We start from the raw sequence: 57,671 nt of genomic DNA, 5'->3' as shown, positions 1-57,671 counted from the left end.
TCACCCCGCTGTGAACCCGGCCGCCACCGGCGCACAGTCCACTCAGGACAGTCAATTTCAGGACGTACGAAGGGCTTCGGAGTGACCGAACGCATTCTGATCACCGGCGCGGCCGGTGGCGTTGGCACGCTGATGCGGCCACGCCTGGCCCGCGAAGGCCGCATCCTGCGCTTGCTGGACATCGCCGAGCAGCCACCAGCGGGCGATGGCGAGGCGGTCGAGCTGGTGACGGCCTCGGTGACCGACCTGGCGGCGATGGAGGCGGCCTGCGCCGGGGTGTCCGCGGTGATCCACCTCGGCGGGCACAGCCTGGAGCGGCCGTGGGCGGACATCCTGGACGTCAACATCAACGGCACCTACACCGTGTTCGAGGCGGCCAGGCGGCAGGGCGTGCCGAGGGTGGTCTTCGCCAGCTCCAACCACGCGGTCGGCTACGTGCCGAGGGCCGACGGCGAGGTGGCCGGGGACGCGTTCCCGCGCCCGGACACCAACTACGGCGTGAGCAAGGTGGCCGGTGAGGCGATCGCCAGCCACTACGCCGACCGCTACGGAATCGACGTGCTGTGCGTGCGCATCGGCTCCTGCTTCGAGCGGCCGAAGGACCTGCGCATGCTCTCCACCTGGCTCTCCCCCGCCGACGGGGCAAGGCTTTTCGAGGCGTGTCTGTCCACTCCGGACCCCGGCTTCCGGGTGCTGTGGGGCGTCTCGGACAACACCCGCCGCTGGTTCTCCCTGGAGGAGGCCAAGGCGATCGGCTACGTCTCCCAGGACGACTCGGAGACCTACGCGGCGGAGCTGATCGCCGAGCACGGCGAGCCGGATGTGACCGCGCCGCCGCACAACCTGGTCGGCGGCATCTGGTGCTCCGCCGACTACGACACCGCGAAGAAGGAGGCCGGACGGTGACCGTCCAGGGCGTGCAGGGCTACAACCCGAGGACCGGGGCCACCTACGGCGAGCCGGTCCCGGCCACCCCGGAGGCCGAGGTCGACCGGCTGGCCAAGGCCGCGGCCGAGGCGTTCCCGGTCTTCGCCGGACTTTCCGGTCAGCGCCGCGCCGAGGTGCTGGAGCAGATCGCGGACGCGCTGGACGCGCGCAGTGAGCGGCTGATCGAGATCGCGGACACCGAGACCGCGCTCGGTGTGCCCCGGCTGACCGTGGAGCTCAAGCGCACCACCAACCAGCTCCGCCTCTTCGGCGAGGTGCTGCGCGAGGGCAGCTACACCGAGGCCACCATCGACTCGCCCAACCCGGACATCATCCCGCCGCGGCCCAACCTGCGCCGGATGCTGCAGCCGCTGGGCCCGGTCGCGGTGTTCTCCGCCAGCAACTTCCCGTTCGCCTTCTCGGTGGCCGGTGGCGACACCGCCTCCGCGCTGGCCGCGGGCTGCCCGGTGCTGGTGAAGGCGCACTCCGCGCACCCCAACACCTCGGTGGCCACCGCCGAGGTGCTGATCGAGACGATCGCCGCGGCCGGGTTGCCCGCCGGGGTGTTCAACATCGTCTACAGCACGCCTGCCGGTTCGCTGCTGGTCAAGCACCCGGAGATCAAGGCGGTCGGCTTCACCGGGTCCACCGGTGGCGGGCGGGCGCTGTTCGACCTCGCGGTCGGCAGGCCGGACCCGATCCCGTTCTACGGCGAGCTGGGCAGCGTCAACCCGACGGTGATCCTGCCCGGCGCGGCCGCCGAGCAGGCCGAGGAGCTGGCCACCGGCTTCGCCGCCTCGCTCACCATGGGCGTCGGCCAGTTCTGCACCAACCCGGGCCTGGTGTTCGCGCCGGAGTCCATTGTGGACGCTCTCGGCAAGGCGGTCGGCGGGACCGGCGGCGGCGCGATGCTGACCGCCCGCATGCGCGACTCGTATGAGTCCATTGTGGACGGACTGTCCTCGGCGGAGGAGGTCGAGCTGGTCGCGGTCGGCGAGGCGCCCGAGGGCGGCTGGACGGTCGCGCCGCGGCTGTACCGCACCACGGTGGCTAACTTCGCCGCCAACCAGGAGAAGCTGGCCGAGGAGTGCTTCGGCCCGGCCGGCATCGTGGTCACCTACACCGACCCGGCCGAGCTGGCACCGGTGCTGGCCAAGCTGGCGGGCACGCTGACCGCGACCGTGCACGCGGCGGAAAGCGACCACGACGCGGCAGGCGCGCTGTCTGCCGTGCTGCGCCGCATCGCGGGCCGGCTGGTGTTCAACGCCTGGCCGACCGGCGTCGCGGTGAGCTGGGCCCAGCACCACGGCGGCCCGTGGCCCGCCACCACCTCCGCGCTGCACACCTCGGTGGGCGCCACCGCGATCCGCCGCTGGATCGCACCGGTGACCTTCCAGTCCTGGCCGGACGCGCTGCTGCCGCAGGAGCTCCAGGACGCCAACCCGCTGGGCATCCCGCGCCGCAGGGACGGCGTGCTCGGCACCGGCTGAGACACTGAGCCAGGCCCGGTTCGCGCGGTGACCCCGACCCCGCGCGATCCGGGCCTTTCACTTATTCACGAGCGGATTCCCGCGACCGCCCCTAGCCTCTAACGCATGGCACAGAAGTCGTTCCAGGGAGACGTGATCCCTGGCAGGCACGTCGACATCCGGCTGTGGACCAAGGCCGCCGAGGTCGAGGACCAGGCCATGCGTCAGTTGCAGAACATCGCCGCGCTGCCCTGGGTGTACAAGCACGTCGCCGTGATGCCCGACGTCCACTACGGCAAGGGCGCCACGGTCGGCTCGGTGATCGCGATGCAGGGCGCGGTGTCCCCGGCCGCGGTCGGCGTGGACATCGGCTGCGGCATGACCGCGGTCCGCACCTCCTTGCGCGCCAACGACTTGCCGGATGACCTGCGCCGCCTGCGGTCCGGGATCGAGAAGGCGGTGCCGGTCGGTTTCGGCATGCACAAGGATGTCGCCTTCGGGGACAAGGACGCCAAGGACTGGGACCGGTTCTGGGCGAGCTTCGACGACCTCAGCACGGCGGTGAAGGCCGAGACCCGGCGCGCCCTGCTGCAGATGGGCACCCTGGGCGGCGGCAACCACTTCCTGGAGGTCTGCCTCGATGAGGACGACCAGGTCTGGCTGATGCTGCACTCGGGCTCCCGGGGCATCGGGAACCTGTTGGCGCAGTACCACATCGAGGTCGCCCGCGGCTTGGCGCACAACGCCGCGCTGCCCGACCCCGACCTGGCCGTGTTCATCGCGCAGACCCCGCAGATGGCTGCCTACCGGCACGACCTGTACTGGGCGCAGGACTACGCGCGCCGCAACCGGTCGGTGATGATGCGGCTGGCCTGCGAGGTGCTGCGCAAGCAGTTCCCCCAGGCGCGGTTCGAGGAGCCGATCTCCTGCCACCACAACTACGTCGCCGAGGAGACCCACTTCGGCGAGGAACTGTTGGTCACCCGCAAGGGCGCGATCCGCGCGGGCCAGGGCGACCTGGGCATCATCCCCGGCTCGATGGGCACCGGCTCCTACATCGTCCGCGGCCTGGGCAACCCGGACTCCTTCTGCTCGGCCAGCCACGGCGCGGGCAGGCGGATGTCCAGGAACCAGGCGCGCAAGCGGTTCACCGCGGAGGACCTGGCGGCGCAGACCGCGGGCGTGGAGTGCCGCAAGGACACCGGGGTGGTGGACGAGATCCCGGCCGCGTACAAGGACATCGACCAGGTCATCGCCAACCAGGCCGACCTGGTCGAGGTGGTGGCCAAGCTCCGCCAGGTCGTCTGCGTCAAGGGCTGACCCACCACCGCTGGCACCAGGTCCGGTGCCAGCGGTGGGCTGAGTCAGCTGGTCGCGGGCAGGGCGCGGTAGGCCGGGAGCTTCGCCACCCGGCCGTCGCCGCTGCTCTGCCCGCGCAACCGGCGCACCAGCCACGGCCACAGGAACGTGCGCAGCCAGCGCAGGTGGTCGGCGTCCACCGGCTCGGCCACGTTGACCTCCAGCGCGGGCGCCACCCCGTCCAGCACCGCCAGCCCCGCCGCGGCCATCGCCTGGTGCGCGTCCGGCCCCGGGTGCAGCCGGTCCTCCGCCCAGGCCGCCATGCCGGCCGGGGTCAGCGAGGCCAGGTCCATGCACAACAGCCCGTGCCTGCGGGCGGCGGCGGTGATCACCGCGTTCATCCGGGTGATCCGGCGGTCCATCCGGCTGCGCAGGGCGGGCGGCAGCGGGGCGAACAGGCCGGGCGCGGGGATGGTCGCGGTGAGCACGGTGGCGCCGGTGGCGCGCAGGCCGCCGAAGAGGGCATCCAGGTCCGCGGCCAGCTCCAGCGGGTTGAGGCTGGGCCGGATCACGTCGTTCATGCCGACCACCGCGGTCACCAGGTCCGGTGCCAGTTCCTGGGCCGGGGCCAGCTGGGTTTCCAGCACGCGCCGGGTGGTCAGCCCGCGCACCGCGAGGTTCGCGTACTGCACCCCGCCCTGCCGCGCCGCGATCGCCTCGGCCAGCCGGTCCGCCCAGCCCCGGAAACCGCCGTCGGCGTCCGGATCCCCGAGCCCCTCGGTCACGCTGTCGCCCACGGCGACGAACCTGTGCCACACCACGTCCTCCACGTTATCGCGGGGTGATGAAGCCGGACTCATAGGCCGCGATGACCGCCTGCGTGCGGTCCCTGGCCTGCAGTTTCGCCAGCACGTTGCCCACGTGCGTCTTCACCGTCTGCAAGCCCACGAACAGCTTCTCCGCGATCTCGGCGTTGGACAGCCCGGTGGCCATCAGCCGCAGCACCGCCTCCTCGCGCTCGGTGAGCTGCGCCCTGGCCAGGGTGTCCTCGGCCCGTTTGCTGTGGTGCTCGGCGGCCAGCGACCGGATCGCCGAGGGGAACAGCAGCGTGTCGCCACCGGCCACGATGCGGATCGCGTGCACGATCTCCTCCGGCCGGGCCCGCTTGAGCAGGAAGCCGCTGGCGCCTGCCCGCAGCGCGTCGTAGACGTACTCGTCGTTCTCGAAGGTGGTCACCACCAGGATCTTCGGCGGTTCGGCCACCGTGTCCAGCAGGTGCCGGGTGGCCTGGATGCCGTCCACCGCGGGCATCCGCACGTCCATCAGCACCACGTCCGGCCGCAGCCGGTGCACCAGGCCGGGCACCTCGGCCCCGTCGGCGGCCTCGCCGACCACGGTGAGGTCGGGTTCGGCGTTGATGATCGCGCGCAGTCCGGCCCTGATCAGGTCCTCGTCGTCGACGAGCAGCACGCTGGTCATGAGGTGGCCGCCCGCATCGGCAGGGTGGCCGCGACCCGCCAGCTGCCCTCGCACTCGCCCGCGGTGAGCTGACCGCGCAGCACGGTCACCCGCTCCCCGATACCGCGCAGGCCGCGCCCGCCGCCATGTCCGCGACCGGCAGGCCGCTCCCCCAACGGGTTGGTCATCTCCAGCTCCAGGTGGTCCGCGCGCACGGCCAGCCGCAGGGTCACCGGGACCTTGCCGGCGTGCCGCATCGCGTTGGTTAGTCCTTCTTGGACGATCCGGTACGCCTCCCTGGACACGGCCTTGGGCACGCGGTCCAGGTCGGCGCCGAGTTCGGCGGTGATCTCCACCCCGGCCAGCCTGGTGGTGCGCAGCAGGCCGTCCAGGTCGGCGAGGGTGGGTTGCGGGGCGGTGCCTCGGGACTCCTCGCGCAGGATGCCGAGCACGTGGTCCAGGTCGGCCAGCGCACTGCGGGCGGCCTCCTCGATCGCGCCGAGGGCGGCCCGTGCGAAGTCCCGGTCGGTGTCCAGCACCCGCCCGGCGGCCGCGGCCTGGATGGTGACCACGCTGAGCGCGTGCCCCACCGAGTCGTGCAGCTCGCGGGCCAGCCGGTTGCGCTGGGCCAGCTGCTCGGCCTTGCGCTCCAGCTCGGCCAGCCGCTCGGCCGGGGTGGGGCCGAGGAAGAACCCGGCCAGCCGGGCCAGCAGCCAGCCGATCGCGGCCACCAGGTACACCGCGACCAGGGTCACGCCGAGCGCGGCCAGCGGCGCCCACCACTTGTCGGGGCCGCCGGTGATCGGGAACGCCTGCGCGATGAACAGCGTGGTGTACCGGCTGAACGGCAGGGTGAACGCGCCGACCACGAACACCGGGATGATCAGCGTGAGCAGGCTGACCAGGAACCCGGTGATCAGATGGATGATCAGCCAGGCCGCCACCCGCCAGCGGATGCCCTGCCGGTGACCGCCGGCGAGGTCGGTGACCTGGACGCCGAGCAGGGTGCGCACCGCGGTGGTCTCCAGCACGCCCAGCGCCGGGATGAACGTGGTGAGCACCAGCGTGCCCAGTGCGAAGAAGGTGGCCAGCGCGCCGAGGGTCCAGCCCTCGGGCAGCGGCAGCGGCGGGATCTCGCCGCGCAGCAGCTCGGCCACCGCGGTGCCCGCGATGAAGTAGGGGGTCAGCAGCGCCCCGCCCAGCACGAGGTAGATCCACCGCAACAGGGTGGACCTGCTCGTCACTGGCGTGAGCAGCTTGCCGAGGAGACCGGGCACGCGGACGATCCTGACACGTCCGGCGGCCGCCGGGGCTCACTCCGGGGAAGCGCGGCGTTCCCCCGTGCGGGGGAGTTCGCTCGGCCGCCGGCGGGATGCCCCGGGATGGGGGCTGGGGCACCCTGGAGGCACACTGTGAACCGGAGGTCACGCCATCATGCCCACGTCCCAGCGCTCGGCCCGCGGCACCCGCTGGCTCGGTTACGCGGCCTGCGTGTGGGCGCTTGGCTTCGCGGTGGTGGTGTTCCTGACCGGCTCGCCCGAGCACGGCTGGGGCCTGACCCTGCTGCCCGCCGGTGACTCGCCGACGCTGTGGCTGCTCCAGCTGGCGGCCAGCCTGCTGATCCCGGCCGGCGGGGTGATCGCGCTGGCGCTGACCCAGCCGTGGGGCGCGAGCTTCCCCCGGCCGCTGCTGCTGACCGTGGTGTGGACCGGGGCGGCGCTGGCCTTCGCGCAGGCGGGTTACGACGCGTTCGGCCCGATCGGCGCTGACCCGCTGCAGACCGCCTGGTTCGTGGTGCTGGGGCTGCTGCTGGCCGCCACCGGGCTGCTGCACCGCAAGCCGCGGTGAGACGTTTCACAGCCGCCGACTAAAGCAATTCTGGCTCCTTACGCGATCTTCACAGCTTTTCGCCGTTTACGGTGTCCGATTCGCGCTGTTGCGATCCATTTCGCCCGGATCACCGTGGCATGTCGGGTGGATTTCTTATACCAGTTCTTTACCTTCCCGGTTTCCTGACCAGCAACCGGCGGCTTACCCCGTTAGTGGGACGCCATGGACAGCGCGCGGAAAAGCTGCGTAGATTTTGACACATCCCATCACCCCATCGCGTAATTTCCGGGGAGCAGGTCCGATGCCGCCACGAGACTGGTGTGTCGCCGAGTCAGCCAAAGTCAGCGCGTTGCTGGACAAACGCGGGGAAACCACCGGAGAGGTGCTTTTCGGCGCCGGGTTCGGCCCGTCCGGGTTACCTCACATCGGCACGTTGTGCGAGGTCATGCGCACCGGATTCGTCCGGACCGCGTTCGCCGAGACTACCGGCCGCCCGACCAGGCTGGTGCTGGTTTCCGACGATATGGACGCCCTGCGAAAAGTCCCGGACGGTTTTCCGAACCGTGCGATGCTGGCACAACACCTGGGTATGCCACTGCATCGGGTGCCCGACCCTTTTGAGCAGCATGAAAGCCTTTCCACGGGGATCAACGCCCGCTTGCGGCGGGTGCTGGACGCCTTCGAGCTGGACTACGAACTGGTGTGCAGCTCGGCCGCGTACGCATCTGGTAAGTACGATGACACGATCCGTTCGTTGCTGGCCGACCTGGCCGGGTTCAACGAGCTGGTTGGCGCCTCGGTGGGCCCGGTGCGCCGTGGCTCGTACAGCATCCTGATGCCGGTGTCCGCGAGCACCGGCCGGGTCATCGAACACACCAGGGTGCTGGACGTGGACCCGGTGGCGGGCACCCTCACCTACGAGATCCCCGCCGATGTGATCATCCAGCGGCCGGGCCTGGACTACGGGATCGAGCCGCACGAGTACTACGCGGGCGAGCCGATCGGCGAACCGGTCACGGTGTCCGCGCTGGGCGGGGCCTGCAAGCTCCAGTGGAAGGCCGACTGGGCGATGCGGCTGCTGGCCGGCGGCGTGGCCTACGAGATGCACGGCGAGGACCTGGCCGCCTCCGCGCAGGTGGTACGGCGGATCTTCCACCGGCTGCGCCGGGAACCGCCGGTGCTCTTCGGCTACGGCCTGTTCACCGACGAGCGCGGGCACAAGATCTCCAAGTCGCGCGGCAACGGCTTCTCCCTGACCGAGGCCCAGGACTACCTCAGCAAGGAGGCCTTGCGCCTGCTGCTCTACCGGAAACCGCGCCGCCCCAAGCGGTTCGGCCCCGCGCTGACGTCCCGGCTCAACGACGCGGTCCGGCAGGAGGCCCGTCGTGCGGCCGATCCCGAGCGGGGCGCGGGCGCCAGGGTCCGGCTGCACCGGATCGGTGCGACGGCCCGGATCTGCGGGCCGGGCTTCGGCAAGCTGTGCCGGGTGCTGGACGCCTGCGCACCGGTGGACTTCGCGGCGGCGGTGGAGTTCGCGCGGCGGTACTCCGGCGACGGGATCGAGCACGAGACGCTGGTGCGGGCCTGGAACTTCCACGAGGCCCGCAGGCCCGTCGCGGAGCCGAGGGCTTTCACACCGGTGGAGGCCGCGCTGCTCGAACGCGCCGCCGAGATCATCGAACTCTCCCCGCCCGCCGAGCTCGCCGTCCGGCTGCACCTCCTGCTCACCGTCTCCGCGCTCGGCAGGCCCGCCGCCTGCCGGGTCCTCTACCTGGCCCTGCTCGGTCGCCCGCACGGCCCGCGCCTGGCCACCTGGATCCGGATCACCGGACCCAAACGCACTCTCCGCCTGCTCCGCGAGACCCTCGCCCGTTGACCCAAGGTGGTTCGCCGTGACCGTCACCTCCCTCCCCGTGTCCACTGTGGACTTCACCGAGATCCGGCAGCGCGCCGCCGCCTTCGCCGCGCACCTGCGGGCCCGCGCCGAGGACGTCGTGCACAGCCTCTCCGGCTACCAGTGCGCCAACGTGGCCCTGGACGAGATCGACCGCTCGGTGGAGTTCCTGGCCAACCTGCACCGCAACCGGGAGTACTTCCAGGGCCGCGTGCAGGGCGTCACCAGCTTCCTGCCGCTCAACCAGCCGCTGTACGCCACGGTGTGCTTCGGCGTGATCCCCTCGCTCATGGCCGAGGAGGCCGCGCTCCGGCCGCCGACGGTGATGCACCCGCACTACCGCAAGCTCGCCGAAGTCCTCGACCTGCCGGAGTACTTCCCGAACCTGCGAGTGTCCTATCAGGACCGTGAGGTGTTCGTGGCGCAGCGCGCCCGGCGCACCGACGCGGTGGTGTTCACCGGCTCGCCGGACAACGCGGCCAAGGTCCGGCGGCTGTTCCTCAAGCGGACCCTGTTCATCCTCAACGGTTCCGGCCACAACCCCCTGGTGGTCACCGAGTCCGCGGACCTGGCGCTGGCGGTGGACAGCGCGCTGCGGGTGGTGCTCTACAACCAGGGCCAGGACTGCGCCGGACCGAACGCGATCCTGGTGCACCGGGATCGGCTGGCCGAGTTCCGGGAGGCGCTGGTGCTCCGGTTGCGCGGCCTGGCACACCGGGTCGGGCCCTACGCCGACCCGGACAACCTGGTCGGCCCGAACAGCGACCCCGACCACCCGGTGAAGATCATCCGGATGTTCAAGGAGGACCGCGAGTTCTGCGTCTACGGCGGCGACATCAACCCGGTCACCGGGATGATCCGGCCCACCGTGTTCCAGAAGGACCTCACGCTGGGCGGCAACTACCAGGAGTTCTTCGCTCCCGTCTTCTACCTCCAGCCCTACGACACCGACGCCGAGCTGGCCACCTACTTCACCGACCACCGCTACCGCAACAACGCCATGTACGTCTCGCTGTTCGGCGAGAGCCCGTACGTGGACTCGCTGCTGGACACCCCGCTGCACGAACCGGACTCGATCCTGCGCGACACCGACCTGCACCTGACCGAGAAGGGCTACCTGCCCTACGGCGGCCAGGGCCCGGCCGCCTCCTGCCGGTACGTGGACGGGGAACGGGTGCCGGGCGCGACCTCGCCGCAGCGGGACATCTTCCAGCACCTCGTGGCGCCGCGGCTGGCATGCTGAGCCGCCGCTGGGAACCGGTCGCCGCGGTCAGCACGGTCGCGGTGGTCGGCCTGGCCACCGGACTGGCGATCCCGTTGGTGTCGCTGCGGTTGGCCGCCGCCGGGGCGGGCAGCGCGGTGGTCGGCGCGGCCGCCGCGCTGCCCGCGCTGGGCATCCTGTGCGCGGCCCCGCTGACCGGGCCGCTCACCCGGCGGTGGCCGGTGCGCACCGTGCTGCTGGGCGCGTTGCTGGCCTCGGCGTTGAGCCTGCTGCTGCTCACCACCACCGCGGACCTGTTCGCCTGGCTGGTGCTGCGGTTCACCGTGGGAGCGGCCGCGGGTGTGCTGCTGGCGCTGGGCGAGACCTGGATCAACGTGGTGGCCGCCGACGGGGTGCGCGGGCGCTGGGTCGCGGTGTACACCTCGGTGTTCACCCTCTGCCAGGTGTCCGGGCCGGGGCTGCTGGCCTGGCTGGGTTCCGGCGGGTCCGCGCCGATCCTGGTCACGGTGGCCGCGCACCTGCCCGGCCTGCTGCTGCTCGCGTTCACCCGCTGCGAGATCGGTGGCGGGCACGGGCCGCGGTCGTTCGGGCTGCTGGGTTTCGCCCGTGCCGCACCGGTGATCGTGCTGGCGGTGCTGCTGTTCTCCTTCTTCGACAGCGTGGTGCTCGCGCTGTTCCCGTTGTACGGCATGGCCTACGGGCAGCCGGAGCGGATCGCGGTGCTGCTGGTCGGCGCGGTCTTCGCCGGGGACGCGCTGCTCCAGGTGCCGCTCGGCTGGCTGGCCGACCGGGTGGACCGGGGTCGGCTGCACCTGGCCTGCGGAGCCGTGGTCCTGGTGCTGGCACTGGGTTTGCCACTGCTGATGCCGCACCCGGTGCTGCTGTGGCCCGCGCTGGTGCTGCTCGGCGGCGCGGCCGGTGGCGTCTACACCCTCGGCCTGGTGCGCATCGGCGAACAGTTCCGGGGCGCGGACCTGGTCACCGCGAACGCCTGCGCGACCACGCTGTGGGGCGTGGGCAGCCTGGCCGGGCCGCCGCTGGGCGGGCTGGCGGTGGAGCTGCTGCGGCCGGACGGGCTGATGCTGGCGCTGGCCGCGGTGACCGTGCTGTTCCTGCTCTCCGGCCGGTTCAGCGTTGCACGCCACGGGGTTTTACCGCGCTGAGCCCGAACAGCCCGGCCACGGTGAGCGCCAGCAACAGGATGGTGCCGGCCGCGGCCAGGAACACCGCACCGCGGTCGGTGTGCGCGAAGATGCTCACCGGCAGCGTGCGCCAGTCCGGCGGGTACAGCATGATCGTCGCGCCGACCTCGCCCATGGACAGGGCCAGTCCCAGCCCGGCCGCGCCGGACATCGCGGGCAGCAGCAGTGGCAGCCGCACCCGCCACAGCACCCGGCCCGGCCGCGCGCCCAGACTGGCCGCGACCTGGTTCAGCGCGGGGTCGGCGCGGTCCAGGGCGGCGGCGACCATGCTGTAGGCGAACGGCAGCACGATCACCAGGTGCGCCAGCAGCACGATCCACCGGGTTCCGTTGAGCAGCAACGGCGGCCGGCTGAACGCCACCAGCAGCGCCAGGCCCAGCACCACCGAGGGCACCGCGATCGGCAGGTGCAGCACCAGGTCCACGATCCGGCGCGGCAGCTTGGGCAGGCCGCGCACCACGATCGCGCCCCAGGAACCCAGCAGCACCGCGGCCAGCGAGGCCAGCGTCGCGGTCTGCAGGCTGACCAGCGCGCTGGCCAGGCCGTCGCCGGAGACCGCGGCAGCCAGGTGGTCGCCGGTGAGCTCCCCTGGCAGCACGCCGTTCCAGCTGCCCGCCACCGCGGCCAGCGCGATCATCGCCAGCGGGGCCAGCACGATCACGCCGAACAGCAGCGCGAACACCAGCCACAGGATGATCCGGCTACGCCTTGTCCAGACCAACACGGTCGGCTCCCGTCCTGCTGAAGACCCAGCGGTACAGCCCGTACAGGGCGAGGGAAAGCGCCACGTTGACCACCGCGACCACACTGGCCTGCGGGAAGTCGAAGGTGATGATGCCCTTGGTGTAGACCAGCATCGGCAGCGTGACCACGTCCTTGGCGCCGATGAACAGCACGATGCCGAACTCGTTCATGGTGAGCAGCAGGGTCAGGCAGGCCCCGGCGGCCAGCGCGGGCCTGGCCTCGGGCAGCACCACCCGCCACAGCACCCGCCACGGCCGCGCGCCCAGGCTGGCGGCCACGTCCAGCTGCGCGCCGGGCAGCTGGCGGAACGCGGCCAGCGCGGGCCGCAGCACGAACGGCGTGTAGAAGGTGACCTCCGCGAGCAGCACACCCCAGGGCGTGTACAGGAAGTCCAGGGTGCCTTGGCCGAGCACCGCGTTGAGCACCCCGGCGCTGCCGTAGAGGAAGGTGAAGGACAGCGCGATCAGGAAGGACGGAAACGCCAGCACCGCGTCCACCAGCCGCACCGCCAGCCCGGCCCCGGGGAACGGCGCGAAGGCCAGCACCAGCGCCAGGAACGTGCCCAGCACCAGGCAGCCCGCGGTGGCCGCCACGGCCAGCAGCACGGTCCGCCACACCGCCTGGCCGAACTCCGCGGAGGAGAGCACCTGCGCCCAGGCGTCCCCGGTGAAGGACTGCTGGGCCACCAGTACCAGCGGATAGCAGAAGAAGCCGAGCACCACGAGCAGCGGCGGCAACAGCCACAGCAGGCGTCTCACCAGGTGCCCCCGGCCGGTACCAGCGGGCAGCCGTCGGCCACGGTCACCCCGACCCGCTCACCCAGCGCGGGCAGTCCGTCCATTGTGGACACCTCGGCGCGGGCGGGACCGAGGTCGTCCAGCTCCAGGTCGAGCCGGAACCCGGTGCCGCGCCACTGCACCCCGACCAGCCTGCCGGGCAGGCCACCGGCCGGATCGGCGTGCACGCTGAGCCGGTGCGGCCGGACGCCGAGCGTGGCCTCCTGCCCCGCCTGGACCGCGCCGTTGGCCGCCGCGCGCACGACCAGCTGCCCGAGCCGCACCGCGGCGTCGTCCGCGCCGATGTCCAGCACCCGCACCGGCAGCAGGTTGGCCGAGCCGAGGAAGGAGGCGGTGAACGCCGAGGGCGGCCGCTGGTACAGCTCGCGGGCCGGGCCGATGTCGACCAGTTTCGCCTCCCGCATCACCGCGATCCGGTCGGCCAGCGCGAGCGCCTCGCCCTGGTCGTGGGTGACGTGGATGATCGCGGTGTCCGGCAGTTCGGCGCGCAGCCGCAGCAGTTCGGCGATCATGTCCTCGCGCAGCGCCGCGTCCAGCGCGGAGAGCGGTTCGTCCAGCAGCAGCACCGGTGGCCGGATGGCCAGCGCGCGGGCGATCGCGATCCGCTGCTGCTGCCCGCCGGAGAGCTCCCGCGGATACCGGTCCCGGAACCCGGCCATGCCCACGAGTTCCAGCACCTCGCTCACCCGGCGCTCGACCTCCCGGCGACCGGCGCGGCGGGCGCGCAGGCCGAAGGCCACGTTGTCGAAGACCCGCATGTGCGGGAACAGCGCGTAGCTCTGCACCACCACGCCGAGCCCGCGCCGGTGCGGCGGCAGGTCGGTGACGTCCTCGCCACCCAGGAACACCCGGCCGCTACTGGGCCGCAGGAACCCGGCGATGGCCTTGAGCGCGGTGGACTTGCCGGAGCCGGAGGGACCGAGCAGGGCCAGGGTCTCACCGACCGCGACCTCCAGGTCCAGCCCGGCCAGCGCCACCGTCCGTCCGAAGTGGACGCTGACCTGTTCGAGGCGGACCGCGCTCACCGGCCGACCGCCTTGCCGTAGGCGGCCAGGTCGGCGTCCAGCCGGGCCAGCACCGCGTCCCAGTCCGGCTGCCAGACCTCCACCCCGGCCAGCTGCGCGCTGACCTGCTCGGCCAGCGGCCCCTCGGCCTTGACGTCCGCGCGGCCGGGTGCGCCGAAGCTCTCCGGCGCGGTGCGCTGCACCTCGGTGGAGAACAGGAACTCCAGCAGCTTCTTCCCGGCCTCGCTGTGCGGGGCGTTCGCGGCCAGCCCGGCGTGGTACGGGATGGCGAAGGTGGAGCGCTTGCCGTCCGGACCGGCGGGCAGGAACAGCCGCATGTTCGCCTTGTCGTTGTTGACCAGGGCGAGGTTCATCTGCAGGTCGCCGTTGGCCACGTGCAGCTCGCCCTTGGCCAGCTTGGGCTGGAGCTTGCCGGTGGAGGCGGACGGGCCGACGTTGTTGACCTCCAGGCGCTTGAGGTAGTCCAGCGCGCCCTGCTCGCCGTAGACGTGCTGGAGCTGCAACAGCATCGCGGTGCCGTCCCCGGCCTGGCCGGGCGTGGAGTACTGGATCTTGCCCTTGAACCGCGGGTCCAGCAGGTCGTCCCAGGTGACCGGGGCGGGCTTGGCGAAGTCCGGGTTGTAGGCCATCACCAGGTAGTTGTTCAGCATCGCCGCGTACCGGTTGCCGGGGTCGCGGGCCAGCACCTGGTCGCTGCCCGGGATCACATGCTGGGCCAACAGGTTCTGCTGGGCGGCACGCTGCACGAACGGCGGCAGCGTGACCACCACGTCGGCCTGCGGGTTGGTCCGCTCCCGCTCCATCCGGGACACGATCCCGCCGGAGCCCTCCTCCACCAGGTTGACCCCGATGCCGGTCTTCTTGGTGAACTCGGCGAACCGCTTGCCGTACCAGTCCTTCAGGCCGTCCGCGCTGTAGACGACCACGGTGCCCTCGGTTCCCCCGCCCGCCGCGGTGCCGCCACAGGCACCGGTGGCGGCGAGCAGGAGCAGTGTGGCGGCGGCGGCCAGCACACGACGCATGATGTTCTCCCTCAACGGTTCTGGCCGATCAACAGCTCGGGTAGGTCACGAACGGAGTCCAGCACGTGGGTGGCCCCGGCGACGCTGAACGCCTCCCGGTCGTGCGCCCCGGTGAGCACCCCGGCCACCACCGAGGCCCCGGCGCGTAGTCCACTGTGGACATCGGAGGCGGTGTCCCCGACCACGGCGACCTGGCGCACGTCCTCGATCCCCAATCGCAGCACCGCGGTGAGCACCAGATCGGGGTAGGGCCGCCCCCGCCCGGCCTCCCCCGGGGTGAGGCTCAGGTCGACCAGGTCCCGCCACCCCAGCGCGTCCAGCAGACGATCACGGGTCGGCGCGGCGAACCCGGTACCTAGGGCGACCCGGATCCCGTTGTCCCGCAACCGGGTGATCGCCTCGGCCGCACCGGGCACCGGCGCGCAGTGCCCGGCGTCCACCAGGCCCGCGTAGGCCAACTCGAAGGCCTGGTTCGCGGCCTGCGCGCGGTCCTCGTCGTTGTCCAGCAAGGCCCGGAACACGGTGATCTTGGATTCGCCCATGGTGGCGCGCACGTAGTCGAGCATGCCGGGATAGGCGGGATCCTCCGGCCGCACGCCCACCGCGCCGACCGCGGCGGTGAAGGCCTGCTCGACCAGCCCGCCGTCGAGCACGGTGGTGCCCGCCATGTCCAGCACTGCCAAGGTGATCGTCACAGTCCAGCCTCCAGCGCGGTGGTTTCGGCGATCGCGGGCGAACAGGTCATGCCCCGCCCGCCGGGCCCGGCGATGACCCACGCCCGCTCGGTGAGCCGCGCCCGGTGCACGATCTCCCCGGTCAGGCTCTGCGCGTACACCCCGGCCCAGCGCCGCCGGATCAGCGGAAGCCGTTGTCCCAGCAGGGACTCGGTGACCTCGCGCAGGTACTGGTAGGGCTGCTCGTCGGTGTCGAACGGGAACGGCTCCGCATAGCCGTGGGTGTCCCCGATGGTCAGCCCACCGTCCCGCCGCTGCACCACCAGCAACTGCATGGCGTGCTCCTCGGCCACGGCCGGCTGCGGCTGCCTGACCCGCAGCTCATCCAGCGCGGGACCCGCGTAGGCCGGGTAGTAGCGCAGGCTGTCCGCATCGGCCAGCGCGGTCGGGAACTCCTCCCCCAGCGGCTCGGTCTGCATCATCTGCAACCGCACCCGCCGCAACGGCAGCTCCCCCGCCACCTCCCGAGCCAGCCCACCCAGCTGCGCACCAACGCACAACAGCACCAGATCAGCCTCGTGCACCTGCCCGTGATCATCCCGCACCCCATTGGCGGTCAACTCCCGCGCCTCCCGACCGGGCAACCAGGCATACCGCCCGGTGCCGAGCAGGTGCTCCCGCAACACGGGCTGCGCGGTCCGCGGCTCCACCACGGCATCCCGCGCACACCACAACGCGGCCAGGAACTCCCCGCGCAGCGCCGGATTCCGCTCCCGGGCCTCGGCCGGATCGAGCAACGTGGTGCCCCGCCGCGCCGCCGCACCCGAGGCGACGAACGCCTCAGCCACCGCCAGCTCGGCATCGGTCCGCAACGCGGTCAGCGACCCCGCCGCCCGAAACCCCAGCCCCGGCACCGCCGCACCCAGCTCCGCCCACAGCTCCCGGGCCCGGGACGCGGTCGCCAGCTCAGCGCCGTCGGCCCGCCCACTCACCCAGACCAGCCCGAAGTTGCGCACCGAGGCGCCCCGCGCCTCCGGCTCACGCTCCAACTGGATGACGTCATGGCCCCGGCTGAGGGCCTGCCAGGCGTGCATGGTGCCCAGCACGCCACCGCCCACGATCAGTACTCGCACGGGCCACACGCTTGTCGGCGCAACCGAACAGACCGGGACGGTCAGCCCAACTGCGGGTGAACTCCCAGCCAAAGGAGAACTAGACCAGTTATCCGTTCGTGACTATTGGACTTGACCCTCACAGCGGTGTCAGCGTTTACCGTCGCGACCATGACCCGCCCCACCGTCCTGCTGACCCACGGCGTCGGCAGGACCATCGAGGACAGCTTCGGCCCTCTCCTCACCCCGCTCTCCCGCGACCACAACGTCGTCGCCCACGACTACCCCGGCTCCGGCGCCACCCCCGCCGAGCCACTCACCCTGGACCGCCTCGCCGACCGCCTGGTCGCCGAGGTCACCGGCCCCTTCGCCGTGCTCGGCTTCTCCACCGGCTCCGCCGTCGCGGTCCGCATCGCCACCCGTTACCCGGACCGCGTCACCGGCCTGGTCCTCACCGCCGGTTTCGCCTACCCCGAGCCGCATCTTCGCCTGGCCCTCACCCTCTGGCGACGACTGGTCGAATCAGGCGACCGTGACGCGCTGGCCGAGTACCTGACCCTGATGTGCCACAGCGGGTCCCACCTCGCCACCAACGATGTGCCCGCCATGGTCTCTGGGCTGGCCAAGTGGCTGGCCGAGGACCCCACGCCGGGCGTGCTGCACCAGCTGGAGATGGCCCTCGACGTGGACGTCCGGGCCGAGCTGGCCGGCATCCGGGTGCCTGCGCTGGTGATCCCCGCCCGCGCCGATGCCCTTGCCACGCCTGGACATTCGCGGGTGCTCGCCGAGGGCATCCCCGGCGCGCGGCTGGCCGAGCTGGACTGTGGGCACACGGTGGCGGTGGAGCGCGGCCCGGAATGGGCGGGGCTGGTGCTGGGGTTCCTCAGTTCGGTCGCAGGCGGGTGACGAAGGAAAACCGGTCGCCGCGGAACAGGGAGCGGACCCGTTCGATCGGGCTGCCGTCCGGATCGACCGAGATGCGGTGCAGCAGCAGCATGGGCAGGGCCGGGTTGGTGCCGATCAGCAGCGCCTCGCGCGGGGTGGCCAGCACCGTCTCCACCCGCTCCTCGGCCTCGGCGAAGACCACGCCCAGCTGCTGTTGCAAACAAGCGTAGAGCGACTCGGCCGGGTCGAAGACCTCCAGCAGATCGGGGTAGCGCTGCTCGGCCAGGTAGGTCGACTCCAGGCCGACCCGCTCGTCGTCGGCCAGCAGCACCCGCTCGATGTGCACCACCGGCGCGCCCAGCTCGATCCGCAGATCATCAGCGAGGCCGGAGTCGGCGGTGAGGCGTTCCAAGGTGATCAGGTTGCGGCCGGGGCGGACGCCCTGGGCGCGCATGCCCTCGGTGTAGCTGGACAGCGACAGCGGCTGGCTCAGCTTGGGCGGTGCGATGCTGGTGCCGCTGCCGTGCCTGCGCTGGAGCTTGCCCTCCAGCACCAGCTCGCCGACGGCCTGCCGCAGGGTGACCCTGGACACGCCGAACCGCTCGGCCAGCTCCCGCTCGCTGGGCAGCATCGCGCCCGGACCCAGCTCCTCGATCACCGCGCGCAGTTGCACCTTGACCGCGTAGTAACGGGGAATCCGCCCGTGCTCGGGGATTCCGTCGCGGACCGGTTCCCCGGCACGGTGCGCTGGCTGGGCAGGTGGCATGTGATCAACCATATGTCCAGTCAGCGAAGTCGGCGCGGCCCACTGTCCGGTCGGGACGGTGGCGGCCCGAGACAGGCCCGCGCACTGGTCACGAACGCACCGGCCGCGGAGGCCAGCACCGGTTCCAGGGCAAGGGATCGGACCTCCGGCAGGTCCTCGGCCAGCGCGGCCACCCGGAGCGCGAGCTGGGCCAGCGCGTCCAGGTCCGCCGGCTCCGCGCCGCGGTAGCCGGTGAGCAGCGGGGCGGCCTTGGGCGCGCGGACCAGGCGGTCGGCGTCCACGTCGGTGAGCGGCACGGCCCGGTAGGCGCGGTCGCCGAGCAGGTCACTGACCACACCGGACAGTCCGAAGGAGACCAGCGTGCCGAAGGACGGGTCGTCCTGCAGGCCGATCACACAGGACGCGCCCTTGGCCGCCATCCGCTGCACATACACCTCGGCCATTCCGGAGACCGCGCGCAGGTCCTCATACGCCGAGCGCACCGCGTACTTCCCCGGCAGGTCAAGGCGCACGCCGACCAGGTCCGTGCGGTGCCGCAGGCGTTCGCTGACCGACTTCAGGGCCACCGGGTAGCCGAGCTCGGCCGCCGCGGCCACCGCTTCGTCCACATCGGACACCACCCGATAGGGCACGATCGAGATCCCGTAGCAGGCCAGCAGATCGCGCACCTGGTCGTCGGTGAGCTCCACCTCCTCGGCGCTGACCCACTGCTCCACCAGGCCACGTGCTCTGCCGGGGTCGAGGTCCGATGGGCGGTGGAAATGGCCCTGTGGCGCGGATCGCCACTGCGCGTACCGGACCGCCCTGGACAGCGCCAGCACCGCGCGCTCCGGGCTCGGATAGGACGGCAGCGAGCCAGGTCCCGGCGAGCCGTCCGGTCCGGGCACCGCCAGCTCGGCAGGCACACCCTCCACCGCCAGGAACGTGGACACCACCGGCTTGCGCGCGCCGCAGCCCTGCGAGACGGCCTCCCGCAGCGCCCGCGCGTAGGCGGTGCCCGGCACCGCGACCGGTGGCGCGAACACCGCCACCAGCGCGTCCACGTCCTCCCGGCAGACCGCCGCGCGCACCGCCTCGGCGAAGACCTCCGGCGTGGCCGAGGGCCCGACGTCGATCGGCTCCGCCGCCAGCTCCAGGCCCTGGGCCAGTGCCGAGTCGGCGGCGAGCATGCCCAGCGCCGAGGAGTTGCCCACGATCGCCACTCTCGGTCCAGCGGGCAGCGGCTGGTGAGCGAACAGCAGCGCGGTGTCGAACAGCTGGGCCAGTGACTCGACCTGGACCACCCCGGCCTGCTCGAACAGCGCCTGCACGCTGGCCTCGTCCACCGCCACCGAGGTGGCCGCCAGGCCGGGCCGCACCGCGTGCCGCCCCGACTTGACCGCGATGATCGGTTTGGACCGCCCGAGCCGCCGGGCCAGCCGCCCGAACTTGCGCGGGTTGCCGAAGGATTCCAGGTACAGCAGCACCACGTCGGTGGCCGGATCGGTCTCCCAGTACTGCAACAGGTCGTTGCCGGAGACGTCCGCGCGGTTGCCCGCGGAGACGAAGGTGGACAGGCCCAGACCGCGTTCGGCCGCGGTGGCCAGGATCGCGCTGCCCAGCGCGCCGGACTGGCAGAAGAAGCCGGTGCGGCCGCGGCCGGGCAGGGTCGGCGCGAGACTGGCGTTGAGCCGCACCGCGCCGTCGGTGTTGACCACGCCGAGCGCGTTCGGCCCGACCACCCGCATGCCGTGCGCCCGCGCCTCGGTGACCAGCTCACGCTGCCGGGTGGCGCCCTCGGTGCCGGTCTCGGCGAACCCGGAGCTGACCACGACCAGGGCTTTCACCCCCTTGGCCAGACAGGCGTCCATCACCTCGCCGACCCTGGCGGCAGGCACCGCGACCACCGCGAGGTCCACGTCGTCGGGGATGTCCAGCACCGTCGGGTAGGCGCGCACCCCGCGCACCGAGCGGTGCTCGGCGTTGACCGGGTAGACCGGTCCGGCGAAGTCGGCGACCAGCAGGTTGCTCAGCACGGCGTGGCCGACCTTGGCGTGGTCGGTGGAGGCGCCGATGACCGCCACCGAGCGCGGGTGCAGCAGGTTGTGCACGCTGCGCGCCTCGGCGGCCTGCTCCCGGGAGTGCGCGACCGCCAGTGACTCCTCGGTGGGGTCGATGGCGAACTCCAGGTGCAGCACACCCTCGTCGAAGGCCCGGCTGACCTCGTAGCCCGCCTCCCGGAACACCCGCACCATCTGGCGGTTCTCCGCGAGCACCTCGGCCACGAACCGCCGCACCCCGACCTCGCGCCCGGCCGCGGTGAGGTGTTCCAGCAGGATCGAGCCCAGGCCCCGGCCCTGGTGCGGGTCCTCCACCACGAAGGCGACCTCGGCGATCTCACCGTCCGGCGCCTGCGCGCTGACCGGTGACTTGATCAGCGCGGCCTTGCCGGTGCCGCTGAGCCGGTCGAACCGCCCCACCGCCACGATCTCGTCGCCGAGCAGCGCGATCAGCGCCACCCGGTGCTGGTGGTCCACCGTGGTGAACCGTTTCAGATCGCGGTCCGGGATGCGCGGGTACGGCCCGAAGTAGCGCAGGTAGCGGGTGCGCTCGGAGAGCCTGCCGTGGAAGGCGCGCAGGCGTTCGGCGTCGTCGGGGGTGATCGGCCGCAGGTGCACCGTGCCGCCGTCGGACAGCACGACGTCGGCCTCCCACTGCCGCGGGTAGTCGAACGGGTCCGGCTCGGTCTCGCTCATCGGTCCCTCAGTCGCGTGGATCATCGGGGTCGAGGCCGTGCAAGGGGAAGACCGCCCGCCGGGTGTCCCTGATGGCGGAGTCCACGGCGTCACCGGCGGTGTCATCCCACGGCACGAACACAGGGTCGCACTCGTCGGTCATCGAGGTCGGCAGCGGCACGTGTGGCGCGAGTCGCGCCGTGTGCGCGATCCACTCGGCCGGCAGCGCGGTGTCCGGGTCCAGGTCGCGGTCCAGCACGGTGGCCAGCAGATGGGTCCAGGACCTCGGCACCACCCGCATCAGCGCGTAGCCACCGCCGCCGAGCACCAGCCACTTGCCGCCCGCGTAGGTCTCGGCCAGCTCGCGCAGCGCCTGGTAGGTGGCCCGGTGCCCGTCCACCGACAGCGACAGGTCGGCCAGCGGGTCCTCCCGGTGGGTGTCCGCGCCGCACTGGGTGACCAGCACCTGGGGGCGGAACGCCTGGAGCAGCGAGGGCACGGTGGCGTGGAAGGCGCGTAGCCAGCCCGCGTCGGTGGTGCGCGGCGGTAGCGCGATGTTGACCGAGGTGCCCTCGGCCGCGCCGATGCCCAGCTCACGGGGGTAGCCGGTGCCCGGCCACAGGGTCAACGGGTGCTGGTGCAGCGAGATGGTGAGCACCCGCGGGTCGTCGTAGAAGGCCGCCTGCACGCCGTCGCCGTGGTGCACGTCCACGTCCAGGTAGGCCACCCGCTCGACGCCGTTGGCCAGCAGGTCGGCGATGGCCACCGAGCAGTCGTTGTAGACGCAGAACCCGGCCGCGTGCCCGGCCATCGCGTGGTGCAGGCCGCCTGCCAGGTTGACCGCGCGGTCCGCCCTGCCCTCCGCGATCGCGCGGGCCGCGACCAGCGAACCGCCCGCCACCAGCGCGGATGCCTCGTGCATGTGCTCGAAGACCGGGTTGTCCGGGGTGCCTAGGCCGTGCCCGACCTCCCAGGCAGAGGTGGGCGCGGCCTGCACCGCGGCCAGGTAGCTGGGTTCGTGCACCCGTTCCAGCTCGGCCTCGGTGGCCGGCACCGGCAGGTGGAATGACACCCCGTCCAGCACGCCCAGCGCGCGGGCCAGCCGCACGGTCAGGTCGAGCCGGACCGGGTTGAGCGGATGGTCCCCGCCGAGGTCGTAGCTCAGAAAGGACTCGTCCCACACGACCGCGACCCGCTCTCCCATGGCCCGAACTTACCCCGACAAGCCCTGGATGGGGACGAGGCCGAGCTGCACCAGGATGCTGAGCATGTCCGTGTAGACCCGTTCGCAGACCAGGTCCGCGCCCTCGAAGACGAAGAACGCGGTGGCCGGCACGGTGAACGACTTGCCGGTGGCCGGGATGCCGCGCAGCGGGCCCTGGTGGGTGCCCTTGAGCAGGAACTCCGCGACCACCGCGTCATCGGCGTGGTGCAGCGCGACCAGCTCGTTGCGCTGGTCGGGGAAGGCGGTGCGGCTCTCCTCGAAGTACCGGCTGACCGCCTCGGCCCCGTCGTAGACGTCCCCGGTGGCCATGATCTCGTAGCGCGGGTGCTCAAAAGTGCCCAGGGTCACGTCGAACTCGTGCCGGTTCTCCGACTCCATGTGCTCCCGCACGATCGCCTCGCGGGCCGCCCGCAGCTCCGAGTTCACTGACACCTTGGCGCTCCTTGCTCAATACGGGTGTTGTCCGGCCCATGGTGCCCCGGCACGATCGAACCTCGTGGCTATTCCTCGGATTTCCGCCCCGGATCGAGAGCTTGCCGACTCCCATCGCGCTTCGGGTGTGTGGCGGGAAGTGACCGTGTTGTCCGATCTGCGCCGGGCCACGGCGACCTTCCCGGACCGCGGGGCGATCGTGGCCCAGGTCGCCGGACGTGCTGAAACCGTTTGCCTAACCTATCGGGAGCTGCACCGGCAGGTGTTCCGGTTCGCCGCGGCGCTGCGCGCGCAAGGGGTGCGGCCGGGCGAGGTGGTCTCCTTCCAGCTGCCGAACCGCTGGGAGAACGCCGCGCTGACCCTGGCCTGCGCCGCCGTCGGCGCGGTCGCGGCGCCGGTCATGGCCAGCATGGGACCGCGTGAGCGGGCCAAGTTCCAGGAGTGGACCGGCGCGCGGATCAGCGTGCTGCCCGAGGATCTGCCCTACTACACCGAGGGTGCCTGGGCCGCCGAGGACAACGGGTCAGAGGATGATCCCGACCGAGTGTTCTTGGTGCTGTTCACCTCCGGCACCACCGGCGAGCCGAAGGCCGTGCTGCACAGCCACAACACGCTGCACGCCGCGCTGGCGCACTTCACCGCGGTGGAGGACCTGGGCGATCCGGTGGTCACGGTGACCCCGCACTCGCTGTCCCGGATCGCCGGGCTGGCCTTCGGCGTGCTGCTGCCGCTGCTGACCGGTGGCACCGCGCTGTACCAGGACGAGTGGAACCCCGCGGCGCTGCACCGGCTGATCTCCGCCGAGGGCGCGACCGTGCTGGCCGCCGCGCCGCCGTTCCTCTCCGCGATCCTGGCCGCACAGCGGGAAAACCCGCTGCCGCTGGCCTTCCGGTGCGTGATGGCGGGCGGGATGCCGGTGCCACGTCAGCTCGCCGGCGAGGTGGCCGAGCACTTCGGGCGGCCGCTGCGCGCGCTGTGGGCGATGACCGAGGGCGGGTTCAGCTGGACCAGGACCACCGACCCAGCGGACTTCGCCACCCGCAGCGACGGCCGGTTCGGGCCGCACCTGGAGTTCGACCTGGCCCCTGACGGTGAGTCGCCGCTGCACATCAGGGGCGCGGCCGCGGCACTGGCCACAATGGACACCGGCAGCGGCGCGGTGCGGGTGCTGGCCGAGGAAGGCTGGTACGACACCGGGGATCTGGCCCAGCCGGACGGGCACGGCGGGATCAGGGTGACCAGGCGCGCGGTGGACCGGATCGGCGGGATCTCGATGATCCTGGTCAAGGAGGTCGAGGACGAGCTGGCCGGGCACCCGTCGGTGGGCCAGGTCGCGCTGGTCGGCTACCCGCACCGGGCGCACGGCGAGCTGGCCTGCGCGGTGGTGGTGCCCGAGGGCGCGCCGCCGACCCTGACCCAGCTGCGCGCCTACCTCACCGAGCGCGGGATGACCGAGTGGTACCAGCCGCACCGGCTGGAGCTGGTGCCCGAGCTGCCGCGCAACGAGATGGGCAAGGTGCGCAAGAACCTGCTACGCAAGCAGCTCATCGCCACGGACCAGGGCTTCCACCCTGGCATGTAGCGCGTCCACAGTGGACTCGTGCTCGGGCTTCATCAGGACGCTGCGCAGGATCCGGCCCTGTGCGGCGTCCTCGGTGAGCCGGTGCCCCCGGGCGCGCAGTGCCTCGGCGGTGACGGTGTAGGTGGCCAGGAACACCGGGTCCGCCGGATCGGTCATGCCCCGGTCCATCACCCCCGCGCTCACTCTGTCCACTTCGGACAGTGTGGCTAGCTTCGGCAGGTAGCTCACGATGTCGAGTTCGGGCTTCTGGTACAGGGACAGGGTTTCCGAGGATTCGATCAGCTCGGCCCAGCGCACCGCAGCCCGGCGACCGGCCGCCACTACGGCACCCAGTCCGTCCCTGGTCAGCGGCAGCACCTTCAGCGTCAGCCACAGCGCGGCCGCGGCGGCCCCGGCCCGGCTGCACTCCAGGGAGATCTCGCCCAGGTGCAGCTCGTCGGAGGTGAAGTAGGTGTAGGGCGAGTCGTGCCGGTAGAAGCGGCCCACGGCGGGATCGGCGAACAGGACCGCGCCGCAGCCGTAGGGTTGCAGGCCGTGCTTGTGCGGGTCGACCACCACCGAGTCGCAGCCCGCGATCGCGGCGAACGGCCCGGCCGGGACGCCGAACTCCCCGGCCACCAACGAGAAGAAGCCGCCGTAGGCCGCGTCCACGTGGATGCGCACGCCGTACTTCTCCTTCAGCGCAAGGGCTTCGTGGATCGGGTCCACCGCGCCGAGGCCGGTCGTGCCCGGCGTGAGCACCACCGTGCCGACATCCCCGCGCCGCAGCCGCTCCGCCAGCGCGTCCAGGTCCATCCGCCCGCCCGCGTCCACCGGCACCGGCTCACCGGCCACGCCGAGCACCTGGCACATCCGGCTGTGCGTGTAGTGCGCGTCCGCGCTGTAGAGCACCACCTTGCCGGGGTGGGTCTCCCGCGCCACGAACAGCGCCTCCAGGTTGGCGATGGTGCCGCTGCTGGTGAGGTGGCCGAGGTGGGTGCCGTAGCCGAACATGCCGGCCAGCTGCGCCACCACCTCCTTCTCCAGCTCCGCGGTGGCCCGCCCGCCGTCCAGGGCGTGGTTGTTCGGGTTGATCTGCATCGCGGCCAGGTAGCCCACGACCGCGGCCGGGTGCGGCGGTTTGAGCATCTGCCCGGCATAACGCGGATGGAAGAACGGGTAGTTGTCCCTGAGCCGCTCGCCCAGCTCGCCCAGCGCCTCGCCGAACCGGGTCTCGTCCACGTGCAGCGCGGGGTGCGGGCTGAAGTCGCCGAAGCCCTTCGCCCAGGACTCGTGCGCGTCGACGGCGGCGCTGAGCCAGTGCCGGAGGTTCACCTTCGTCTCCTCACAGGTGGTAGGCGTACTCGCGGAACTCCCAGTCGGTGACGTACCTGGCGAACTCGGCCACCTCGAACCGCTTGACCGCGGTGAAGGCCTCGACCAGCCCGGCGCCGAGCGCCTCGGTGAGCGCGGTGTCGGCGGCCAGCGCGTCCAGCGCCGAACCCAGATCGCCGGGCAGCGCACCCGATCGCGCCGGGTCGTACCCGTAGCCGGACAACGGTTCTCCCGGCTGCAGCTCGCCTTCGATGCCCAGGTAGGCGGCGGCCAGCACGGCGGCCGCGCCCAGGTACGGGTTGGCCGCGGCGTCACCCAGCCGCACCTCCAGCCGGGCCCCGTCGCCGCGTTCCGGCGGCACCCGCACCAGCGCGCACCGGTTGTCCAGGCCCCAGTCGATGAGGAACGGGGCCAGCGTGTCGGGCTGAAGCCTGCGGTAGGCGTTGACGGTGGGCGCGAGCAGCGCGGTCAGCGCGGGGGCGTGCGCCAGGATCCCGGCCACCGCGTGCCGGGCCAGCGCGGAGAGCCCGTGCTCGCCGCCGGGGTCGTCGAAGAGGTTGCGGCCCGCACCGTCGGCGATGGACAGGTGCAGGTGGAACCCGGAACCGCCGTCGTCGTTGAACGGCTTGCCCATGAAGGTGGCGTGCAGCCCGTGCGCGGCGGCCAGTTCGCGCACGCCGAACTTGAAGCCGAAGCAGGCGTCGGCGGCGGCCAGCGCGGGCGCGTGCCCCAGGTTGATCTCGAACTGCCCTGACCCGAACTCGTGGTTGCCGCCAAGGATGTCCAGGCCCATCCCGGTCAGCCCGCGCAGGAAGTGCGGCAGCAGGCCACGCGGATCGCCCTTGCGGCCGGTGGTGTAGATGTTGCCCAGCCCCTGCCCGTACCGGCGGAACCCGCCGTCCGCCGGCTCCAGCAGGAAGAACTCCAGCTCCGGGCCGAGCACCGGGCTGAGCCCCTCGGCGGCGAACCTGGTCAGCACCCGGCGCAGGGCCGCCCGCGGGTCCTCCACCGCGGGCGGCCCGCCCGGCTCGGTCACCTCCGCCAGGCACCAGGCGGTTCCCGACGCCCAGGGCAGCGGGGTGACCGTGTCCAACAGCGGCCGGGCCACCACATCGGGCAGCCCGGCCCCCAGCGCGGCGGGCGCCGGGATGTTCTCCCCGCGCGCGCTGGTGTAGTAGACCCCGCGGCAGAAGGAGAGCCCGCGCTCGGCGAGCTCCGGCAGCAGCCGGGCCGGCACCTCCTTGCCGCGTGGGATGCCCAGCAGGTCGGGGAAGAGCACTCGGACCAGGTCGATCCCGTCGTCCAGCACCATCCCCGCGCCTCCGAAAACTTGTTTGGATGCGAACAATACGAGCCGCCAACAGCCCGCACAAGGGTCGATCGTTTGGCACCAAATGAACTTTGGTGCCCATTTGCATGCGCATACACCCGTGGTGACGCAGGCTGTTCCACTATCAGGGAAGCAAACGATTTGGGCACGCCTGACACGTTCACTCGGTCGGCACGGCCGACAACCCGCACAATGATCGCGTGACCACACAGCGCACCGTCCAGGAGACCGAGCACGCGGTCCGGGAGCGGCTCGGCGACCTGCCGCTGGACTTCGAGGCGATGGCCGCGGTCGCCAACATCCACCGAGCCGCGGTCGCGGTGCGCAACCACATGGAAAGCGTCATCCTCCGCCCGGCCGGGCTGACCTGGACCGGGTTCGTGGTGCTGTGGGTGGTCTGGATCTGGGGCGACATGGAGACCAGGCACGTGGCCGCCGAGGCCGGGATCACCAAGGGCACGCTCACCGGCGTGGTCAAGACGCTGGAGCAGAACGGCCTGATCGAGCGGCGCGAGCACGCCGCGGACGGCCGGTTGGTGGTGCTGCACCTGACCGCCAAGGGCAAACGGTTGATGCGCAAGCTGTTCCCGGCCTTCAACGCCGAGGAGTCCTTCGTGGTGGACGAGCTGTCCAGCTCCCGCCGCCAGCAACTGGCCACCACCCTGCGCGGGCTGATCGGGCACCTGGAACGCGAGGGCGAGCCGCGCCGGGCCGCCCTGCGCGAACAGAGCTGATCGGCGGTTGACCCGCTTCTGAGCCCGACCTAACTTGTTTGGAGCCGTACAAGTTAGGTGGCGGAGATGGTCGCGACCGTCGCCGGGGTGCGCATCCCCGAGGATCACTGGATCGGTGGCGACTGGGTCGCCTCGGCGCGGCGGTTCACCGACCTGTCCCCGCTGGACGAGCAACCGGTCGCCGAGCTGGCCGCGGGCGGAGCGGCTGAGGTGGACGCCGCGGTCACCGCCGCCCGCAGGGCCTTCCGCGACTTCTCCCGCACCACCAGGGAGGAACGCGCCGAGCTGCTGCACGCCATCGCCGATGAGATCCTGGTCCGGCTGGACCACCTGGCCGCGGTGGAGACGGTGGACAGCGGCGGCCTGCTGCGCACCCACCTGCGCGTCACCCTGCCCAGGGTGGCCCACCACTTCCGGTTCTTCGCCGACCGGCTGCTGGAGCTGCACCACCCCGACTTCCACCTGCGCGCGCACCGCAACCACGTCAGCTGGGAGCCCGCCGGGGTGTGCGGGCTGATCACCCCGTGGCACTCGCCGCTGCCGCAGGCCACCTGGCGGATCGCCCCCGCGCTGGCCGCCGGCAACACGGTGGTGCTGAAACCGGCCGAGTGGGCGCCGCTGACCGCCGCGCTGCTGTGCCGGATCACCACGGAGGCCGGCTTGCCCGACGGTGTGCTGAACCTGGTGCACGGCACCGGTGAACAGGCAGGCGCCGCGCTGGCCACGCACCCCGGACTGGCCAGGCTGGCCTTCACCGGATCGGCCGCGGCCGGTCGTCGGGTGGCCGCGGCGGCCGGGGCCACGCTGACCCCGGTTTCGCTGGAGCTGGGCGGGAAGTCGCCGATCCTGGTCTTCGCCGACAGCGACCTGGACCAGGCGACCGCGATCGCGGTCGAGCAGTTCGACCACGCCGGGCAACTGGGCCGCACCGGCGCCCGGCTGCTGGTGCAGCGCCAGGTCGCCGAGGAGTTCACCACCCGGTTCCTGGTGCGCGCCAACGCCATCCGGCAAGGCGACCCGAGAGATGTGCGCACCGACGTCGGCCCGCAGATCCACCGCGAGCACCTGCGCCGCATCGACGGCTGCGTCAGCCGCGCGCTGGCCGCCGGGGCCCGGCCGCTGCTCGGCGGCTCCCGCAACGCACGGCTCGGCGGCCTGTACTTCCAGCCCACCCTGCTCGCCGATCCGCCGCCGGGCGGGGAGATCCTCACCGAACAGGCCCTCGGCCCGGTGCTCACCCTGCAGACCTTCGAGACCGAGGCGCAGGCGCTGTCGCTGGCCAACAACAGCAGACACGGGCTGACCGCGACGGTGTTCACCGGCAGCACCGAACGCGCCCGCCGGGTGAGCGCGAACCTGGTGGCCGGCACGGTGTGGGTGAACTGCCACGCGGTCCGCGACCTGCGCGCGCCCTACGGCGGGGCCAGGCAGTCCGGCATCGGGCGCGGCGGCGGGCAGTGGAGCTTCGACTTCTACTGCGAGGTGAAGAACACCGTGTTCGCCCCGGACGGACTGCTGGACTGACCCCCACGGCTGCGCGGGGCCAGTCCAGTGCTTCAGTCGAGCAGCTCGCTGATGGTGCCCGCGCCCACGGTCCGGCCACCCTCACGGATGGCGAACCCCAGGCCCGCGTCCATCGCGACCGGCTTGCCAAGGCGCACGGTCAGTTCCACCGAGTCGCCCGGCCGCACCACGCCGCCCTCGGGCAGCTCGACCTCGCCCACCACGTCCGCGGTGCGGAAGTGGAACTGCGGCCGGTAGTTGGCGTGAAACGGCGTCCGGCGGCCGCCCTCCTGCGCGGAGAGCACGTACACCTGCGCGCGGAAGGCGGTGTGCGGACGCACGCTGCCGGGCAGCGCCAGCACCTGCCCGCGCTGCACCTGCTCCCGCTTGACCCCGCGCAGCAGGATCGCCGCGTTGTCCCCGGCCTGCGCCCGGTCCAGCGACTTGCCGAAGGTCTCCAGTCCGGTGCACACGCTGCCGAAGGTCGGCTCCAGCCCGACCACCTCCACCGCGTCGCCCAGCGCGATCGAACCCTGCTCCACCGCGCCGGTCACCACGGTGCCGCGGCCGGTGATGGTGAGCACGTTCTCGATCGGCATCAGGAACGGCAGGTCGAGGCGCCGCACCGGCTCCGGCACGTGCTCGTCCACCGCGCGCAGCAGGTCAAGCACGCTGTTCACCCAGCGCGGGTCGCCCTCCAGCGCGCGCAGCCCGGACACCGGCACCACCGGCACCCGGTCGCCGTCGAAGCCGTACCGGGACAACAGGTCCCGGATCTCCAGCTCCACCAGCTCCAGCAGCTCCTCGTCGGCCACCACGTCCGCCTTGTTCAGCGCGACCACCAGGTGCTCGACGCCGATCCGCCTGGCCAGCACGATGTGCTCCCTGGTCTGCGGCTTCGCGCCGTCCTCCGCGGAGACCACCAGGATCGCCCCGTCCAGCTGCGCCGCACCGGTGATCATGTTCTTCACGTAGTCGGCGTGGCCGGGCATGTCGACGTGCGCGTAGTGCCGGGTCGGCGTCTCGTACTCCACGTGCGCGATGTTGATGGTGATCCCGCGCTCGATCTCCTCCGGCGCCTTGTCGATCCGGTCGAAGGCGACGTAGTCGGTGGTGGAGCCGGCCTGCTCGGCGAGGACCTTGGTGATCGCGGTGGTCAGCGTGGTCTTGCCGTGGTCGACGTGGCCCATGGTGCCGATGTTGAGGTGCGGCTTGGTCCGCGTGTACTGCTGCTTGCTCATGGCTGTTCCTCGGGTCGGGATGAGACCAGGCTCGGCCCTCACGTTCGGTGAGGGTCAAGCGAGAACCGGCCAACGGCCCCCGGCCGCGTGCGCGAGCGGGGAGCCGCCGGGGCGGGCCACCCTCCTCCTTCGGTTCTCCACAGCGGGAGGAGGGTCAGCTTCGCGCGCCGGACAGCCAAGCGGAGACGGCCGACAGCGCGCCCGGCAGGCAGTGGCCTGCGAGCTGTGCGCTGTGGACGGTCCCGAACATGCCACGGAGGATGACAGGGCCGGACCCGCCCTGTCATCCGATTTTGTTGCCGTGCTTGCCAATCAGCCCGGCTGCTCGCCGGTGGCGATCGGACGGCTCGGGTCGGCCGACCAGTTGGACCAGGACCCGGCGTACAGCGCGGCAGGCGCCTCCGGCGTGGTCACCCCGGCCACCTCCAGCGCCAGCACGACCGAGGAGGCGGTCACCCCGGACCCGCAGTACGCGCCGACCGGCTTGCCCTCGACGACCCCCAGCTCGCGGAACCGCGCGGCCAGCTCCGGTGCGCCGCGCCAGGTGCCGTCCGGCCCGATGTGCCCGGAGAACGGCGCGTTCACCGCGCCCGGCACGTGCCCGGCCGCGGGGTCGATCGGCTCCACCTCGCCGCGGTAGCGCTCCGGCGCGCGGGCGTCCAGCAGCAGCGCTTCCCTGGCCCACTTCGCGGCCTGCTCGGCGTCCAGCACCGGCAGGTGCCCTGGCTCGACGGTGATGTCACCGGCCTGGACAGCGGGCACCTCGGCGGTAACCGGGTGTCCCTGTGCGGTCCACGCAGCGTAACCTCCATCGAGTACGGCGACCTCGCGGTGCCCGGCCCAGCGCAGCAGCCACCACAGCCGCGCGGCGACCGAGCCGTCCCCCGCGTCGTAGGCCACCACGTGCTGCCCGGCCGAGACCCCGGCCGCGCGCAGCACGTGCTGGAGGTGCTCGGCGCCGGGCAGGGGATGACGACCGAGGGGTCCGGGCGTTGCAGAGAGGTCGGCGTCCAGGTCGATGAACACCGCGCCAGGGAGGTGGCCGCGGTCGTAGTCGGCTTTCGCCGGCGGCCCGGCCAGTCGCCAGCGGACGTCGAGGACCACCGGCGGGCGGTCGGTGGCGAGTAGTTCGGCCAGCGCGGCAGGAGTGATCAGCGGGTGCACCACCCCATACTGCCCGCCCGCATTACTCCTGGCACCGGGTGAACGCCATGGATGTCAGCCAGTAGGACTAACATTGAGCCCGACGAAGGGGAACGCGCGTGAACGACCTCATCGACACCACCGAGATGTACCTCCGCACCATCTACGAGCTTGAAGAAGAAGGCGTGGTTCCACTGCGCGCCCGCATCGCCGAGCGACTGGAGCAGAGCGGGCCGACGGTGAGCCAGACCGTCGCGCGGATGGAGCGCGACGGGCTGCTCGTGGTCGCCGACGACCGGCACCTCGAGCTGACCGACGCCGGCCGGAGCAGGGCGATCGCGGTGATGCGCAAACACCGGCTCGCCGAGCGCCTGCTGGTCGACGTCATCGGCCTGGAGTGGGAGCACGTGCACAGCGAGGCGTGCCGCTGGGAACACGTGATGAGCGAGGCGGTCGAGCGCAAGCTCGTCAAGCTGCTCAACCACCCCACTACCTCGCCCTACGGCAACCCGATCCCCGGCCTCGACCGCCTGGGCGTCGGCGAGCCGGCGCCACCGGCGGACCTGGACCTGCGCCGGCTGACCGATATCGCCAGGGCGGGCGGCGGCGCGGTGGAGGTCTGCCGCATCGCCGAGCACGTGCAGTCCGACCCGGACCTGATGAACGAGCTGAAGTCGGCCGGGGTCACCCCCGGCGGCTCGGTGCAGGTGCACCAGTCCGGCGCCAGCCAGCCGGTGCGCGTCACCGGCGACACGGCCTCCGCCGAGCTGACCTACGACATCGCGCACGCGGTCCTGGTCCGAACCCGCTGAGCCCGTCCGGCCCGCTGGCCACCAGCAGCGGGTCCGGGCGGCCTCGCCAGCATCGGGCCCAGCCCACCGGCCCGTCGGCCCCAGCCCACCGACCACGCCGCCCGGCCAGCTCACCGGTCATAGCCCACCGGCCGCACCATCGGGCCAGCTCACCGGTCACAGCCCACCGGCCGCACCATCGGGCCCAGCCCACCAGCCATCGGGTCCAGCCCGCCCACCACCCAGCGCCGCCCGGCGTGGCAAGCATGCCGCCCCGCTTCTCATCCATGGAGTACGTGTGAACCAGGCTCAACGGGCGGCGGAGGAGTTCCGCGCGCGCATCGGCGAACCCACCGGCGTGTGGTCGGCCCCCGGCCGGGTGAACCTGATCGGCGAGCACACCGACTACAACGACGGTTACGTGCTCCCCTTCGCCATCCCGCACCGCATCGCGGTGGCCGGCGCCCCCCGCACCGACGGCCTGCTCCAGGTGGCCACCCTCGGCGACGACGGCAAGCTCAACCAGGCCGACCCCGTCCCGGTAGCCGACCTGACCCCGGGCAAGGTCACCGGCTGGGCCGCCTACCCCAGCGGCGTGGCCTGGTCCCTGCGCGAGAACGGCATCCCGGTCACCGGCGCCACCCTGCTCATCGCGGGCGACGTCCCAGCCGGCGCGGGCCTGTCCAGCTCCCACGCCCTGGAATGCGCCACCGCCCTGGCCCTCCTGGACCTCTCCGGCCACCCCGCCGTCCCCGGTCCCGGCCACCCCGCTGTCGCCGACCCCAGCCACTCCCCCGGCCAGCCCTCGGACTCCGGTGCCAGCTCCGCCTCTGGCCAGCCCGCCTCCTCCGGTGGCCTCGCGCCCGATCTGCCCACCCTGGCGCGCTGGATCCAGCGCGCCGAGAACGACTTCGTCGGCGCCCCCACCGGCCTGCTGGACCAGACCGCGTCCCTGCGCTGCGTCGAAGGCCACGCCCTGTTCCTGGACGTCCGCTCCGGCGAGACCGAGCAGGTCCCGTTCAACGCCGCCGCCAGCGGCTTGGAGATCCTGGTCATCGACACCAGGGCCAGCCACTCGCACACCGACGGTGGCTACGCCGCCCGCCGCGCCGGCTGCGAGGAAGCCGCCAGGCTGCTCGGCGTCCCCGCCCTGCGCGATGTCTCCCTGGACGGCCTGGCCGAGGCTGAAGCCGCCCTCCCGGAGAACCTGCGCCCCCTGGTCCGGCACATCGTGACCGAGAACGCCAGGGTCCTGGCCGCCGTCGACCACCTGCGCGCGGGTGACCTCGCACAGATCGGCCCGATCCTGACCGCCTCGCACGCCAGCATGCGCGACGACTACCGCATCTCCTGCCTGGAGCTCGACGTCGCCGTCGACTCCGCCCTCAAGGCAGGCGCCCTGGGCGCCCGGATGACCGGCGGCGGTTTCGGTGGTTCGGCGATCGCCCTGGTCCGGGTCGAGGACGGCGAGCGCGTCCGCGCCGAGGTCACGGCCGCCTTCGCCGCGCACAAGCTGACCCCGCCGCGCCTGTTCAGCGGCATCCCGGCCGCCGGCGCGGGCCGCGACCAGTAACCGCGCCACCGGGTGAGGAAGCCACTTCGCTAGGTTGACCTGGTCGGCGCCCGCACGGGCATCACCACCCCACGGGCCGCCGACCAGCAGTTTTCTCCCACAGGAAGGTTGGACGTAGTGAGGCTTCTGGTCACGGGCGGCGCCGGTTACGTGGGCAGCGTGTGCGCCGCCCGGTTGGTGGAGTCCGGACATGAGGTGACCGTGGTGGACGACCTGTCCACCGGCCACGCCGACGCGGTGCCCTCCGGCGCCCGCTTCGTGCAGGGCGACATCGGCGAGGTCGCGGGCACCCTGCTCGCCGAGGGCTTCGACGGCGTCCTGCACTTCGCCGCCAAGTCCCTGGTCGGCGAGTCGATGGTCGACCCGGCCAAGTACTGGCAGGGCAACGTGGTGACCTCGCTGAAGCTCCTCGACGCGATCAAGCAACACGGCACCCCCCGCCTGGTCTTCTCCTCCACCGCCGCCACCTACGGCGAGCCGAAGGAGGTCCCGATCCAGGAGACCGCCCCGACCAGCCCGACCAACACCTACGGCGCGAGCAAGCTGGCCATCGACCACGCGATGACCTCCTACGCCGCCGCGCACAACCTGGCCGCGATGAGCCTGCGCTACTTCAACGTGGCCGGCGCCTACGGCCGGTTCGGCGAGCGCCACGCCACCGAGACCCACCTGATCCCGCTGGTGCTCCAGGTCGCCCTGGGCCAGCGTGAGCAGATCCAGGTCTTCGGCGACGACTGGCCCACCGAGGACGGCACCTGCGTCCGCGACTACATCCACGTCGTCGACCTGGCCGATGCCCACCTCCTCGCGCTGGAACACGCCACCCCTGGCGAGCACCGGATCTTCAACCTGGGCAACGGAACCGGCTTCTCGGTCCAGCAGGTCATCGAGACCTGCCGCGCCGTCACCGGCCACCCCATCCCCGCCAAGATCTCCCCCCGCCGCGCGGGCGACCCCGCCGTGCTCATCGCCGCTAGCGACCGCGCCCGCGAGGACCTCGGCTGGAAGCCCCAGCGCGCCGACCTGTCCGGCATCGTCGCCGACGCCTGGGCTTTCACCAAGGCCCGGAACAGCTGACCAGTGCCTGACACCCCCGCCCCCGCCACCCCGGCGGCGCCCACACCCGACCCCGCGGCCCGGCAAGCCGCACCCGTGGCCTCGCAGGACGGGCCAGCGCCCGCCCAGCACGCGCCAGTGGTCGGCTTGGTCGTCTCCGGGGCAGGCGGGGCCGAGGGGCTCCTCGACGGCTTCGTCCGCCCAGCCCTCGCCCGGGGCTGGCGGGTGGCCATCACCCTCACCCCGACGGCCGCCAGGTGGTTGGAGGCAGCCAACCTCGTCACCCCACTGGCAGACCTCACCGGCCTCCCGGTCCGCTGGGCCGCACGCCTGCCCACCGAACCCAAGCCCCATCCGCCGGCCGACTGCTATTCAGCCGCCCCGGCCACGGCCAACACCATCGCCAAGCTGGCCCTGGGCCTGTCCGACAACCAGGCCCTCACCCACCTGTGCGAAGCGGTCGGCATGCCCAGCACCCCGGTCATCCTGCTGCCCCGAGCCGCTGTGGACGCCACCCGCCACCCGGCCTGGCCCGGCCACCTGGACCGCCTCCGCGACGCCGGCGTCCGAGTCCTGCCCACCGCCAGCGGCCCAGTCATCCCCTGGGACCAGGTCCTGGCCGCCGTGGCGGACGAGCTCAGCTAGCCCCAGCCCGCGGACGACTTCCCCGCGCAGGCTGTTCCCGGCGGAAAGCCCATCAGCGCGGAATGCCACGGTCAGGCCTCCTGGCCGTAGGACCCGGCCACTTTCACCGCCCGCGCTCACCGCTGCCTGGAGCCGACCTCCGACACAGCGCCGGGTGGGGTGAAGCCGTCGGCGATCGGCCCGCGCGAACGCGACGCCGAAGCGGAACGCGCGGTGTGCGACAGCGGGCTGAGCTGAGCCGATCGGCGCGACCCGGCCAGGCGTAATGGATCCGCGGTATGTGACGCCGTCGCGGTAAATACCTCCTCTCTTCAATCCACAGTGGACAGACGTGCTCGTTGCTCGGTACGGGATCGACAGGCGGTTGTGGACACGGACGCTGGGGGTGTCCTGGGCGCGGTGGGGGCACAACACCGTGCCCACGAGGCGAGTGCTGGGGCGACACTCGACGGGGTTCGAGTGGCGGGCTTGGGATCACCTCCGGGAGTTCAGCTTGGGGCCGGCGAGGACCGGGCTGACCGGACGCAGCCGCGTGATTTGTCGTAAATCGATAAATCGAGGGGGTTGGGGCGCATGGAACAGGGAGTCGCGAGGACCGGTTCGCCGACTCGTTGGTTGCGGGTGCTGGCGGCGTTCTTGGGCGTCGTGCGACTGGTCGGGGTAGTCGTCCAGTTGGCGGTGGGACAGGGCGGGGTCCAGCTGGGGTGCTCGCCGCCGTACCGGAGGGGCTGGCACCGGGTTTTCGGGTTGGTGGCGGAGTGATCACCTTCCTTGATCGGGACGGCTCAGCGGAGTTCCTCTCGTTGGCGCTGCTGACCTGGCTGCCGTACGCGGTGGTGGATGTGGTCGTGCTGTTCCTGATGGCGCGGGTGGTCCGCCAGGCGAACGTGGGTGAGCGGCCCCTGTTCGCCGCTACGACGGCCCGGTCGTTCCGGCGCATCGGTTTCCTTTTGCTGCTCGGCAATCTGGTCGCCGGTGTGCTCGATTCGCTGGGCGATCGGCGCCGACTGGGGTGGTGTTGACCGGGTCGCCGATGTTCCGGTGGCCGGACGGCCGGGCGATCGCCTGGGCACTGGTCGGTCTGGTCGTGCTAGCGGTCTCGGAGATCGTCTGGCGTGGTGCGGTGTTGCGCGAGGAAGTGGAGGGCACTGTCTGATGTCGCCAGCCGAGCTGTCCCAGCGGGTTCAGATCAGCATCGTGAATCTCTCCAATCTCAAGACCGGGAGGCCAGGGCCATCCGGTTTTCCACGCTGACCCTGCTGTGTAAGGAGTTGCGGTGTCAGCCGGGCGAACTGCTGCGGTACCGGGATAGGTGAACCCTCCGGTGGACGGCCGGGCGGGTTCCGGTGTCGGTGGGTCGGGTTGTTGCCGTTGGGGCGACGGCGGTTGTGATGGGTTGTTCCGGCTGGAGCCGCTGGGCTGGGCGGTTTCCGGGAGCGACTTCCGGCCGAAATCGTTGTAGTGCAATGGAGTGACGTTCAACTGAGCCGTTGGACTGCTGTCGGTGGGGCCGGCCGACGGCATGCCCGGGATCGGCTCATCCGGACGAGGTCGCCTGCGTGGGGACGACCAGGTCCATACCGGGTCGCTGGGAGTTGTTGATGGCGGCCAGCACGTCCTTCGGGGGCAGTCCGGCGTCAATGGCACGGCCGAGCAGGGAAGCCAGCATGTGACCGGGCTGCGCCTGTTCCGCGCGTTCCAGAGCGATGTTGGCCAGCACCCCGTCGCCGCGGTGGTAGGCGGCGAAGGCGAGCAGTGTCGCCGGTTCGGCGCATTCCGGGGCCGGGGTCTCGCGGGTCAGCTCCAGCCACAGGCGTTCGGCGGCCTGGCCGCTCTCCGCGCCGAGGGTCATGGTGAGCGCCACATCCCGGACCCGGTGGTCGTTGAGGGCGATGGCGAGGCGTACCACGAGATTGTCGGTGATCTTGAACGAGCCGTCGGCGATGTTCTTCAGCTCAGCTTGGATGGCCCGGATACCGGCCCCCGCGGTCGGCATGCCGCCGGGGACCGTGTTGTCCGCGTGCCAGTCGAGTCGGCAGCTCCGGCGTTTCAGCGCCCTCTCCTCGCCCCGCAGGCTGTTGACCAGCGTCTCGCGCGAGTCGTAGGTGACACCGCCCGAGGCGACGGTGGCCACGTTCAGCAGTGAGACGTCCGGGTCCGGGACCACACCGGTGAGGTCGGGGTGTTCGTAGTCCTGCCAGAGAGCGTTGTGGCGGGTGTGTTCCGCCCAGAGCGATTCCATGACCTCGACGCCTTGCTTGTGCAGTACCTGGGTGAGGGCGAGGACCAGCGCGCGGCGCGGCGGCCGGGTGGGCAGGGCCACCACGGGCGCGGGTTCGCCGGGCTCCGTGGGCGGCGCGGGTGTTCGGGTGCCGCCGCCGATGACGCAGAGCTGCACGGCGGTGGCCCCGCTGCTGAGGATGTTGTCGCACACGAACGCGATGAGGTCTTCCTCGTCGGCCACCTCGGGCAGTGGCGCGCGCAGGACGCGCTGGATCTCCAGATCGTCGCTGTTGGCGAAGTAGAGGACCACGAGCGAGTCGTCCGGGTGGTAGCCGATGAGGGGTGGGAGAGCGGCGATGACGTCGCCGGGTTCCCGGAGCTTCACGGTTGTCGGTCGGGATGGGCGGAGTGGGGTGGCTGTGGCGGTGGTCATGGGTCGAGATTGGCGGGAGGGCGGGGGGAAGGGAACTGGCGCGGCGGGGGGCTGTGGACAGGTGGCTGATTGTGGATAGGTCGCGATCTTGAAGGTGGATTGGCGCGGGGGTGGGGGCGGAATGGTGTAAAGGGCTGGCTCGGCGTGCGGTGGTGCGGGGCCGAGCCAGCCCTGGAGATCGCGGGATGCGGGGTCAGCGGATGGTGACGGGGCTGCTGGTCGCGGTGGTGTTGACGGTCAGCGTGAGCGTGGCGGCCCCCGGACGCAGGGCGGTGAGGGTGCTGGTCGCCGGATCGAAGGCGGCAATGTGCGTCGGCCCCGCCGTGGCCGGTGGGCCCAGGTGCAGGGCCGGGCTCGCGGTGTAGGTCGTGGCGATGGGGTAGCCGATCGGGAACGTCCGCGTGCCCTGGCGGAGAGCTGGGGTCAGCCGGTGGCTGGTTCCCGGGGTCAGCGTGGCCGGGACGTCCAGGACCAGTCCGTCGACGTGCGGGCGCTGTTCGGCCTGGACGGGACTGCTCGCGGCCGGGTCAACGCGGAGCAGGGTCCAGCCGGTGAAGCCGCCGTCAGCGGGTGCCGCGGCCGGCGCCTTCCCCGAGTTGCCGTTGATCAGGTAGGGCACGCCGTCGCGCCTGGTCGCGTGGAACAGCCCGGCGTGCGAGGCCACCGAGACGGCCGGTTTCCCGGTCTTCGCCCGGAAGTCGGACAGCCAGGTGGTCAGCAGGTTCGCTTCCTTCGGGTCGGACAGCTCGGAGGCGCCCGAGGGTGTCGGGTCGTCGACCGGGTGGTGCATCGCGACCAAGACCGACTTGACGTTCGCATCGCCTGCCGCGCTGTCCAGGGCGGTGCGCAGCGCCCGCAGCTGGTCGAAGCCGCCTGCGCGGAGCGAGCCGAGCGCGGAGTCCAGCAGGATCAGCCGCAGGCCGTTCTTGTCGACTACCCGATGGGTCGGGCCGAAGTGCTTGCGGAACTCGGAAGTGTCGCCCGGCCCGTAGGTCTCGTGGTTGCCTGGCAGGTAGAACCACGGAATCCGGTCGCCCAGCTCGCTGTCCAGGATCTGCCGCGCCAGGGCCATGTCGGCAGGGAGGGCGCGGTCGACCAGGTCGCCGTTGATGAGCACGACGTCGGGCCGGGCGGCCAGCGCCTCGCGGAGGGTGCGCCTGGCCTGCGCCACCAGCGGTCCTTCGGGGGCGTCCGCGGTGAACTGGGCGTCGCTGACCACCGCGACGCGCACCGCGCCCGGCCGGGCCTCCAGCGTTCCGGTGCGGATGATCGCCGGGTCCTGGGGCGTGGCATCGGCGGGAACGGTGATCGGGACGGCCGCCTGCGCGGTGAGGCCGGAGAAGGCGATCTTGCCCTCGTACTGCCGTTCGCGATCGGTTTCCACCACGTAGAGCCGTTGCAGGCGGAGCTGGCCGGTCAGCGCGGGCGGGATCGGCGCCTCGACGTAGCGCCAGCCGGTCCAGTCGACCTGGCGGGCAAGGTCGATGACGGTGGGTGTGCCGGCGGCGTCCAGCACGGTCATCCGCAGCCATACCTTGCTGTTGTCACCATGTGCCCACACACCCAGCCGCTGGGTGCCCGGCGGCAGCGGGGCGGGCGGGTCGGCGTTGAGGTAGGCGGCCCGGGTCGCGGTGGTGCCGGTCAGCCGGTAGTTCAGGCTGACCGCCTTGCCGCCGTCGCGGCCCGGCACGAGGGAGAGGTCGGCGCCGACCACGGCGGGGAAGACGCTGGCCTGCCAGCCGGTTAGATCGTCCATTGTGGACACCACGCGCGGGCTGACGCCGATGGTCACGCCGAGGTGCGTGGTCAGGCCACCCACCTTGGCCTTGACCACGGTGGCGCCGGACCCGGTGACGGCCGCGGCGACGAAACCGTTGCGGTCCTTGCTGATCTGCACCACTCGCTGGTCGTACTCGAGGGTCACGTCAGCCGGTTCGAGCCAGGTGCTGAAGCCGTCGGCGTCCTGCCCCAGGATCTGGAACCGGCCGCGCGCGCCCAGTCCGGACAGGGCGACGCGTTCGGTGTCGGAGTCGATGCGGGCGGCTTTACCCAATACGGTGAAAGTCGTCGATCCCTTGGCAGAACCCCGGGAAGCGGTCACAGTCGCCTTCCCGGAAGTGCTAGCGTGGAACACATCCCGCGACACCTTCCCTGCTCGTGTTGGGGTAACACGCCAGGTCGGTTCGCCGGGTACAGGGGCACCAGTCTCGTCGTGACCATGGGCAGTCACGGCACGGGTCTGACCGGCAAGCACTCGGTCGGCCGCACCGGCCCGGACAGCCGGTTCCACGCGGAAGGCGGTCAAGCGGCCGCTGCCGCGATTCGCGGTCAGGCCGATTCCGTTGGGCACCAAGCGTTCGCCACCATCGGACGGCTGGTTGTGCACGCCGGCGGCGCTGTCGCCGGGACGGCGGGCCAGCAGCGTGGACGAACCGCCGCCGTCCAGGTTCAGGGCGTCATCGGCGCCGAACGAGCGCAGCAGCTCGGCGAGCTCGCGTTCGGTCATGCCTCGACTGTCGGCCTGCCTGCCGTCGACCGTCACCATCCACAGGCGACGGCCGTCGGCGGAGAAGCCGATGGCGGTGCGTGGGTGCATGGTGGTGTCGTCGAGGTTCTGGACGACACCGTCCTTCACCAGCACCCGGTTGCCGCCGACCGCGGCGATCGGCACCGGGCCGTCGGTGCGCGGCTTGTAGGACACCTCGACTCGCTGGCCCGGGACGAGGGCAGCCAGGCGTTCGGCGCCCGCGTCGACGCCGAGCAGGTAGGCGGTGTTGGCCGGAATCGGTCCCTCACCCGGGGCGGGGCGGACCGCGGTCACCACACCGTCGCGCAGTTCCACCTCGGTCGCCTTGGACGCGGCGCCCGTGGCGGTGCGACGGGAAGCGTGGCCCCACAGCGCGGTGAACACACCGACGCCGTTGGCCGCGACGACCGGTGAGTTCAGGTTGGTGCCGGTCAGCCGGGCGCCACCGGGCAGGGTGACGGTCGCGTCGAGGAACACCTCGGCGAGGCGGCCCAGGTCGGCGGGGCCGATGGCCGCGGTGAGGTTGTGGCCGGTGGCCGGGGCGTGGCGCAGCGTGCCCGCGTCCATGCCGACGCCGAGTGGGGCGCCGGTGGCGTTGATGTCGAAGAAGTCGCCGTTGACGCCGGCGACCACACCGCGGGCGGCGGCCTGCTCGGAGAGCGGGCTGCGTGCGGCGACCGCGCCTGGACTCAGGTAAGCCGGGCGCAGGGTGCCGCGGCCCAGGTCGGCGGTCAGGACGTCGCCGCGGATCCAGCCGCGGGCGTCCAGCCGGTCGAACTCGGTCAGGTCGAGGCCGGGGGCGACCGGCGAGGTCACCTCGGCCACCGGCAGGGCGTCCACCCGGGGCGCACCGGCGGTGAGGGTGCTGACGCCGCCGTCGGCGGTCGAGGCAGCGGGCGCGTCCTCGATCGGGCGTGGTCCCAGCGATGCGGTGACGCCGCCTCGATCGGCGATGGCCGGGACGGGGACGGCGGTGGTGAGGGCGAGGACCGACAGCAGGGCGACGGTGGCGCGCAGGGCTCGCACGGCGACCTCCGGATCAGGACGGACATCCAGCTCGGTGAATTGCCAACAGAAAGGACAACGCACCTGGAGGAAGTTTGACTAGCCGCCAGATGGACGTCGGATGACACGCCCAGAAAAAGGCGGACCTCCCGGCCCAGGGGGGTGAAGACCGGGAGGTCCGTAGGTGGCGCGCACTCTGGGGGGCGTTCTGGCGCGCCACGTCAGGGGTCAGCAGTTGCGGCTGGTGTAGCTCCGCGTGCCGTAGTACAGGGCGGTGGCGCCGTTGAGGACGATGCGGACGGCGGCGCCGTTGAGGCGCTGCTCGTAATGCAGATGCGCGCCGGTCGAGCCGCCGGTGTTGCCCACGTTGCCGATCTGCTGGCCACGCGTGACCCGTTGGCCGACGCTGACCCGCTGCACCGACAGGTGGGCGTACCGGGTGCGCCAGCCGGCACCGTGGTCGATCTCGATCCACCGGCCGTAGCTGGTGGAGCCGGTGTTGCCCACGACCGTCACCGTGCCGGCGGCCGAGGCGTCCACGATGTCTCCTTCGTCGTTGGCGCGGTTGAAGTCGAGGGACAGTTGCGGGTTGTGGTTGGTGCGGGTCTGCCCGGACCAGACCTGCCCGCAGGGGAACGGCATCTGGAACGCGGGTGCGGCGCTCGCCGAACCCGTGCCGACCACGACGGTCAGCACGGGGGCGACGACAGCTCCGGCGAGCACCGCGGCAAGACGCTTGCTGGACATATGACCTCCGCAGGGATGAGGAGGTCACAGGACAGCAGCGGCTCGTACAACCCGCCTACAAACCATATACAAACTGCGGCCATTTTTGGTTGAGAATTCTCGAAATCGGTTCAGATGACTTGATCACCACTGGTTGCGACGTTTGGGGGCAGCCGGGCGGCGCGCGGACCAGGCGGGACCGAGAGAACCGGCTGCGGGCTGGGAACGGAAGCCGGCCGCAGGTCTGGACTGGGCCGCGGGCTGAGCTCGGGCACAGGAAGGGCTGGGCCGCAGGCGGGACTCGGGCACAGGCCGGACTGGGGCACGGCCTGGACTGGAGCACGGGCGGGACTGGGGCGCTGGCCGGACTGGGGCACGGGCCGGACTGGACGCTGGCCGGACTGGGCGCTGGCCGGACTGGGGCACGGGCCGGACTGGACGCTGGCCGGACTGGGGCGCTGGCGGAACTGGGGCGCGGGGCAAGGGGGCGGGGCTGACGGGCCGAGGCCCCCGGGCTGTGTGCTCGGGGGCCTCGGGTGGAAACGGTGGGGTCAGAAGCCGAAGGCGGCGCGGACCGCTGAAGTGCCGCCGACGACGGGGAGGGTGAACTCGGTCTGGTTCAGGTTGACCGACAGGCCGGCGCCGGGCTTGGGGCGCAGGGTGTAGTCGTAGTCGCTGGAGAGCAGGACGATGCCGAGCTTGTGGCCCGCGGGCAGCACGTAGTCGTCGGGCTGCATCTCCACGTTGACCCGGTACTGCACACCCGGACGCAGGGGCTGGGTGCGGTCCTCGCGGTGGCGGTTCTGCGGGTCGGTCCAGCCCCTGGTGATGATGTGGTTCTTGCCGTCGGGGGCGCGGTCGACCAGCAGGGCCGTCACGTTGGCCGCGGGGCGGGTGAAGGACGTCTTCAGGTCCACGCCGACGGTGCCGGAGATGCGCAGCGGGGCCGCGGCGGGACCGCTGAAGTACGCCAGCCGGTGCGGGGACTCCGCGGCGGCGGTCAGGTCCTCGGCCTTCTTCGTGGCGTCGTCGACGATGTTCTCCAGGACCGGGCGGCCGTGCACGCCGTCGACGTGGGACAGGGCGCCGGTGGTGCTGCCGCCGGGGAGTGGGTGGAAGCCGACCTCGCGGGTGCCGGGGGCGGGCCACTCGGCTTCCTGCACCCAGCTCTTGTCCTCACGCTGCAGGGTGGCGCGGGGCTCCTGTTCGACGCCGTTGCGGTGGTCGTACAGGTACCGGGTGAACCAGCGGTTGAGGGTCTTGAGCCATTCGTCCTTGCGGAGGCTGAACGGGTCCGAGTGGCCGGACTGGTGCCACCAGATCTTGTGCGGGGTGCCCTGCTTGCGGAGCTGCTCGTACCACTGTGCGGCGTGCTTGGTCTTGACGTTCCAGTCGTTGAGGCCGTGCACGACCAGGGTCGCGGCCTTCACCTTGCGGACGTCGTTGAGGTAGTTGCGCTCGTCCCAGAACTCGCTGTAGTCGCCGGTGATCCGGTCCTGGGCGGCGGCGACCTCGGCGATGATCGGCTTGCAGATCTCGCGGTCGGTGCGGGTGTAGACGTACTCGGCGAGCACGTCGGCGTCCTCGCCCTGGTAGGTGCCGGGGGCGACCACCGCGCCGTCGGCCCGGTAGTAGTCGTACCAGCTGCTGATCGCGGCGATCGGGACGATGGCCTCCAGGCCCTTGACCCCGGTGCTGGCGACCGCGTTGGGCAGGGTTCCGTTGTAGGACACGCCCATCATGCCGGTCTTGCCGGTGCTCCAGGTGGCCGCGGCGGCGGCGCCCTTCTCATCCCGCGCCGGGGCGCGGCCGTTGAGCCAGTCCACAATGGACTTCGCGCCGATGGTCTCGTTGCGGCCGCCGGTGGTGGGGCAGCCGGTGGACTCGCCGGTGCCGAGGGACTCGCCGTAGACCACCGCGAAACCGCGGGCGGTGAAGTACTCCTCGTAGCGGGAGACCGGGATCGGCTTCTCCCGGGGACCGCCCACGGCCGCCTCGACCCGCTCGTCGGTGCGGGCGGAGGTGACCGCGCCGTCGCGGCCGGGACGCTTGGGCACGTGCAGCTCGACGTCGACGTTGTGGTTGGGCACGTCGTTGGTCGGCGCGTAGTAGGGGCTCGGCAGGTAGACCACCGGGACCTTCAGGCCCGCCGTGGTCGCCTTCGGCCGCACCACCAGCGCGTGCGCCTCGTCGTTCTTGCCGTCGCGGTCGGAGTCGACCGGCGCGCGCACCCACACGTTCTCGCGCAGCACGTCCTTCGGGTCGAACACCGGTTGCGCGGCGCCGTCGGCGAACACCGGTCCGCTCGGCGGGTCGGCCAGCGCGGGCACCGCGGTCAGCGGCAGCGCGGCGAGGGCGACCGCCACGGTCAACGGGACACTGCGAGCACGCCTCATGGGCACTCCTGATGATCACGTGTGCTGGTTGGCACCGGCACCCTTTCCCGAGGTGTGGCGCGTGTCAATAGTCCGTTGACCGGCTCCCAGGGGTTGGTCGAGACTGGGCGGGTGACCTTGACCTCTGACGTGCGGCTGCCGCTCTACGGCAGCGATCACTCCCGGGGCGACCTGGCCTGGTAGTGGCGGTGGTTCCACTTCCACCCCACCAATCCGCACGAAAGGTCATTCACATGGACATGCGTTCCTTCGTCGCTGCCCTGCCCAAGGCGGAGCTGCACGTGCACCTGGTCGGCGCCGCCTCGGTGGACACCGTCTTGGAGCTCGCCCGCAGGCACCCCGGCCGCGGCGTTCCCACCGAACGGGACGAGCTGGCCCGCTACTACGAGTTCACCGACTTCGCGCACTTCATCACCGTCATCGGCGCGCTGGGCCGGCTGGTCACCACCGAGGCCGACGTGGTCACCCTGCTGGTGGGCCTGGCCAGGGACCTGGCCGCGAACCAGGTCCGCTACTGCGAGGTCACCGTCACCCCGGTCAACCTCTTCAACGCGGGCATCGGCGACGAGGCACTGGTCAGCGCGCTGGCCACCGGCAAGGAACGGGCCGCGACCGAGCACGGCGTAGAACTCACCTGGATCTACGACATCCCCGGCGAGCAGGGCGTGGAGGCGGGCTGGCGGACCATCAACTGGTACCGCGAGCACCAGCCGGAGCACACCGTCGGCTTCGGCCTCGGCGGTCCGGAGATCGGCGTGCCGCGCGGTCAGTTCAAGCCCATGTTCGACCTGGCCCGCGAGACCGGGCTGCACTGCGTGCCGCACGCCGGGGAGACCACCGGCCCGGAGACGGTGTGGTCGGCGCTGCTGGACCTGGGCGCGGAGCGGATCGGCCACGGCATCCACTCGGTGCGCGACCCCGAGCTGGTCGGCTACCTCGCCGAGCACCGCATCCCGCTGGAGATCTCCCCGCACTCCAACCTGCGCACCCGGGAGGTGCTCGACCTGGCGGAGCACCCGCTGCCAAAACTGTTGGCCGCGGGCGTGCCGGTCGTGCTCAACACCGACGACCCCGGCATGTTCGACACCGACCTCAACCGCGAGTACCTGGCCGCGCACGAAAAGATGGGCCTGACCGCGAAACAGCTGGTCGACATCGCCCGCACCGGGGTCGAGGTGTCCTTCGCCAGTGACGCCACCAAGGCCGCTCTGCTGGCCGAGCTGGACGCGGTCACCCTGCCCGGCTAGTCCATTCTCTGGAGAACCCACCACCGGACGGCTCCGCGTCGTCGCCGCGGGACTGGCATAATCTTCCCCGCGGCGGCGATGTGGGTGGGGGGTTCGGAAACGATGTCCGGTCGGCGGGATCAGCAGATCACCCCGACGGCGGACCCGACCCTGCGTCCACTGGTCGGGCGACAGCCACTGCTCAAGGTCCTCGGCACCACGCTGAAGCGTTCCGCGCGCAAGACCTTCCACCTGGTGGAGCTGGTCGGCGAGCCCGGTGTGGGCAAGTCCCGGCTGGTCGCCGAGGTGGCCGGCCGGGCCCGTGAGCTCGGCATGGTCACCCTGGCCGGGCGGGCCGCGGAGTTCGAGCAGGACGCGCCGTTCGCCGCGGTGGTGGACGCCCTGGACGACCACCTCGAGTCCCAGGTCGGCCTGCTGACCAGGCGGTTGCCGCTGCCCGAGGCGCGACTGCTGTCCTCGGTCTTCCCCGGGCTGACCGTGGACCTGCCGCAGGTGCCGATCCCGGCCGGCGCCGGTGGCGCGCGCTACCGGCTGCACCGGGCGGTGCGCACGCTGCTGGAGGTGCTGGCCGAGTCCTCCGGGCTGACCCTGCTGCTCGACGACGTGCACTGGGCCGACGAGGCCACCATCGAGCTGCTCGACTACCTGGTGCGGCATCCCCCGCGCGGGCAGGTCGTGATCACGGTCGCCTACCGGCCCGCCCAGGTCTCCGCGCGGCTGCGCACCGCGCTGACCCAAGTGCCGGCGGACCAGGGCACCAGGGTCACGGTGAGCCCGCTGTCGCAGAAGGAGACCGAGGAGTTCCTCGGTCCGGGGATGAGCCAGGCCAAGCGGCGCAGGCTGTACGAGTCCAGCGGCGGCAACCCGTTCTACCTGGAGGCGCTGTCCAGGGCGGAGAACGGCAACGGCAACCCGCTGTCCCCGATCACCGGCGACCTCGCCGAGGACGCGCTGCGCGATGTGCCGGACGCGGTCCGCTCCGCGCTGCAGGTGGAGCTGGGCCAGCTGTCCTCCAAGGCGCTGCTGATCGCGCACGCCGCCGCCGTGGTGGGCGATGAGTTCGAGCCCACCGCCGCCGCGGCCGCGGCCGAGCTGACCGACGCCGAGGCGCTGACCGTGCTGGACGAGCTGGTCGCCAGGGACGTGGTGCGGGTCGCGCCCACGCCGGGCCGGTTCCGCTTCCGGCACCCGCTGGTCCGGCACACCGCCTACACCTCGGCCTCGGCGGGCTGGCGGATGGCCACCCACGGCCGGGTCGCCGCTTACCTGCAGAAGCTCAACGCGCCCGCGCCGCAGCTGGCCCGGCACGTGGTCCGCTCGGCGGGCTTCGGCGACATAGACGCCGTCGGGGTGCTGACCACCGCGGCCCGCTCGGTGGCCCCGCGCGCGCCGCTGACCGCCTCCTACTGGCTCACCCAGGCCCTGCGCCTGCTCCCGGACATCCCAGCCAACACCGGCGAACGCATACAGCTGCTCATCGAGCTGGCCGGAGCCCAGGGCGTGAGCAGCCAGTTCACCGAGGCCAGGGACACCGCGCTGGACGTGCTGGAACGGCTGCCCGCACAGGCCTACCCGCAGCGCGCGATGGTCGCGGGCCACATCTACTCCAAGGTGGAACGGCTGCTCGGGCGTTCGGTCGAGGCCCGCGCCCGGTTGCAGCGGGAACTGCGCGCCGTCCCCGTCGATCAGCTGCACCACGCCGGGCCGCTCTACCTGCGGCTGGCTGTGGAGGCCACCTGGTCCGGCGAGAACGCCGAGGCCACCCGGCTGCTCGGCGAGGTGCCCGTGGACAAGGTGCCGTCCACGATCGCCTACGCGGTCGCCGCCCTGGGACCGATGCCCGCGATCGCCAGCGGTGATGGCGCGCGTGGCCTGGCACTGCTCGGCGAGGCCGATCGGGTGCTGGCCACCGCCACCGCCACCGACCTCGCGCCCTGGCTGGACGCCCACACCTGGCTGTGCTTCAGCGACCTGCTCACCGGCCGCTACCGCAACGCGCTACCCCGCTTCGAGCGGGTGGCCGACATCGCCCGCAACACCGGCCAGAACTACATCCTGCCGCCGCTGCTCTCCGGCCAGGCCCAGGCCGTGGCGGTGCTCGGTGACATGGACGAGGCGTTCACGCTGATCGAGGAGGCCATCGACGTGGCCAGGGTCGGCGGCTCGCCGCAGTCCCTGGCGCTGGCGCTGGGCTCCCGGTCGATGCTGCTGACCTGGTCCGGCGAGCACACCGAGGCGCTGCGGGTGGCCGCGGAGGCCACCCAGGCCGGTGGCGATGTCCCCGAGTGGCCGAGCCTGCGGGCGCGGGTGGCCGAGGCGATCGCGGTGGCCTACACCGGCGACCTCGACGAGTCCGGCCCTGCCGAGGTGTGCGATCTGCTGGAGTCCGTGCAGCGGGACCAGCCGATGCTGCTGATGCTCTGCGAGACCATGGCGCACCTGCTGGCCGGGGCGAACCGCTGGGCCGAGGCCGGCGGCTGGGCCGACCGCGCCGAGCGGGTGACCGACCCCGCACTGCCGATCAACCGGACGATGGCCGACCTGGTCAAGGCCCATGCGCTGACTGGCACCGATCCCGAGGCCGCCGCCGAGCTGGCGCTGCGCTGCGCCACCGTGCTGGAGCAGGCCGGGCTCAAGCTGGAGGCCGCCCGCGCCCGGCTGCGCGCCGGACTCGCCTACGCCGCGGCCAAGGACCGGGTCAAGGCGCTGCCCGAGCTGGCCGCCGCGGCTGAGGCCTTCGCCGCCTGCAAGGCCAAGACCTTGCGGGCCGAGGCGCTGCGGGCCACCCGCCGCTTGGGTGTCCGGGTGGCCGTCCCGGGTGGACCGAAGCAGAGCGGGCCGTTCGGATTGTCACCGCGAGAACTCGAAATCGCGCGACTTGTGCTCGACGGGCACACCAACCAGCAGATTGCTGAGAAGCTGTTCATCGGCATCCGCACCGTGGAGACCCACGTGTCGCACGTGTTCACCAAGCTCGGTGTGACCTCGCGGGCTAGCGTCGGCCGGGTGCTCGGGCCCGCCCTGGACGCCCACGACCGGGGCTGAACCGACGGCTTCGTCCGGGTCGGGGCAGTTCAGCGGAGCTGACCCGGATGATTTGTCAGTGATTCCCACGATGGCACGGAGCAGGTCGGCTGGCCATGGTGGACACACACACGATGGTCAGGTGAAGGACCCATGAAACGCGAGATCCCGCTGTACACGCTCGACGGCGTGCGCGACGCGGACGTGTCCACGCACCCGTTCACCACCGAAGACGGCCTCGGCCTCAGCCTGCTGCGTTTCCACCGCGGCGAGAGCCAGGACGTCGTGCTGCTCATTCCCGGGCTGACCCAGTCCAGCGACATGTTCATCATGCCGGAGCACCGCAACCTGGTCAGCTACCTGCTGGACAACGGCTACGGCGACGTGTGGTCGCTGGACAGCCGGCTGAGCAACCGGCACCCGTACAACCACGGCATGCACCGCTACACCCTCGACGACGTGGCGCACTGGGACAGCGCCGAGGCGGTGCGCACCGTCCGCAAGGCGATCGGCCCGGACCGCAGGCTGCACGTGATCTCGCACTGCCTGGGCGCGGTGTCCTTCCTGATGGGCCTGTTCGGCGGCGTGATCGACGGCGTCACCAGCGTGGTCGCCAACAGCGTCGGGCTCACCCCGACCCTGCACCCGTACGCCGCGGCCAAGATCGCGGTGGAGCCGAGCCTGCTCGAGTACGTGGCCGGCTTCGAGTACTTCGACCCGAACTGGGGCAGCGCACCCCGGTTCACCAGGGCCTGGCTGCTGTCCAAGGCCATCTCCATGGTGCACCGCGAGTGCGACGTCTCCGCCTGCCACGTGCTCAGCCACCTGTGGGGCGCCGGCTGGCCCGCGATGTACCGGCACGAGAACCTGCTGGAGGTCACCCACCGCAGGCTCGGTGACCTGTGCGGTGGCACCGGCATGAACTACTACCGGCACGTGCGCAAGATGAACCTGGCCGGGCGCGCGGTGAAGTTCGACCCCAAGGACGAGCGGCACGAGGAGCTGCCCAACGACTACCTGGGCAACGCGGCCATGGTGGACGTGCCGATCCTGCTGACCACCGGCGACACCAACAAGGTCTTCGGCGACTCCAACGAGATCTGCTACCGCAAGCTGGAGAAGATGGCGCCCGGCAGGCACGAGTTCCGGATCCTGCCCGGCTACGGCCACCTGGACCCGTTCATCGGCGAGCACGCCGACATGGACGTCTTCCCGCACCTGCTCGACTTCATCAAGCGGCAGGCCGGTTGAGATGACCGAACATGTGGACGTGGTGGTGGTCGGGACCGGCTTCGGCGGTTCTGTCAGCGCCTACCGACTAGCCGAAGCCGGCAAGTCCGTCGTGGTGCTGGAGCGGGGCCGCAAGTACCCGCCCGGCTCCTTCGCCCGCTCGCCCGCGGAGATGCGGGGCAGCTTCTGGGACCCGGCGCGCAAGCAGTACGGGCTGTTCGACGTGTGGAGCTTCCGCGGCTTCGCCTCGCTGGTCTCGGCCGGGGTCGGCGGTGGCTCGCTGATCTACGCCAACGTGCTCAAGCGCAAGGACGAGCGCTGGTTCGTGCACGAGGAGCCACTGCCTGGCGGCGGCTACGAGACCTGGCCGATCACCAGGGCCGACCTGGAACCGCACTACGACGCGGTGGAACGGATGCTCACCCCTGCTCCGTATCCACTCGACCACCCGGATTTCTCGGATATGCCGAGGACGAAGGCCATGCGCGAGGCGGCGGCCGCGCTCGGCCTGGAGTTCGAGCGTCCGCCGCTGGCAGTCCGGTTCGCGGCTCGGCCAGGGGGCGAGCCGGGAACCGGGCTGCCGATCGAGGAGGAGTGGTACGGCAACCTGCACGGGGAGCAGCGCCGTACCTGCCGACTGTGCGGCGAGTGCAACATCGGCTGCAACGATGGCGCGAAGAACAGCCTTGACCACACCTACCTGTCCGCGGCCAACGCCTACAAGGCGGACATCCGCGAGCGCAGCGAGGTGCGGGTGATCCGCCCGCTGGCCGGCGGCGGCTACGAGGTGGGCTACCGCAGGCACCAGGAGGACGGCCGCACCACCGCAGCCACCATCCGCTGCGACCAGCTGGTGCTGGCCGCGGGCACCTTCGGCACGCTGCACCTGCTGCTGCGCAACCGGCCGCGGTTGCCCAGGCTGAGCAAGGCGCTGGGCACCAGGTTCACCGGCAACGGCGACCTGCTGACCTTCCTGCTCAAGGCCAAGGATCGCGACGGGATGCGCGACCTGGAGGCCAACCGGGGACCGGTGATCACCAGCGCGATCCGGGTGCCGGACGCGGTGGAGGGCGAGGGGATCGTCGGGCGCGGGCACTACATCCAGGACGCCGGCTACCCGAGCTTCGTGTCCTGGCTGGTCGAGGCGGCCAACGCGCCGAGCCAGCTGACCAGGATCTTCGGCTTCGCGGCCAAGCGGCTGCTGAACGCGGTGGACCGCTCGCCGAGTGCCTCGCTCTCCCACGACCTGGCCGGGCTGCTCGACGACGGGGTGTTCACCGAGAGCTCGGTGCCGTTGCTGGGCATGGGCCGGGACGTGCCGGACGGGGTGGTCCGGATGCGGGACGGCTGGCTGGACATCGACTGGACGACCGAGTCCAGCCTGGAGTACTTCGGCGGGGTCCGCGCCACCATGCGCGGCATCTCCGAGGTGCTCGGCGGGGAGTACCACGACAACCCGATGTGGCTGACCAAGCGGATCATCTCGGTGCATCCGCTCGGCGGGGCGCCGATGGGGCGGCACCCCGGCGAGGGCCTGTGTGATCCCTACGGCGAGGTGTTCGGCTACCCGGGTCTCTACGTCGCCGACGGCGCGGCGATGCCGGGACCGGTGGGCCCGAACCCCTCGCTGACCATCGCGGCCTGGGCGGACCGTCTCTGTGACCGGCTTCTCGGGGGAGGGGGGCCAGCGCACGGAAGCACGGTCGAGCCCATTGACCCGCACCGTTCGGAGGGAGCGGTGCGGGTCCCCGAGGAGGAGCCGGCCGGTCGAGGGGGGCCGGCCGGCTCCGCCGGGCTGTCCTTCACCGAGGAGATGTCCGGGTCGTTCGCGTTGGGGGAGAGCGAGCCGAGGCAGGGCGAGCTGGTGGGGCGGCGGGACGAGCGGGGGCTCACCTTCCGCCTCACCATCTCCATCGAGGACATCGACCGGTTCCTGGACGACCCGAGCCACACCGCCACCGCCACCGGCTGGCTGCACTGCGACGACCTGGGCGGCCGGGTCTCGGTGCCGCACGGCCGGTTCCACCTGCTGGTGCCGGGTTCGGCGACGGACACCCGGCACATGTACTACCGGCTGTTCTTCGACGACCTGGCGGGCAACCCGCTGACCCTGACCGGGCGCAAGGACCTGCACGACGACCCCGGTCTCGACCTGTGGTCGGACACCACCACCTTGCAGGCGTGGCTGCACGCCGGGCACGTCTACGAGGACGAGGACCCCGGCCAGGCGATCGGCGCCGGGGTGCTGCACATCGGCTGGCGGGACTTCCTGCGGCAGCTGGGCACGATCCGGGCGACCGGGCCGGACCCGCTGGGCACGATCGAGCGGTTCGGGCGGATGTTCCTCGGCCGGCTGTGGGAGGTCTACGGGCCGCGCGGACCGGAGGACGAGGAGTGAGCGGCGGGCTGGCGCTGGTGCTCTCCGGTGGCGGGGCGCAGGCGGCCTACTTCGGCGCGGGGGTGGCGCAGGGGCTGGCCGAGCTGGGGCGCACGCCGCGGATCTACTCCGGGACCTCGGCGGGTGCGCTGAACATCGGGCTGCTCGCCGGGGGCATGGCGCCGGACGCGCTGGTGCGGCTGTGGGCGGAGCTGGGGTCCTCGGACGTGTACCGCTTCCGCGCCGACCTGCACCGGCTGCTGCGGCCCTGGCAGCTGCTGCGGCTGGCCGATGACCTGGTGGGCAACGCGCTGGGCGCGATCGGCTGGACCTGGCTGCTGGACACCGCCCCCGCCCGCAAGACGCTGGCCAAGGTGCTCGCCGGGGACGAGCTGCTGGTCGACGACGAGGTGGTCGCGGTGGTATCCGCGGTGGAGCACGCCACCGGGCACGTCACCCGGTTCACCAACGTGCTGCCCCCGGAGCACCGGCGCACCGACCGGTTCCGGCGGGTCGAGCTGACCGTGGACCACCTGCTGGCCAGCGCGGCGGCCCCAGTGCTGTTCCCGCCGGTGGAGATCGACGGGGTGGAGTACACCGACGCCGGGCTGGTCGCCAACACCCCGCTCTCGCCGGCGCTGGCCTACGAACCGGACACGGTGATCGTGGCCGCTTCCTCCCGGCGACAGCCCACGGACAGACCGGACTCGCTGGACGAGGCGCTCGGGCTGCTGTTCGCCAACGTGGCGCGTTTCGCGGTGGAGCAGGACTTCCGGCACGCGCAGACGGTGAACAAGCTGGCCAAGGCCGGGGCCACGGACAAACGTCAGGTGGAGCTGGTGCTGGTGGAGCCGAGCGCGGACTTCAGCATCTCCGGCTTCGTCCGGTTCTCCCCGGACACCGCGCGGGCCGTGGCCGAGCACGGCCGGTCCAGGGTGCTGGAGCTGCTGGGCTGACGCCTCCGCCACACCAGCACCGCCACGACCAGCAGCAACACCCCGAGCAGGCCGAGGCTGACCCAGCTGGACACGGTCGCCACCAGCTCGTAGGAGCGGCCTGCGGCCCAGCCGATGAGCACCCACAGCGCGCCCCACACCGGCGCGACCGGCAGGTTCCACCTGGCGAAGCGGTGGTAGGGCAGCCCGGCCATGCCGGCCAGGCGGGGCACCAGGGTGCGCGCGCCGACCACCCACTGGCCGAGCAGCACCGCGCGCTCGCCGAAGTCGCCGACCAGGCCGGTGATCCGCTGCCAGCGGGCCGGGCCGATCCGCCGGACCGACCAGCTGCGCGGCAGGTCGCCCTCGCCGCCGAGGCTGCGGCCGCGCCAGTAGGCCAGCTGCGAGCCGGTCAGCGCGGCCACCCCGGCGGTGATCATGGCCGGGACCAGCGGCACCGTGCCGAGCTGGGTGAGGAAACCGAAGACCAGCAGCGCGCTCGCGCCCGGCAAGATCACGCCGATGACCAGCGCGGCCTCGGCGACGAGCAGCAGCCCGACCGCCAGGCACACCAGCAGCGGCGGGAGCCCGCTGAGCTGCTCCCGCAGCAGCTCGATCATGTCTTGGGACGCCGGCACACGTAGGTGATGGCCGGCGGCACGTTGCGCCAGACCACCCTGGTCAGCAGCACCTCGTCGAAGACCGATTCCAGCAGGATGCGGAACTTGCGCGCGCCGACCATGCCGAGCGCGTGCACGTAGGCGAAGGTGGTGAACACCCCGGTCTGGCCGATGCCGTCGGCGACGTGGCCGATGATCTGCCGCTGCACCTGCTCCGGGATCAGCACCCAGGGCAGGCCGGAGACGACCGCGTCCACCATGCCGGGTTCGCCGACACCGCGGTCGGCGAGCACCTTGTCCAGGTCGGCCGCGTTGGCGTTGACGACCTCGATCTTGGGGTAGGCCGCCTGCACGTGCGTGGCCAGGTCCTCCTCCAGCTCGATCGCCAGGTAGCGGCCCCGGCCGCCCAGCCGCGACTCGATCGCGCCGCTGACCGCGCCGGTGCCCGCGCCCAGCTCCACCACCAGCGGCTCACCCTGGCCGGGCACGACCGAGGCGAGCCGGGCCGCGAGCGCCGGGGAGCTGGGCACGACCGCGCCGATGAGGCTCGGCTGCCGCAGCACCGCGGAGACGAAAACGGCCAGCGAGCTGCGTGGTGGGGGTGCTGATGTCACCGCACCAGACTGCCTTATCGCCGCCTGTGATGTGCACGGGGATGTCCGATCTCAGGGCTTTTTCAGGGCTAGCGTCGATTCATGAACGCTCTCCAGCAGGTGTGGGGCGTGCTCGGCGGGAACCCCGCCGATCTGGCCTCGGTCACCGTGACCAGCCCGGACGAGATCCTCCCTGCGATCTTCACGGTGACCGAGGCGGCTACCGCGGTGGTGGCGGCGGGCTCCCTGGCCGCGGCCAGGCTGTGGCGGACCCGTGGGGGTCCCGACCCTGAGGTCACCGTGGACGGCCGGGCCGCCGCGGTCGCCCTGCGCAGCGAGCGCTACCTCCGGATCGACGGCGTCGCGCCGCCGGTCTGGGGTCCGTTGTCCGGGGACTACCCGACCGCGGACGGCTGGGTGCGGCTGCATGGCAACTACCCGGCGCACCACCGGGCGGTGCTGACCGCGCTGGCGGTGCCGGAGTCCGAGGTGGCCGCCACGCTGCGCACCGCCTCGGCGGTGGCGGTGGAGGAGGCGGTGCTGGCCGCCGGTGGCGCGGCCGCCGCCCAGCGCACCCGCAGCGACTGGCTGGGCACGCCGCAGGCCCGCGCGCTGGCCAAGCTGCCGCTGATCGAGCTGACCTGCCGCTACGACACCCCGCGCCGCCCGCTGGGCCAGGCGGACCGGCCGCTGGCCGGGGTGCGGGTGCTCGACCTGACCAGGGTGATCGCCGGGCCGGTGGCGGGCCGGACGCTGGCCGGGCACGGCGCGGACGTGCTCCGGGTGGGCGCGGACCACCTGGAGCTGGTCGAGCCGCTGGTGGTGGACACCGGCTTCGGCAAGCACTTCTGCCACCTGGACCTGCGCGATCCGGCGGCCAGGGACACCCTGCGCGAGCTGGTCCGCCAGGCCGACGTGCTCATCCAGGCGTTCCGGCCGGGCGCGCTGGCCCAGCTCGGCCTCGGCCCTGACGACTGCGCCGCGCTCAACCCCGGCCTGGTGACGGTGTCGGTCAGCGCCTACGGCCAGGCGGGCCCGTGGTCAGGGCGGCGCGGCTTCGACAGCCTGGTGCAGGTGGCCACCGGCATCGCGCACGAGACGGCCACCGCGGCCGAGGCCGACCGCCCGGTGCCGCTGCCCGCCCAGATCCTGGACCACGCCACCGGTCACCTGGCCGCGCTGGCCGCGGTGGAGGGCCTGCGCCGCCGGTCCCAGCACGGCGGGTCCTGGCACGCCGAGGTGTCGCTGGCCCGCACCGCGGCCTGGCTGGACGGGCTCGGCCGCCACGACGGGCTGACGCTGCCGGAGCCGCAGGTGGCGGACCTGCTGACCGAGACGGGCACCCCGTTCGGCCGGGTCCGGCACGCGCGCCCGGCAGGCACGATCGCGGGTCAGGCGCCGTACTGGGCCAACCCGCCGCACCGGCCGGGCGCGGATCCCGCGGCGTTCCGCTGAGACCTACTCAGTCGGTCAGCAGCCGCTCCACTGGCCGCGCGGCCACCTCCGGCGCCGGCCGGGACAGGTAGAGGTCGGTGTGGAAGTAGCCGGTGGACTCCTTGTCCCGCACCGGGATTCCCGCGGAGGTCAGGGCGTGCACGGTGGCCCTGGCCTCCTCGGCGGAGGCGAAGCGGCGCTGCCGGAAGGTCCGGCCGGAGAGCTTCTCGGTGACCAGTCCGTGCCTGCCGAGCACCTCGGCGATGGCCCGGTAGGACACCCCGCGCAGCACGAAGGCGGCCACCCACGGCGGTCGGCGCACACAGTCGAGCAGCCGCCGGAAGGTCAGGTGGGTGATGTAGCCGACCCCGCCGGTGACCGTGACCATGTTCGTCTCCGCCACGGCTTCGCGGAGTCCCGCGCTGGGCTCGGCGTGCTCCAGGTCCTCGCCGAAGCCCGCGTCCAGCATCCCGGCCCGCTGCGCGTAGGCGACCGCGCGGGCCGAGCGGTCGATGCCCACCGTGCGCGGGGCCTTCGGGCGCCGGCGGCTGCGGAAGAAGGTGTGGTCCCGCGCCGCGAGGTCCTGGGCCGAGGAGGAGTCCACCTCGGCGTAGCGCACGTACAGGTCGTTGAGCACCAGGTCGTGCCGCAGCAGGGCGGTGTTGACCCCGTACGAGCAGCAGAGATCGGTCACCGTGGCGCCGCTGGCCGGCTTGGGGCAGAACTCCAGCAGCCTGCGGAAGACCTGCTGGGCGTGGTGCGGGATCTGGTACTCCAGGGGGCGCAGCGTGCCGAAGTAGGCGCGCGGGTCGTGCTGTTCGTAGATGTGGTCGAAACTGGCTTTTCCGGCCAGGAGATATCCGCTCGACTCGGCCTCACGGGCTACCACTCGGGCTCCTTCGGACGACCTCGGTTGGTACGGTCTCCCACCGGAAACTAGCGGCTCCGCTACCTGTAGAACCGGCCGTGATTAGGCGAAACATCACGTTTGGCCGGGGTGCGGTTCGGGCAGCCAACGCAGGGCGAGCCATAGTTCGGCGCGGGTGTCCGCGTCCTGCGGATCGCAGTCCAGCAGCCGGGCAGTTATCGCCACGCGGTGCCGCACGGTGTTGCGGTGCACGCCCAGGACCTGGGCCGCGGTCTCCCAGTTGCCCCCTGCAGCCAGCCAGGCTCGCAGCGTCTCGGCCAGCGGGGCCGGGTGCCCGGCCAGCGGCGCGAGCCGGGCGCGCGCGAACTCCGCCGCGTCCGCCGCCGGCACCAGCCCGTCCAGTCCGCCGCGCGGCGACTCGGCC

At 72.0% G+C, this 57,671-nt stretch carries 49 protein-coding genes and 1 pseudogene (1 of these 50 running past the window's edge); 25 read left to right on the top strand and 25 right to left on the bottom strand.

Translation table 11 applies throughout. The features are described from left to right. The 4 genes from ACWDY5_RS28015 to ACWDY5_RS28000 form a co-directional block, all read left to right on the top strand. Positions 1–14 carry the end of an IclR family transcriptional regulator gene (locus ACWDY5_RS28015; protein ID WP_449725145.1) on the top strand. 793 nt of this gene lie to the left of the window's left edge, so the window shows 14 of its 807 coding nt (coding positions 794–807); its start codon lies beyond the left edge, outside the window; it ends in the stop codon at positions 12–14. Between the two features lie 67 nt (positions 15–81). Next, positions 82–906 carry an NAD-dependent epimerase/dehydratase family protein gene (locus ACWDY5_RS28010; RefSeq protein ID WP_449725144.1) on the top strand — a complete coding sequence of 275 codons (825 nt, stop codon included), beginning with the start codon at positions 82–84 and terminating at the stop codon, positions 904–906. Next, positions 903–2,417, top strand: a complete 1,515-nt coding sequence (locus tag ACWDY5_RS28005) for an aldehyde dehydrogenase (NADP(+)) (protein ID WP_449725143.1) — start codon at positions 903–905, stop codon at positions 2,415–2,417. Before ACWDY5_RS28010 ends, ACWDY5_RS28005 begins: the two co-directional genes overlap by 4 nt. Positions 2,418–2,522: 105 nt before the next feature. Continuing rightward, a complete protein-coding gene (locus tag ACWDY5_RS28000; protein ID WP_449725142.1) occupies positions 2,523–3,716 on the top strand; it encodes an RtcB family protein in 1,194 nt (397 codons plus the stop codon). Between the two features lie 44 nt (positions 3,717–3,760). On the opposite strand, the gene ACWDY5_RS27995 is transcribed toward ACWDY5_RS28000, so the two are convergent. The 3 genes from ACWDY5_RS27995 to ACWDY5_RS27985 are packed head-to-tail and all read right to left on the bottom strand — an operon-like array spanning position 3,761 to position 6,430. Next, complete coding sequence (locus ACWDY5_RS27995; RefSeq protein ID WP_449725141.1) at positions 3,761–4,516, bottom strand: SGNH/GDSL hydrolase family protein; 756 nt, start codon at positions 4,514–4,516, stop codon at positions 3,761–3,763. A 10-nt stretch (positions 4,517–4,526) separates the two neighbouring features. Beyond that, entirely contained in the window at positions 4,527–5,174 is a 648-nt protein-coding gene (locus tag ACWDY5_RS27990) for a response regulator (protein ID WP_449725140.1), read from the bottom strand. Further along, complete coding sequence (locus tag ACWDY5_RS27985; RefSeq protein WP_449725139.1) at positions 5,171–6,430, bottom strand: sensor histidine kinase; 1,260 nt, start codon at positions 6,428–6,430, stop codon at positions 5,171–5,173. The genes ACWDY5_RS27990 and ACWDY5_RS27985 overlap by 4 nt, the downstream gene beginning before the upstream one ends. 157 nt (positions 6,431–6,587) lie before the next feature. Between ACWDY5_RS27985 and ACWDY5_RS27980 the strand changes: the two genes are divergently transcribed. The 4 genes from ACWDY5_RS27980 (at position 6,588) to ACWDY5_RS27965 (ending at position 11,262) form a co-directional block, all read left to right on the top strand. Beyond that, positions 6,588–7,001, top strand: a complete 414-nt coding sequence (locus ACWDY5_RS27980) for a hypothetical protein (protein WP_449725138.1) — start codon at positions 6,588–6,590, stop codon at positions 6,999–7,001. Positions 7,002–7,284: 283 nt separating this feature from the next. Next, positions 7,285–8,859 (top strand): hypothetical protein, encoded by a 1,575-nt coding sequence (locus ACWDY5_RS27975; RefSeq protein WP_449725137.1) that lies wholly within the window; start codon positions 7,285–7,287, stop codon positions 8,857–8,859. Positions 8,860–8,875: 16 nt separating this feature from the next. After that, on the top strand, positions 8,876–10,120 hold the full coding sequence (locus ACWDY5_RS27970; protein ID WP_449725136.1) for an aldehyde dehydrogenase family protein: 1,245 nt from the start codon (positions 8,876–8,878) through the stop codon (positions 10,118–10,120). After that, positions 10,114–11,262: an MFS transporter gene (locus ACWDY5_RS27965; RefSeq protein WP_449725135.1), complete on the top strand. Its 1,149-nt coding sequence runs from the start codon at positions 10,114–10,116 to the stop codon at positions 11,260–11,262. Before ACWDY5_RS27970 ends, ACWDY5_RS27965 begins: the two co-directional genes overlap by 7 nt. On the opposite strand, the gene ACWDY5_RS27960 is transcribed toward ACWDY5_RS27965, so the two are convergent. From ACWDY5_RS27960 to ACWDY5_RS27935, 6 genes are read right to left on the bottom strand one after another with little or no spacing between them, the layout of a single operon-like run. Next, positions 11,228–12,025 (bottom strand): ABC transporter permease, encoded by a 798-nt coding sequence (locus ACWDY5_RS27960; RefSeq protein ID WP_449725134.1) that lies wholly within the window; start codon positions 12,023–12,025, stop codon positions 11,228–11,230. The genes ACWDY5_RS27965 and ACWDY5_RS27960 overlap by 35 nt on opposite strands. After that, positions 12,003–12,803, bottom strand: a complete 801-nt coding sequence (locus tag ACWDY5_RS27955) for a 2-aminoethylphosphonate ABC transporter permease subunit (RefSeq protein ID WP_449725133.1) — start codon at positions 12,801–12,803, stop codon at positions 12,003–12,005. Before ACWDY5_RS27955 ends, ACWDY5_RS27960 begins: the two co-directional genes overlap by 23 nt. Further along, positions 12,800–13,867 carry an ABC transporter ATP-binding protein gene (locus ACWDY5_RS27950; protein ID WP_449725132.1) on the bottom strand — a complete coding sequence of 356 codons (1,068 nt, stop codon included), beginning with the start codon at positions 13,865–13,867 and terminating at the stop codon, positions 12,800–12,802. The genes ACWDY5_RS27955 and ACWDY5_RS27950 overlap by 4 nt, the downstream gene beginning before the upstream one ends. Further along, on the bottom strand, positions 13,864–14,889 hold the full coding sequence (locus ACWDY5_RS27945; RefSeq protein WP_449725131.1) for a 2-aminoethylphosphonate ABC transporter substrate-binding protein: 1,026 nt from the start codon (positions 14,887–14,889) through the stop codon (positions 13,864–13,866). The genes ACWDY5_RS27950 and ACWDY5_RS27945 overlap by 4 nt, the downstream gene beginning before the upstream one ends. Positions 14,890–14,900: 11 nt before the next feature. After that, the gene (locus tag ACWDY5_RS27940) at positions 14,901–15,584 is read right to left on the bottom strand and encodes a phosphonatase-like hydrolase (RefSeq protein WP_449725130.1); all 684 of its coding nucleotides are present in this window, start codon (positions 15,582–15,584) and stop codon (positions 14,901–14,903) included. After that, on the bottom strand, positions 15,581–16,696 hold the full coding sequence (locus tag ACWDY5_RS27935; RefSeq protein ID WP_449725129.1) for a TIGR03364 family FAD-dependent oxidoreductase: 1,116 nt from the start codon (positions 16,694–16,696) through the stop codon (positions 15,581–15,583). The genes ACWDY5_RS27940 and ACWDY5_RS27935 overlap by 4 nt, the downstream gene beginning before the upstream one ends. Positions 16,697–16,846: 150 nt before the next feature. Here ACWDY5_RS27935 and ACWDY5_RS27930 point away from each other — a divergent pair, with 150 nt between their 5' ends. After that, positions 16,847–17,581, top strand: coding sequence for an alpha/beta fold hydrolase (locus ACWDY5_RS27930; protein WP_449725128.1), 735 nt, complete (start codon positions 16,847–16,849; stop codon positions 17,579–17,581). On the opposite strand, the gene ACWDY5_RS27925 is transcribed toward ACWDY5_RS27930, so the two are convergent. From ACWDY5_RS27925 to ACWDY5_RS27910, 4 genes are read right to left on the bottom strand one after another with little or no spacing between them, the layout of a single operon-like run. Continuing rightward, positions 17,559–18,326, bottom strand: a complete 768-nt coding sequence (locus tag ACWDY5_RS27925) for a GntR family transcriptional regulator (protein WP_449725127.1) — start codon at positions 18,324–18,326, stop codon at positions 17,559–17,561. The two genes, ACWDY5_RS27930 and ACWDY5_RS27925, sit on opposite strands and share 23 nt — an antisense overlap. A 20-nt stretch (positions 18,327–18,346) precedes the next feature. Next, a complete protein-coding gene (locus ACWDY5_RS27920) occupies positions 18,347–21,061 on the bottom strand; it encodes a bifunctional acetate--CoA ligase family protein/GNAT family N-acetyltransferase (protein ID WP_449725126.1) in 2,715 nt (904 codons plus the stop codon). Between the two features lie 7 nt (positions 21,062–21,068). After that, positions 21,069–22,244, bottom strand: a complete 1,176-nt coding sequence (locus ACWDY5_RS27915) for an acetoin utilization protein AcuC (protein ID WP_449725125.1) — start codon at positions 22,242–22,244, stop codon at positions 21,069–21,071. Positions 22,245–22,253: 9 nt separating this feature from the next. Further along, positions 22,254–22,697, bottom strand: coding sequence for an ester cyclase (locus ACWDY5_RS27910; protein ID WP_449725124.1), 444 nt, complete (start codon positions 22,695–22,697; stop codon positions 22,254–22,256). Positions 22,698–22,842: 145 nt separating this feature from the next. On the opposite strand from ACWDY5_RS27910, the gene ACWDY5_RS27905 reads away from it, so the two are divergent. Next, positions 22,843–24,279 carry an AMP-binding protein gene (locus ACWDY5_RS27905; RefSeq protein ID WP_449725123.1) on the top strand — a complete coding sequence of 479 codons (1,437 nt, stop codon included), beginning with the start codon at positions 22,843–22,845 and terminating at the stop codon, positions 24,277–24,279. On the opposite strand, the gene ACWDY5_RS27900 is transcribed toward ACWDY5_RS27905, so the two are convergent. Both ACWDY5_RS27900 and ACWDY5_RS27895 read right to left on the bottom strand, forming a co-directional pair. Further along, positions 24,229–25,593: a pyridoxal phosphate-dependent decarboxylase family protein gene (locus ACWDY5_RS27900; protein WP_449725122.1), complete on the bottom strand. Its 1,365-nt coding sequence runs from the start codon at positions 25,591–25,593 to the stop codon at positions 24,229–24,231. The two genes, ACWDY5_RS27905 and ACWDY5_RS27900, sit on opposite strands and share 51 nt — an antisense overlap. Positions 25,594–25,603: 10 nt before the next feature. Continuing rightward, entirely contained in the window at positions 25,604–26,905 is a 1,302-nt protein-coding gene (locus ACWDY5_RS27895; RefSeq protein WP_449725121.1) for a glutamine synthetase family protein, read from the bottom strand. A gap of 218 nt (positions 26,906–27,123) precedes the next feature. On the opposite strand from ACWDY5_RS27895, the gene ACWDY5_RS27890 reads away from it, so the two are divergent. Together ACWDY5_RS27890 and ACWDY5_RS27885 are read left to right on the top strand one after the other, a co-directional pair. Then, the gene (locus tag ACWDY5_RS27890) at positions 27,124–27,657 is read left to right on the top strand and encodes a MarR family winged helix-turn-helix transcriptional regulator (RefSeq protein WP_252479221.1); all 534 of its coding nucleotides are present in this window, start codon (positions 27,124–27,126) and stop codon (positions 27,655–27,657) included. Between the two features lie 66 nt (positions 27,658–27,723). Continuing rightward, positions 27,724–29,181 carry an aldehyde dehydrogenase family protein gene (locus tag ACWDY5_RS27885; RefSeq protein ID WP_449725120.1) on the top strand — a complete coding sequence of 486 codons (1,458 nt, stop codon included), beginning with the start codon at positions 27,724–27,726 and terminating at the stop codon, positions 29,179–29,181. A 32-nt stretch (positions 29,182–29,213) separates the two neighbouring features. On the opposite strand, the gene tuf is transcribed toward ACWDY5_RS27885, so the two are convergent. Together tuf and ACWDY5_RS27875 are read right to left on the bottom strand one after the other, a co-directional pair. Then, entirely contained in the window at positions 29,214–30,401 is a 1,188-nt protein-coding gene (gene tuf / locus ACWDY5_RS27880; RefSeq protein ID WP_449725119.1) for an elongation factor Tu, read from the bottom strand. 312 nt (positions 30,402–30,713) lie between these two features. Continuing rightward, complete coding sequence (locus tag ACWDY5_RS27875) at positions 30,714–31,565, bottom strand: sulfurtransferase (RefSeq protein WP_449725118.1); 852 nt, start codon at positions 31,563–31,565, stop codon at positions 30,714–30,716. Positions 31,566–31,663: 98 nt separating this feature from the next. Between ACWDY5_RS27875 and ACWDY5_RS27870 the strand changes: the two genes are divergently transcribed. From ACWDY5_RS27870 to ACWDY5_RS27840, 7 genes are all read left to right on the top strand, one after another. Beyond that, positions 31,664–32,356, top strand: coding sequence for an iron dependent repressor, metal binding and dimerization domain protein (locus ACWDY5_RS27870; protein WP_449725117.1), 693 nt, complete (start codon positions 31,664–31,666; stop codon positions 32,354–32,356). 277 nt (positions 32,357–32,633) lie between these two features. Continuing rightward, positions 32,634–33,908, top strand: coding sequence for a galactokinase (locus tag ACWDY5_RS27865; RefSeq protein ID WP_449725116.1), 1,275 nt, complete (start codon positions 32,634–32,636; stop codon positions 33,906–33,908). Positions 33,909–34,025: 117 nt separating this feature from the next. Continuing rightward, entirely contained in the window at positions 34,026–34,985 is a 960-nt protein-coding gene (gene galE / locus ACWDY5_RS27860) for a UDP-glucose 4-epimerase GalE (protein WP_449725115.1), read from the top strand. 3 nt (positions 34,986–34,988) lie between these two features. Further along, positions 34,989–35,609, top strand: a complete 621-nt coding sequence (locus tag ACWDY5_RS27855; RefSeq protein WP_449725114.1) for a flavoprotein — start codon at positions 34,989–34,991, stop codon at positions 35,607–35,609. A 758-nt stretch (positions 35,610–36,367) separates the two neighbouring features. Then, a complete protein-coding gene (locus ACWDY5_RS27850; RefSeq protein WP_449725113.1) occupies positions 36,368–36,631 on the top strand; it encodes a hypothetical protein in 264 nt (87 codons plus the stop codon). Further along, positions 36,625–36,765 carry a hypothetical protein gene (locus ACWDY5_RS27845; RefSeq protein WP_449725186.1) on the top strand — a complete coding sequence of 47 codons (141 nt, stop codon included), beginning with the start codon at positions 36,625–36,627 and terminating at the stop codon, positions 36,763–36,765. Before ACWDY5_RS27850 ends, ACWDY5_RS27845 begins: the two co-directional genes overlap by 7 nt. Then, the gene (locus tag ACWDY5_RS27840; protein ID WP_449725112.1) at positions 36,725–36,925 is read left to right on the top strand and encodes a helix-turn-helix domain-containing protein; all 201 of its coding nucleotides are present in this window, start codon (positions 36,725–36,727) and stop codon (positions 36,923–36,925) included. Before ACWDY5_RS27845 ends, ACWDY5_RS27840 begins: the two co-directional genes overlap by 41 nt. Before the next feature lie 221 nt (positions 36,926–37,146). On the opposite strand, the gene ACWDY5_RS27835 is transcribed toward ACWDY5_RS27840, so the two are convergent. The 4 genes from ACWDY5_RS27835 to ACWDY5_RS27820 form a co-directional block, all read right to left on the bottom strand. Beyond that, a complete protein-coding gene (locus tag ACWDY5_RS27835; protein WP_449725111.1) occupies positions 37,147–38,217 on the bottom strand; it encodes a DUF4192 domain-containing protein in 1,071 nt (356 codons plus the stop codon). A gap of 241 nt (positions 38,218–38,458) precedes the next feature. Further along, complete coding sequence (locus ACWDY5_RS27830; RefSeq protein ID WP_449725110.1) at positions 38,459–41,818, bottom strand: phosphodiester glycosidase family protein; 3,360 nt, start codon at positions 41,816–41,818, stop codon at positions 38,459–38,461. 207 nt (positions 41,819–42,025) lie between these two features. Next, the gene (locus tag ACWDY5_RS27825; protein ID WP_449725109.1) at positions 42,026–42,544 is read right to left on the bottom strand and encodes a M23 family metallopeptidase; all 519 of its coding nucleotides are present in this window, start codon (positions 42,542–42,544) and stop codon (positions 42,026–42,028) included. Between the two features lie 530 nt (positions 42,545–43,074). Further along, complete coding sequence (locus ACWDY5_RS27820; protein ID WP_449725108.1) at positions 43,075–44,919, bottom strand: Xaa-Pro dipeptidyl-peptidase; 1,845 nt, start codon at positions 44,917–44,919, stop codon at positions 43,075–43,077. 233 nt (positions 44,920–45,152) lie between these two features. On the opposite strand from ACWDY5_RS27820, the gene add reads away from it, so the two are divergent. The 5 genes and pseudogenes from add to ACWDY5_RS27795 all read left to right on the top strand — a co-directional run. Then, entirely contained in the window at positions 45,153–46,166 is a 1,014-nt protein-coding gene (gene add / locus ACWDY5_RS27815) for an adenosine deaminase (RefSeq protein WP_449725107.1), read from the top strand. Between the two features lie 102 nt (positions 46,167–46,268). Further along, entirely contained in the window at positions 46,269–49,211 is a 2,943-nt protein-coding gene (locus ACWDY5_RS27810) for a helix-turn-helix transcriptional regulator (RefSeq protein ID WP_449725106.1), read from the top strand. Positions 49,212–49,343: 132 nt separating this feature from the next. Then, entirely contained in the window at positions 49,344–50,441 is a 1,098-nt protein-coding gene (locus ACWDY5_RS27805) for a hypothetical protein (RefSeq protein ID WP_449725105.1), read from the top strand. A gap of 1 nt (position 50,442) precedes the next feature. Beyond that, on the top strand, positions 50,443–52,818 hold the full coding sequence (locus ACWDY5_RS27800; protein WP_449725104.1) for an FAD-dependent oxidoreductase: 2,376 nt from the start codon (positions 50,443–50,445) through the stop codon (positions 52,816–52,818). Next, positions 52,776–53,426: pseudogene (locus ACWDY5_RS27795) on the top strand (patatin-like phospholipase family protein); the annotation flags it as partial. The gene ACWDY5_RS27800 and the pseudogene ACWDY5_RS27795, both read left to right, overlap by 43 nt. 197 nt (positions 53,427–53,623) lie before the next feature. Here ACWDY5_RS27795 and ACWDY5_RS27790 read toward each other — a convergent pair. Then, complete coding sequence (locus tag ACWDY5_RS27790) at positions 53,624–54,352, bottom strand: DedA family protein (RefSeq protein WP_449725103.1); 729 nt, start codon at positions 54,350–54,352, stop codon at positions 53,624–53,626. Next, the gene (locus ACWDY5_RS27785; RefSeq protein WP_252486205.1) at positions 54,349–54,966 is read right to left on the bottom strand and encodes a class I SAM-dependent methyltransferase; all 618 of its coding nucleotides are present in this window, start codon (positions 54,964–54,966) and stop codon (positions 54,349–54,351) included. Before ACWDY5_RS27785 ends, ACWDY5_RS27790 begins: the two co-directional genes overlap by 4 nt. An 81-nt stretch (positions 54,967–55,047) precedes the next feature. On the opposite strand from ACWDY5_RS27785, the gene ACWDY5_RS27780 reads away from it, so the two are divergent. After that, on the top strand, positions 55,048–56,400 hold the full coding sequence (locus ACWDY5_RS27780) for a CoA transferase (protein WP_449725102.1): 1,353 nt from the start codon (positions 55,048–55,050) through the stop codon (positions 56,398–56,400). A gap of 7 nt (positions 56,401–56,407) precedes the next feature. Here the strand turns inward: ACWDY5_RS27780 and ACWDY5_RS27775 are convergent, their stop codons facing one another. Together ACWDY5_RS27775 and ACWDY5_RS27770 are read right to left on the bottom strand one after the other, a co-directional pair. Continuing rightward, a complete protein-coding gene (locus ACWDY5_RS27775) occupies positions 56,408–57,268 on the bottom strand; it encodes a class I SAM-dependent methyltransferase (protein ID WP_449725101.1) in 861 nt (286 codons plus the stop codon). A gap of 93 nt (positions 57,269–57,361) precedes the next feature. Continuing rightward, the coding region (locus ACWDY5_RS27770) for a helix-turn-helix domain-containing protein (RefSeq protein ID WP_449725100.1) at positions 57,362–57,671 on the bottom strand (310 nt) is incomplete at its 5' end.

This window comes from Crossiella sp. NPDC003009 (genome assembly GCF_053591555.1).
The sequence above is the reverse complement of the archived record's forward strand: the minus strand, read 5'-3'. Positions and strand labels throughout refer to the sequence as shown.

Coding starts and splice junctions, on each gene's coding strand:
- ACWDY5_RS28000 (WP_449725142.1), top strand. CDS start 2,523: ATGGCACAGAAGTCGTTCCAGGGAGACGTGATCCCTGGCAGGCACGTC.
- ACWDY5_RS27990 (WP_449725140.1), bottom strand. CDS start 5,174: ATGACCAGCGTGCTGCTCGTCGACGACGAGGACCTGATCAGGGCCGGA.
- ACWDY5_RS27980 (WP_449725138.1), top strand. CDS start 6,588: ATGCCCACGTCCCAGCGCTCGGCCCGCGGCACCCGCTGGCTCGGTTAC.
- ACWDY5_RS27975 (WP_449725137.1), top strand. CDS start 7,285: ATGCCGCCACGAGACTGGTGTGTCGCCGAGTCAGCCAAAGTCAGCGCG.
- ACWDY5_RS27965 (WP_449725135.1), top strand. CDS start 10,114: ATGCTGAGCCGCCGCTGGGAACCGGTCGCCGCGGTCAGCACGGTCGCG.
- ACWDY5_RS27945 (WP_449725131.1), bottom strand. CDS start 14,889: ATGCGTCGTGTGCTGGCCGCCGCCGCCACACTGCTCCTGCTCGCCGCC.
- ACWDY5_RS27930 (WP_449725128.1), top strand. CDS start 16,847: ATGACCCGCCCCACCGTCCTGCTGACCCACGGCGTCGGCAGGACCATC.
- ACWDY5_RS27925 (WP_449725127.1), bottom strand. CDS start 18,326: ATGCCACCTGCCCAGCCAGCGCACCGTGCCGGGGAACCGGTCCGCGAC.
- ACWDY5_RS27920 (WP_449725126.1), bottom strand. CDS start 21,061: ATGAGCGAGACCGAGCCGGACCCGTTCGACTACCCGCGGCAGTGGGAG.
- ACWDY5_RS27915 (WP_449725125.1), bottom strand. CDS start 22,244: ATGGGAGAGCGGGTCGCGGTCGTGTGGGACGAGTCCTTTCTGAGCTAC.
- ACWDY5_RS27895 (WP_449725121.1), bottom strand. CDS start 26,905: ATGGTGCTGGACGACGGGATCGACCTGGTCCGAGTGCTCTTCCCCGAC.
- ACWDY5_RS27885 (WP_449725120.1), top strand. CDS start 27,724: ATGGTCGCGACCGTCGCCGGGGTGCGCATCCCCGAGGATCACTGGATC.
- tuf (WP_449725119.1), bottom strand. CDS start 30,401: ATGAGCAAGCAGCAGTACACGCGGACCAAGCCGCACCTCAACATCGGC.
- ACWDY5_RS27825 (WP_449725109.1), bottom strand. CDS start 42,544: ATGTCCAGCAAGCGTCTTGCCGCGGTGCTCGCCGGAGCTGTCGTCGCC.
- ACWDY5_RS27820 (WP_449725108.1), bottom strand. CDS start 44,919: ATGAGGCGTGCTCGCAGTGTCCCGTTGACCGTGGCGGTCGCCCTCGCC.
- add (WP_449725107.1), top strand. CDS start 45,153: ATGGACATGCGTTCCTTCGTCGCTGCCCTGCCCAAGGCGGAGCTGCAC.
- ACWDY5_RS27810 (WP_449725106.1), top strand. CDS start 46,269: ATGTCCGGTCGGCGGGATCAGCAGATCACCCCGACGGCGGACCCGACC.
- ACWDY5_RS27805 (WP_449725105.1), top strand. CDS start 49,344: ATGAAACGCGAGATCCCGCTGTACACGCTCGACGGCGTGCGCGACGCG.
- ACWDY5_RS27800 (WP_449725104.1), top strand. CDS start 50,443: ATGACCGAACATGTGGACGTGGTGGTGGTCGGGACCGGCTTCGGCGGT.
- ACWDY5_RS27790 (WP_449725103.1), bottom strand. CDS start 54,352: ATGATCGAGCTGCTGCGGGAGCAGCTCAGCGGGCTCCCGCCGCTGCTG.
- ACWDY5_RS27780 (WP_449725102.1), top strand. CDS start 55,048: ATGAACGCTCTCCAGCAGGTGTGGGGCGTGCTCGGCGGGAACCCCGCC.